This is a genomic window from Thalassospira sp. (assembly GCF_030690045.1).
Classification (GTDB): Bacteria; Pseudomonadota; Alphaproteobacteria; order Rhodospirillales; family Thalassospiraceae; genus Thalassospira.
Genome location: NZ_JAUYHK010000011.1, coordinates 459558 through 516850, shown reverse-complemented (window position 1 = coordinate 516850; position 57293 = coordinate 459558). Strand labels below are relative to the sequence as shown.

The 57293-nt window shown below is 56.3% G+C and carries 55 protein-coding genes (2 of these 55 cut by a window edge); 27 read left to right on the top strand and 28 right to left on the bottom strand.

Annotated elements, in window-relative coordinates; translation table 11 throughout:
- The 12 genes from Q8O73_RS08365 to Q8O73_RS08310 form a co-directional block, all read left to right on the top strand.
- Positions 1–826 carry the 3' portion of an MBL fold metallo-hydrolase gene (locus tag Q8O73_RS08365; RefSeq protein WP_305557448.1) on the top strand. Its footprint begins 749 nt before the window's first position, so the window shows 826 of its 1575 coding nt (coding positions 750–1575); the start codon falls outside the window, past its left edge; its stop codon occupies positions 824–826.
- Between the two features lie 146 nt (positions 827–972).
- Positions 973–2175, top strand: coding sequence for a glycosyltransferase family protein (locus Q8O73_RS08360; protein WP_305557445.1), 1203 nt, complete (start codon positions 973–975; stop codon positions 2173–2175).
- Between the two features lie 12 nt (positions 2176–2187).
- On the top strand, positions 2188–3456 hold the full coding sequence (locus Q8O73_RS08355; protein ID WP_305557444.1) for a glycosyltransferase family 4 protein: 1269 nt from the start codon (positions 2188–2190) through the stop codon (positions 3454–3456).
- Between the two features lie 5 nt (positions 3457–3461).
- Entirely contained in the window at positions 3462–4571 is a 1110-nt protein-coding gene (locus tag Q8O73_RS08350) for a glycosyltransferase family 4 protein (protein ID WP_305557442.1), read from the top strand.
- Complete coding sequence (locus Q8O73_RS08345; protein WP_305557441.1) at positions 4568–5161, top strand: histidine phosphatase family protein; 594 nt, start codon at positions 4568–4570, stop codon at positions 5159–5161. The genes Q8O73_RS08350 and Q8O73_RS08345 overlap by 4 nt, the downstream gene beginning before the upstream one ends.
- A complete protein-coding gene (locus tag Q8O73_RS08340; RefSeq protein ID WP_305557439.1) occupies positions 5158–6294 on the top strand; it encodes a glycosyltransferase family protein in 1137 nt (378 codons plus the stop codon). The genes Q8O73_RS08345 and Q8O73_RS08340 overlap by 4 nt, the downstream gene beginning before the upstream one ends.
- Entirely contained in the window at positions 6294–7052 is a 759-nt protein-coding gene (locus tag Q8O73_RS08335) for a polysaccharide deacetylase family protein (protein ID WP_305557436.1), read from the top strand. Before Q8O73_RS08340 ends, Q8O73_RS08335 begins: the two co-directional genes overlap by 1 nt.
- Positions 7043–7633, top strand: a complete 591-nt coding sequence (locus Q8O73_RS08330; protein WP_305557433.1) for a hypothetical protein — start codon at positions 7043–7045, stop codon at positions 7631–7633. The genes Q8O73_RS08335 and Q8O73_RS08330 overlap by 10 nt, the downstream gene beginning before the upstream one ends.
- Before the next feature lie 16 nt (positions 7634–7649).
- A complete protein-coding gene (locus tag Q8O73_RS08325) occupies positions 7650–9581 on the top strand; it encodes an ABC transporter ATP-binding protein (protein WP_305557430.1) in 1932 nt (643 codons plus the stop codon).
- Positions 9581–11497, top strand: coding sequence for an ABC transporter substrate-binding protein (locus Q8O73_RS08320; protein ID WP_305557427.1), 1917 nt, complete (start codon positions 9581–9583; stop codon positions 11495–11497). Before Q8O73_RS08325 ends, Q8O73_RS08320 begins: the two co-directional genes overlap by 1 nt.
- Positions 11498–11570: 73 nt before the next feature.
- Positions 11571–12569: an ABC transporter permease gene (locus Q8O73_RS08315; RefSeq protein WP_305557423.1), complete on the top strand. Its 999-nt coding sequence runs from the start codon at positions 11571–11573 to the stop codon at positions 12567–12569.
- Positions 12566–13738: an ABC transporter permease gene (locus Q8O73_RS08310; RefSeq protein WP_305557420.1), complete on the top strand. Its 1173-nt coding sequence runs from the start codon at positions 12566–12568 to the stop codon at positions 13736–13738. The genes Q8O73_RS08315 and Q8O73_RS08310 overlap by 4 nt, the downstream gene beginning before the upstream one ends.
- Position 13739: 1 nt before the next feature.
- Here Q8O73_RS08310 and Q8O73_RS08305 read toward each other — a convergent pair whose 3' ends face one another.
- From Q8O73_RS08305 to dusA, 5 genes are read right to left on the bottom strand one after another with little or no spacing between them, the layout of a single operon-like run.
- On the bottom strand, positions 13740–14918 hold the full coding sequence (locus Q8O73_RS08305) for an MFS transporter (RefSeq protein ID WP_305557417.1): 1179 nt from the start codon (positions 14916–14918) through the stop codon (positions 13740–13742).
- Positions 14919–14953: 35 nt separating this feature from the next.
- The gene (locus Q8O73_RS08300; protein ID WP_305557414.1) at positions 14954–15811 is read right to left on the bottom strand and encodes a class I SAM-dependent methyltransferase; all 858 of its coding nucleotides are present in this window, start codon (positions 15809–15811) and stop codon (positions 14954–14956) included.
- 15 nt (positions 15812–15826) lie between these two features.
- Entirely contained in the window at positions 15827–17014 is a 1188-nt protein-coding gene (locus tag Q8O73_RS08295) for an MFS transporter (protein ID WP_305557411.1), read from the bottom strand.
- A complete protein-coding gene (gene mnmC / locus Q8O73_RS08290) occupies positions 17011–18330 on the bottom strand; it encodes an FAD-dependent 5-carboxymethylaminomethyl-2-thiouridine(34) oxidoreductase MnmC (protein ID WP_305557408.1) in 1320 nt (439 codons plus the stop codon). The genes Q8O73_RS08295 and mnmC overlap by 4 nt, the downstream gene beginning before the upstream one ends.
- Positions 18327–19340 carry a tRNA dihydrouridine(20/20a) synthase DusA gene (dusA, locus tag Q8O73_RS08285; RefSeq protein ID WP_305557405.1) on the bottom strand — a complete coding sequence of 338 codons (1014 nt, stop codon included), beginning with the start codon at positions 19338–19340 and terminating at the stop codon, positions 18327–18329. The genes mnmC and dusA overlap by 4 nt, the downstream gene beginning before the upstream one ends.
- A gap of 157 nt (positions 19341–19497) precedes the next feature.
- On the opposite strand from dusA, the gene Q8O73_RS08280 reads away from it, so the two are divergent.
- The 3 genes from Q8O73_RS08280 to Q8O73_RS08270 all read left to right on the top strand — a co-directional run bounded on the left by Q8O73_RS08280 (position 19498) and on the right by Q8O73_RS08270 (position 21287).
- Positions 19498–19854, top strand: coding sequence for an ArsC/Spx/MgsR family protein (locus tag Q8O73_RS08280; RefSeq protein WP_305557402.1), 357 nt, complete (start codon positions 19498–19500; stop codon positions 19852–19854).
- A gap of 11 nt (positions 19855–19865) precedes the next feature.
- Positions 19866–20549, top strand: coding sequence for an HAD family phosphatase (locus Q8O73_RS08275; protein ID WP_305557399.1), 684 nt, complete (start codon positions 19866–19868; stop codon positions 20547–20549).
- A gap of 363 nt (positions 20550–20912) precedes the next feature.
- Entirely contained in the window at positions 20913–21287 is a 375-nt protein-coding gene (locus Q8O73_RS08270; protein ID WP_305557397.1) for a hypothetical protein, read from the top strand.
- A gap of 502 nt (positions 21288–21789) precedes the next feature.
- Here Q8O73_RS08270 and ggt read toward each other — a convergent pair.
- Both ggt and Q8O73_RS08260 read right to left on the bottom strand, forming a co-directional pair.
- Positions 21790–23535 (bottom strand): gamma-glutamyltransferase, encoded by a 1746-nt coding sequence (gene ggt / locus Q8O73_RS08265; protein ID WP_305557396.1) that lies wholly within the window; start codon positions 23533–23535, stop codon positions 21790–21792.
- A gap of 137 nt (positions 23536–23672) precedes the next feature.
- Positions 23673–24509: an alpha/beta hydrolase gene (locus Q8O73_RS08260; protein WP_305557394.1), complete on the bottom strand. Its 837-nt coding sequence runs from the start codon at positions 24507–24509 to the stop codon at positions 23673–23675.
- Between the two features lie 188 nt (positions 24510–24697).
- Here Q8O73_RS08260 and Q8O73_RS08255 point away from each other — a divergent pair, with 188 nt between their 5' ends.
- Positions 24698–25363 carry a Crp/Fnr family transcriptional regulator gene (locus Q8O73_RS08255; protein WP_305557392.1) on the top strand — a complete coding sequence of 222 codons (666 nt, stop codon included), beginning with the start codon at positions 24698–24700 and terminating at the stop codon, positions 25361–25363.
- A gap of 240 nt (positions 25364–25603) precedes the next feature.
- The gene (locus Q8O73_RS08250; protein WP_305557389.1) at positions 25604–25984 is read left to right on the top strand and encodes a DUF423 domain-containing protein; all 381 of its coding nucleotides are present in this window, start codon (positions 25604–25606) and stop codon (positions 25982–25984) included.
- A gap of 99 nt (positions 25985–26083) precedes the next feature.
- Here Q8O73_RS08250 and rpmG read toward each other — a convergent pair whose 3' ends face one another.
- The 3 genes from rpmG to Q8O73_RS08235 form a co-directional block, all read right to left on the bottom strand.
- Positions 26084–26251: a 50S ribosomal protein L33 gene (gene rpmG, locus Q8O73_RS08245; RefSeq protein WP_305557386.1), complete on the bottom strand. Its 168-nt coding sequence runs from the start codon at positions 26249–26251 to the stop codon at positions 26084–26086.
- A 97-nt stretch (positions 26252–26348) separates the two neighbouring features.
- Complete coding sequence (locus tag Q8O73_RS08240; RefSeq protein WP_305557383.1) at positions 26349–27968, bottom strand: S41 family peptidase; 1620 nt, start codon at positions 27966–27968, stop codon at positions 26349–26351.
- 41 nt (positions 27969–28009) lie between these two features.
- Positions 28010–28387 carry a DUF983 domain-containing protein gene (locus Q8O73_RS08235; protein ID WP_305557380.1) on the bottom strand — a complete coding sequence of 126 codons (378 nt, stop codon included), beginning with the start codon at positions 28385–28387 and terminating at the stop codon, positions 28010–28012.
- A 162-nt stretch (positions 28388–28549) separates the two neighbouring features.
- Between Q8O73_RS08235 and Q8O73_RS08230 the strand changes: the two genes are divergently transcribed.
- Positions 28550–29332, top strand: coding sequence for an Hpt domain-containing protein (locus Q8O73_RS08230; protein ID WP_305557378.1), 783 nt, complete (start codon positions 28550–28552; stop codon positions 29330–29332).
- 54 nt (positions 29333–29386) lie between these two features.
- On the opposite strand, the gene rnr is transcribed toward Q8O73_RS08230, so the two are convergent.
- The 13 genes from rnr to Q8O73_RS08165 form a co-directional block, all read right to left on the bottom strand.
- Positions 29387–31837, bottom strand: a complete 2451-nt coding sequence (gene rnr, locus Q8O73_RS08225) for a ribonuclease R (RefSeq protein ID WP_305557376.1) — start codon at positions 31835–31837, stop codon at positions 29387–29389.
- Positions 31838–31905: 68 nt separating this feature from the next.
- Entirely contained in the window at positions 31906–34569 is a 2664-nt protein-coding gene (gene topA / locus Q8O73_RS08220; RefSeq protein WP_305557373.1) for a type I DNA topoisomerase, read from the bottom strand.
- 104 nt (positions 34570–34673) lie between these two features.
- The gene (gene dprA, locus Q8O73_RS08215; protein ID WP_305557370.1) at positions 34674–35903 is read right to left on the bottom strand and encodes a DNA-processing protein DprA; all 1230 of its coding nucleotides are present in this window, start codon (positions 35901–35903) and stop codon (positions 34674–34676) included.
- Between the two features lie 102 nt (positions 35904–36005).
- A complete protein-coding gene (locus Q8O73_RS08210; RefSeq protein ID WP_305557367.1) occupies positions 36006–36449 on the bottom strand; it encodes a hypothetical protein in 444 nt (147 codons plus the stop codon).
- A gap of 47 nt (positions 36450–36496) precedes the next feature.
- Positions 36497–37567: a hypothetical protein gene (locus tag Q8O73_RS08205; RefSeq protein WP_305557364.1), complete on the bottom strand. Its 1071-nt coding sequence runs from the start codon at positions 37565–37567 to the stop codon at positions 36497–36499.
- 21 nt (positions 37568–37588) lie between these two features.
- A complete protein-coding gene (locus tag Q8O73_RS08200; RefSeq protein WP_305557361.1) occupies positions 37589–38080 on the bottom strand; it encodes a hypothetical protein in 492 nt (163 codons plus the stop codon).
- A 63-nt stretch (positions 38081–38143) separates the two neighbouring features.
- Positions 38144–38797 (bottom strand): glycerol-3-phosphate 1-O-acyltransferase PlsY, encoded by a 654-nt coding sequence (gene plsY, locus Q8O73_RS08195; protein ID WP_305557358.1) that lies wholly within the window; start codon positions 38795–38797, stop codon positions 38144–38146.
- A 5-nt stretch (positions 38798–38802) separates the two neighbouring features.
- Positions 38803–40137, bottom strand: coding sequence for a dihydroorotase family protein (locus Q8O73_RS08190; RefSeq protein WP_305557355.1), 1335 nt, complete (start codon positions 40135–40137; stop codon positions 38803–38805).
- A complete protein-coding gene (locus tag Q8O73_RS08185; protein ID WP_305557925.1) occupies positions 40134–41096 on the bottom strand; it encodes an aspartate carbamoyltransferase catalytic subunit in 963 nt (320 codons plus the stop codon). The genes Q8O73_RS08190 and Q8O73_RS08185 overlap by 4 nt, the downstream gene beginning before the upstream one ends.
- A gap of 121 nt (positions 41097–41217) precedes the next feature.
- Complete coding sequence (locus tag Q8O73_RS08180) at positions 41218–42141, bottom strand: AEC family transporter (RefSeq protein ID WP_305557352.1); 924 nt, start codon at positions 42139–42141, stop codon at positions 41218–41220.
- A gap of 329 nt (positions 42142–42470) precedes the next feature.
- Complete coding sequence (locus Q8O73_RS08175; protein WP_305557350.1) at positions 42471–42785, bottom strand: antibiotic biosynthesis monooxygenase; 315 nt, start codon at positions 42783–42785, stop codon at positions 42471–42473.
- Between the two features lie 28 nt (positions 42786–42813).
- Positions 42814–43803, bottom strand: coding sequence for a zinc-dependent alcohol dehydrogenase family protein (locus Q8O73_RS08170; RefSeq protein WP_305557347.1), 990 nt, complete (start codon positions 43801–43803; stop codon positions 42814–42816).
- A gap of 63 nt (positions 43804–43866) precedes the next feature.
- Positions 43867–44169: a helix-turn-helix transcriptional regulator gene (locus Q8O73_RS08165; RefSeq protein WP_305557345.1), complete on the bottom strand. Its 303-nt coding sequence runs from the start codon at positions 44167–44169 to the stop codon at positions 43867–43869.
- A 381-nt stretch (positions 44170–44550) separates the two neighbouring features.
- On the opposite strand from Q8O73_RS08165, the gene Q8O73_RS08160 reads away from it, so the two are divergent.
- A complete protein-coding gene (locus Q8O73_RS08160; RefSeq protein ID WP_305557342.1) occupies positions 44551–45384 on the top strand; it encodes a VOC family protein in 834 nt (277 codons plus the stop codon).
- 48 nt (positions 45385–45432) lie between these two features.
- Here Q8O73_RS08160 and ruvX read toward each other — a convergent pair whose 3' ends face one another.
- Positions 45433–45975 carry a Holliday junction resolvase RuvX gene (gene ruvX, locus Q8O73_RS08155; protein ID WP_305557340.1) on the bottom strand — a complete coding sequence of 181 codons (543 nt, stop codon included), beginning with the start codon at positions 45973–45975 and terminating at the stop codon, positions 45433–45435.
- A 257-nt stretch (positions 45976–46232) separates the two neighbouring features.
- Here ruvX and gatC point away from each other — a divergent pair, with 257 nt between their 5' ends.
- From gatC to gatB, 3 genes are read left to right on the top strand one after another with little or no spacing between them, the layout of a single operon-like run.
- On the top strand, positions 46233–46523 hold the full coding sequence (gene gatC / locus Q8O73_RS08150; protein WP_305557336.1) for an Asp-tRNA(Asn)/Glu-tRNA(Gln) amidotransferase subunit GatC: 291 nt from the start codon (positions 46233–46235) through the stop codon (positions 46521–46523).
- Positions 46523–48001: an Asp-tRNA(Asn)/Glu-tRNA(Gln) amidotransferase subunit GatA gene (gatA, locus tag Q8O73_RS08145; protein WP_305557333.1), complete on the top strand. Its 1479-nt coding sequence runs from the start codon at positions 46523–46525 to the stop codon at positions 47999–48001. Before gatC ends, gatA begins: the two co-directional genes overlap by 1 nt.
- Positions 48002–48003: 2 nt before the next feature.
- Complete coding sequence (gene gatB / locus Q8O73_RS08140) at positions 48004–49458, top strand: Asp-tRNA(Asn)/Glu-tRNA(Gln) amidotransferase subunit GatB (protein ID WP_305557331.1); 1455 nt, start codon at positions 48004–48006, stop codon at positions 49456–49458.
- 72 nt (positions 49459–49530) lie between these two features.
- Here the strand turns inward: gatB and Q8O73_RS08135 are convergent, their stop codons facing one another.
- Positions 49531–50289, bottom strand: coding sequence for a helix-turn-helix domain-containing protein (locus Q8O73_RS08135; protein ID WP_305557329.1), 759 nt, complete (start codon positions 50287–50289; stop codon positions 49531–49533).
- Positions 50290–50424: 135 nt separating this feature from the next.
- Here Q8O73_RS08135 and Q8O73_RS08130 point away from each other — a divergent pair, with 135 nt between their 5' ends.
- A complete protein-coding gene (locus Q8O73_RS08130) occupies positions 50425–51630 on the top strand; it encodes an MFS transporter (protein ID WP_305557327.1) in 1206 nt (401 codons plus the stop codon).
- A 67-nt stretch (positions 51631–51697) separates the two neighbouring features.
- Here Q8O73_RS08130 and Q8O73_RS08125 read toward each other — a convergent pair whose 3' ends face one another.
- Both Q8O73_RS08125 and Q8O73_RS08120 read right to left on the bottom strand, forming a co-directional pair.
- A complete protein-coding gene (locus tag Q8O73_RS08125; protein WP_305557324.1) occupies positions 51698–51898 on the bottom strand; it encodes a heavy-metal-associated domain-containing protein in 201 nt (66 codons plus the stop codon).
- A 67-nt stretch (positions 51899–51965) separates the two neighbouring features.
- The gene (locus tag Q8O73_RS08120; protein ID WP_305557321.1) at positions 51966–52658 is read right to left on the bottom strand and encodes a type 1 glutamine amidotransferase domain-containing protein; all 693 of its coding nucleotides are present in this window, start codon (positions 52656–52658) and stop codon (positions 51966–51968) included.
- 117 nt (positions 52659–52775) lie between these two features.
- Here Q8O73_RS08120 and Q8O73_RS08115 point away from each other — a divergent pair, with 117 nt between their 5' ends.
- Positions 52776–53402: a thymidine kinase gene (locus tag Q8O73_RS08115; RefSeq protein ID WP_305557318.1), complete on the top strand. Its 627-nt coding sequence runs from the start codon at positions 52776–52778 to the stop codon at positions 53400–53402.
- A gap of 17 nt (positions 53403–53419) precedes the next feature.
- Here the strand turns inward: Q8O73_RS08115 and Q8O73_RS08110 are convergent, their stop codons facing one another.
- A complete protein-coding gene (locus Q8O73_RS08110) occupies positions 53420–54043 on the bottom strand; it encodes a LysE/ArgO family amino acid transporter (RefSeq protein ID WP_305557316.1) in 624 nt (207 codons plus the stop codon).
- A gap of 106 nt (positions 54044–54149) precedes the next feature.
- On the opposite strand from Q8O73_RS08110, the gene Q8O73_RS08105 reads away from it, so the two are divergent.
- The 3 genes from Q8O73_RS08105 to Q8O73_RS08095 form a co-directional block, all read left to right on the top strand.
- Positions 54150–55070, top strand: a complete 921-nt coding sequence (locus Q8O73_RS08105) for a LysR family transcriptional regulator ArgP (RefSeq protein WP_305557313.1) — start codon at positions 54150–54152, stop codon at positions 55068–55070.
- Between the two features lie 72 nt (positions 55071–55142).
- Positions 55143–56396: a paraquat-inducible protein A gene (locus Q8O73_RS08100; RefSeq protein ID WP_305557311.1), complete on the top strand. Its 1254-nt coding sequence runs from the start codon at positions 55143–55145 to the stop codon at positions 56394–56396.
- Positions 56393–57293, top strand: the 5' portion of a protein-coding gene (locus Q8O73_RS08095) for an intermembrane transport protein PqiB (RefSeq protein WP_305557308.1). The gene runs 788 nt beyond the window's last position; the window shows 901 of its 1689 coding nt (coding positions 1–901); it begins with the start codon at positions 56393–56395; its stop codon lies off the right edge, out of view. Before Q8O73_RS08100 ends, Q8O73_RS08095 begins: the two co-directional genes overlap by 4 nt.

The following is a 57293-nucleotide window of genomic DNA, read 5'->3' as shown; positions in this document are numbered from 1 at the left end:
GGTGATTCCCAGTTTTGCGGTCGCCAGAACCCAGGAATTGATGGTCGATTTGGCCGCCCTGTTTAATCGTGGCAAGTTGCCGAAATATGATGTGTTTGTTGACAGCCCGTTGGCGCAGCGTGCCACCAGTGTTTTTTCCCGTCATCTGGATGCGGATGATGCCCGTGCGCTGGAACATCCCAATTTTCATATGGTGCCCGATGTTACCGCCAGCATGCAATTGGCCCGGGTTAAAAGCGGCGCAATCATTATTTCCGCCAGCGGTATGTGTGATGCCGGGCGCATTCGTTATCATTTGAAAAACAATCTGTGGCGACCGGAATGCACGGTGATGCTGGTCGGGTTTCAGGCAGTGGGGTCGCTGGGCAGGATTTTATTGTCGGGGGCGAAAACCGTTCGCATTCACGGTGATGAAATCAAGGTGCGGGCGCGTTTGCGCAATCTAGATGTCTATTCCGGTCATGCCGATCAGCAGTCGCTGATTGGCTGGGTGCAGAAACGTTTGCCGGTGCATAAGGCCATTTTTTTGACTCACGGTGAAAACGAGGTGCGGGCGACGTTCCGCACCGCCTTGATTGCCGCCGGGATTGACGAAAAACTGATTTCATTGCCGACACTCGATGAAACATTTGAAATCCAGCATGGCAAGGATCATCTGGTGACGATCAAGCCTCGTCTGAAAGGCGAAGAAATGTCGCGTGAAGACTGGCACAATCTGTACGCCCGTACACTTACGCAACTGTCTGAAAAGCTCGACAGTTTTGACAATAGTGAAAAACGTGAGCAGTTGCTCGAAAAACTCTTGCAAACCATCACGCGCACATGAGAGCAATGGGGCCGACAGGCCCGGTATCGTTCACCGGAAATCTGCACGATCAAGACAGATTTGCTTGTCATAAGTGAATTTCCTGTCAACCTGTTGTTGCAGGGACAGGTGAGTTCGAGGGGACACTGCGAAGTGCGGACGGTATCATGGCGTTAACCAGCAAGCGGGGCTATCGTGTCCTGATTTACAGTCACGACACATTTGGCCTTGGGCATTTACGGCGCTGCCGGACGATTGCCCATGCGCTTGTGGCGCGGCGAGACGATGTTTCGGTGCTGATCCTGTCCGGATCGCCGATCATCGGCAGTTTTGAATTCCGATCGCATGTGGATTTTGTCCGCATTCCCGGCGTGATCAAATTGTCGAATGGCGAATACACATCGCTTAATCTTGATATTGATGTCGATCAGATGCTGGCGATGCGGGAATCGATCATTCAGCACACCGCCGATGTCTATAACCCGGACCTGTTTATCGTCGACAAGGAACCGCTGGGCCTGCGCGGTGAGGTCGAAGTAACCCTGCAAATGCTGAAACATCGGCGCACCCGTCTGGTTTTGGGGCTGCGCGATGTCATGGACGATCCGGAACATTTGCGCGAGGAATGGGACCGCAAAAATTGCGTGCCGGCACTGGCGCGATATTATGACGATATCTGGGTGTACGGGTTGCGTGAAATCTGCAACCCGCTTGCCGGGATTGATCTTTTGCCCGGTATCGAAGAAAAAATGACGTATACCGGTTATTTGCCCCGCACTGCAACGCGCAGCCCGACGCCCGAACATGGGGCGCTGGGTCTTGATGAACCGTATTTTCTTGTGACCACCGGTGGTGGTGGTGATGGTCGCAATCTGGTGGATTGGGTGATCAGCGCTTATGAAGCAGATCCCGATATTCCGGTGCCATCTCTGGTGGTGATGGGGCCGTTTATGGCCCCGGCCGATCAGAAAATATTCATGGAACGGGCCGAAAAACTCGACAAGGTGTCGATCATTACCTTTGACGCCAATGTCGAAACCCTGATGGCACGTTCTGCCGGTGTGGTGGGGATGGGCGGTTATAATACCTTTTGTGAAATTCTGTCCTTTGACAAACCGTCGATTATTGTCCCGCGCACCGTGCCGCGGCTTGAACAATATGTGCGGGCTGCACAGGCCGAAAAACTGGGCCTTGTCCGCATGTTGACCGAAGATGGCGGTTGCCCGCCACTTGAAATGGCCGCCGCATTGCGGGGGCTTATCAATCAGCCATCGCCATCGACTGTGACCGTTCCCGGCCTGATGATGGGGCTTGATACCCTTGGGGATATGGTGGATCGCTGGCTGCCTCCGAAAATTGCGGCGGAATAGGGCGTTGTGCCGATGACCAGAACCCCGACAGGTGCCGACCGGCTTGCCATTGTCGTCAAAGGTTATCCCCGGTTGTCGGAAACCTTTATTGCGCAGGAGATTCTTGGTATTCAACAGGCCGGAATTCCCTATCGCATCGTTTCATTGCGCCATCCGACCGATACCAAACGCCATCCGATCCATCATCGCATTACCGGTCTTGTCGATTATCTGCCGGAATATCTGTATCAGGAACCGCTGCGAGTGTTGCTGGCGTGGTGGAAGGTCCGCCGGTTGCCGGGATATCGTCGTGCGCGGCTGGCATGGTGGCAGGATTGGCGGCGCGATAAAACCGCCAATCGCGGGCGGCGTTTCGGGCAGGCAATGGTAATGGCGGCGGAGTTGCCGTCTGATATCACCCGGATTTATGCCCATTTTTTGCATACGCCAGCTTCGGTGGCGCGTTATGCCGCTATGATGCGCGGTTTGCCGTGGTGTTGTTCGGCCCATGCCAAGGACATCTATACCAGCCCCGATTGGGATATGCGCGAAAAACTGGCCGATATGGACTGGCTGGTGACCTGTACACGGGCCAATGTCGATCATTTGAAAACCCTTGCCGATAACCCGCAAAAAATCAATTTGCTGTATCATGGGCTTGATTTTTCCCGCTTTCCCGAAACCTTGCCGATGCGGGCCGATCATGATGGAACGGATTTGGCAAACCCGGTTGGCATTGTGTCGGTCGGGCGGCTGGTGGGGAAAAAGGGCTATGATGATTTGTTGCGGGCGCTGGCGCAAATCCCCAAGGATATCCATTGGCGCTTTGTCCATATTGGCGGTGGCGACGATGACAAATATTGCAAACTTGCAACCGGATTGGGTATTTCCGAACGGTGTGACTGGCGAGGGCCACGTGACCAGAAAGAAGTGATTACGGCCTGTCAAAAGGCAGATTTGTTTGTTCTGGCCAGCCGCATCGAGCAGGATGGTGACCGCGACGGGTTGCCCAATGTGTTGATGGAGGCACAATTATGCGGTTTGCCGGTGGTTTCGACCGCGATTTCTGCGATCCCGGAACTGATCCGCGATCAGGTTAATGGATTACTGGTACCACAACGTGATCCGGCGGCCCTTGCGACCGCCCTTGCCACCATGATTGCCGACCCGGTTTTACGCAAACGCATGGGGTTGGCTGGCAATGATATTGTTCGCCGCGATTTTTCCTTTCATTCCGGGATGAAAGAATTGGCACACCGGTTTGGTATTACAGATAAAATTCCAAATCCGGTGGCGGAGTAGGGGCCGTGCGGATTGCGTTTTACGCCCCGCTGAAACCGGTTGATCATCCTGTTCCATCCGGGGATCGTTTGATGGCGCGCCTGCTGGTCGATGCCTTGAAAATGTCGGGCTATGAGGTGGATATCTCCGCCCGTCTGCGCAGCCGGGTGGCCGATGGTAACGGAGTGCGACAGGTCCGTCTGGCCGAACTGGGTGGCAAACTGGCGGCACGGCTTTTGCGCCGTTATCAGTCCGGATTTTTACTCCGTCCGGATATCTGGTTTACCTATCATCTGTATTACAAGGCCCCGGATTGGATCGGGCCGTTGGTAGCACGGAAACTGGGCATTCCCTATGTAATTGCCGAGGCATCCCATGCACCCAAACGTGCCACCGGCCCTTGGGCTGCAAGCCACCATGCGATTGAACAGACCCTGAAGCAGGCCGATGCGATTATATCTCTTAACAGGGCGGATATGGCCTGTCTGGAACAGGTTTGTAGTCTGGCGAAACTGCATTTTGTCCCGCCTTTTATTCCGGTGGCCGATTGGGCAGGGCCGCGTTTTGTCGGGGATGAATCCGGGCCGGTTCGGCTGGTGACGGTGGCGATGATGCGCGGTGGTGACAAACTGGCATCCTATCGGGTGCTGGCCAATGCCTTGCAGAGGTTGCCGCAAGATAGGCGCTGGTCCCTGACAATTATTGGCGATGGCCCGGCCAGATCGGATGTGGAACGTCTGTTTGCAGGTTTTACCGCCGGGCAAATTCATTTTGCCGGGCAATGTGATCGGACAACGACCCGGCGCTGGTTATGGCAATCAGATGCTTTTGTCTGGCCTGCTGTGAATGAGGCCTATGGCATGGCGATTCTTGAGGCACAGGCGGCGGGCCTGCCGGTGATTGCGGGGGATAGTGGCGGGGTTTCTGGCATTGTGGTGAATGGCGTGACGGGCTGGTTGGTGCCGGTTGGCGATGTACCGGCGTTGTCATCTCGTCTTGCCAGCATCCTTGCTGATCGGGCGCTGTTGCGTGCAACTGGCCAGAAGGCCGAAAGGAAGGCCGCGCACGATCATGATATCGCGGGGGCAAGCCAGAAGATATCGTCGATTTTGCAAAAGCTGGGGGAAATCGCATGACCGCTTTTTCCTTTGCCCTGTTGCGGCATGGCCCGACCGCATGGAATTTTGCGAAAAGGCTGCAAGGTCGCAGCGATATCGACCTGACCGACAATGCACGGCAAGATTTCCGGGGATTGTCCCTGCCTGCATCGTGGCAGGCGATACCGTGGCGATGCAGCCCACTGCGCCGGACCCTGCAAACCGCTGCGGCCCTTGGCATTGCGGCCACCCCTGATCCGGTATGGATTGAAATGGATTGGGGGCAGTGGGAAGGGTTAACGGTTGCGCAATTGCGGCAGGATATCGGGCCTGCCATGCAGGAAAACGAAGATCGCGGCCTTGATTTTCGACCGGATGGCGGCGAAAGCCCACGCGATGTTTTAAACCGGGTTACCGGATTTTTACGCGGCTGGTCAGGGGGCGATTTTGGCGTTGTCACCCACAAGGGCGTTATCCGGGTGGTTTATGCGGCAGCAATTGGTTGGGACATGACCGGCAGGATGCCTGATAAACTGGATTGGCGGGCTTTGCAGATTTTTGACTGGGATGATCGCAATGGCCTGTCGCTTCGCGCCCTGAATGTCGCCTTGCAGGAGCATAAATCATGACCGATGTGATGATTTATGTGCAACATTTGCTGGGCATTGGCCATGTCCGGCGCACGGCCTTGCTGGTGGCGGCCCTGCGGGCGCAAGGGGTATCGGTTGCGGTGGTGTCGGGGGGCATTCCCGATCCCTTGATTGATTTTGGCACTGGCCATGTCATTCAACTACCGCCCTGTCGCACGGCTGATCATGGGTTTTCCGGTCTTGTGGATCAGCATGGTGTTCCGGTGGATGCGCACTGGCAGGATCGGCGACGGGTCGCGTTGCTGGATGCCTATGCTTCACTGTTCCCGAAAGTGTTGATGATTGAAATGTTTCCATTTGGTCGGCGGGCCTTTCGGTTTGAATTGCTGCCCTTGCTGGAACGGGCCGGGCAGGACGGGGTGGATCGGGTGTGTTCGGTGCGCGATCTTTTGGTGCGTAAGGATGACATCGCCAAGGAACGCTGGATGCGCGATATTGCCCGGCAATATTTCGATACCATTTTGGTGCATGGCGACCCGGCCCTGTTTGATTTCGGGCACAGTTTTCCGTTCGCCGGTGATCTGGCCGATCTAATCACCTATACCGGCTATGTTGCGCCTGATAAGGCCGATGTGGCGGGATTTGGTGGGGAACGCGACGGGGTGGTGGTGTCGGCCGGGGGCGGTGCTGTCGGACGGGATCTGATCATGGCGGCGATGTCGGCGCGCACAGTGTCGCGGCGGTTTGCGGGGTACCATTGGGATATCATTACCGGGCCGCATTTTCCGGCCCATGAATTTGACATCCTGTCGCAACAGGTGGGGGAGGCGAACCTGTCCCTGCACCGGTTTGTTCCCGATTTTCGCGACCGTTTGGCGCGTGCCGCTTTGTCGGTGTCGCAGGCCGGGTATAATACCCTGATGGATGTGCTGGTGACCGGGGTTCCGGCTGTGATGGTGCCTTTTGATTCGGGTGGTGAAAGTGAACAGGGCGAACGCGCCGGTATTTTTGCCCGCAAAAAGATTATATCCGTTCTGGCTGCAAGAGAATTGAGTGGCGAAAAGCTTGCCAATGCCATGGATCAGGTCAATTTACCGGGCCAGATTGATTTATTACTGGACGGAGCGCGTGTAAGTGCGGCTAAAATCGCGACACGGTTACGGGGAAGGTGATGAGCAACTGGGATAATCTGCGCAATGAGCTGGATCACTGGCAGGAAGCAGGGCTTCTGGCCGGAATGTGGTGGCGCGACGATGACGCGGTTGAGGTAACGCCCGCTCTGGATCATATTCTGGCACTGGAACAGTGTTATCATGTGCCGCTTGCCCTCGCTGTTGTTCCGGCCGGTGTGAATGCCGCGCTGGTCGCGCGTCTTGCGGAAACCCTTGATACTCGTGTTTTGCAGCATGGCTGGAACCACGAAAACCACGCACCCGCCGGACAGAAAAAGCAGGAACTGGATGATGTGCGCCATCTGGGTGATGTTGTGGCCGATATCCGGCGCGGCTTTGACGTGCTGTCGGGGCATTTTGGCAACCGTTTCCTGCCAGTGATGGTGCCGCCCTGGAACCGCATTGCAGATGATGTGGTGGCAACCTTGCCGTCATTGGGTATACAGGGGCTTAGCACCTTTAACACGCGCAAGGTGGCATTCCCGGTGCCGGGATTGTTGCAGGTCAATTGCCATGTCGATGTAATCGACTGGAAAGGCAGCCGGGGCTTTGTTGGCGAAGATTCCTGTCTGGCCGCACTTGTCGCCCATCTGTCGGCCCGGCGTGCCGGGCAAGCGGACCGTGATGAGGCCACTGGCCTTCTGACTCATCATCTGGTGCATGATGCCCCAACCAATATGTTTCTGGACGATCTGTTTTCTTTTGAGCATCCGGCCTTGAAATGGCTGACGATCCCCGGGGTCTTTCCATGGCAATAAAATCGCAAAAATCAGATACGGCCCCGATGATGGAGGCACGCCCGTCGGATATTGTGCAAGACACTGATGTGGTGGTGATGCGGTATTCGAAGCAGGCGATCATGCCCGATCTGATCCGGGCCGTTGCCGGAATTGTCCTGTGCGGCGGGATATCGCTGGTGCCGGGGGTTATTGAATTGCTGCGCTGGATAGGTCTGGGACTGAGCATTTTGTTCATCGTCTATCTGGTCCGGACCATTTTGCGCATGAAAATTCGCATTCATGTATCGGAATATGGGATGCGCCTGACCGGGATGACTGACGGCACCGCTTTTGCGTGGCCGGAACTGGCCGGGTTTCGTCTGCGTTATTTCAGTACGCGCCGCGATGGCAAAAAGGGTTGGTTTGAACTGACCCTGACGGCACCGGGATCAAAAATTGTCACGGAATCGACGCTGGACGGCTTTGATAAACTGTTGTCACTGGCCCGGGATGCAGCACAGGATAACGGGCTGATGGTAGATGACATTACGCGCACCAATCTGATGCGCATGGACGAGGCTGAAACCCTTGTCCGTGCTGCCAGTCGTGCGGCGCGATAACGAAAGATGGGATGATATGGCCGACATTCTGCGCATCCGGGATCTGGAAGTCGAATTTGTCTTGCCACATATGCGGGTCAAGGCGGTGGACAAAGTCGGTTTCCGGATCGGGGCTCAGGAAACGGTCGCGCTGGTGGGGGAATCAGGATCGGGCAAAACCACCATTTCCCAAGCGATTATGGGTATCCTGCCCGATGCTGCGACGATTTCGGGCGGATCGATGATTTTTGCCGATCCCAAAACACCGGGCACCCGTGTCGATCTGGCGATGCTTGATCGCAAGGGGGCGGAAATGCGCGCCATTAGGGGCGGCCGCATTTCCATGATTTTTCAGGAGCCGATGAGTTCCCTGTCGCCGCTTCATACCATCGGTGATCAGATTTGCGAGGCCGTACGTCTGCACCGCAAGGTTGGTAACACCGAGGCCAAAGAACTGTCGGCAGACATGCTCGGTCTTGTCGGGTTTCCCGATCCAAAACGCGCCTTGCGCACTTATCCGTTTGAATTGTCAGGCGGGTTGCGGCAGCGCGCCATGATCGCGATGGCCTTGGTTTGCCGTCCAGCCTTGCTGGTGGCGGATGAACCGACCACGGCCCTTGATGTGACAATTCAGGCGCAAACATTACGACTTATCAAGGATTTGCAATCAGAGCTTCATATGTCGGTTCTGCTGATTACCCATGATCTTGGCGTCGTTGCCAATATGGCGGATCGCATGGTGGTGATCTATAACGGCCGGGTGGTCGAAAGTGGTCGGACCGAAGATGTGTTTCGCAATCCCGGTCATCTTTATACGCAATCCTTGTTGGCGGCGGTGCCGCATTTTGACATGCAGGCAGGCGAACGCCTGAAACCGCTGCGTGAAATCAAACCGCGTCTGGATGGCTTGTTGACTCTGTGTAGTGCGGACGGGACGGCGTCGGTCCCCGGTGCGCCGGAAACGATGTCACTTGCCTCTTACGGGCCAGGATCGGGCGAGGCGGTGCTGTCGGTTTTGCATGTGAATAAAAGTTTCGCCATTCGCAAAAGTGGCTGGTTCGGGATGGATCAGCAACGCTTTGAGGCGCTTAGCGACGTGTCGCTAACGGTTAATCGGGGGGAATGTCTGGGGCTGGTCGGTGAAAGCGGATGTGGCAAGACCACCTTGTCAAAGCTGATCATGCGGGCGATGGCTCCCGATAGCGGTAGCATCCTGTTTCGCGGCGAAAGCGGCCAGATGACAGAACTGACCTATCTGGATGAAGACCAGCTTGCCCCTTATCGCCGTCGTATTCAATTTGTGTTTCAGGACCCGTTCGGGTCGCTGAACCCGCGCATGACGGTGCAGGACATTATCAGTGAACCGATGCTGATCCACAATATTGGCGACGCGGATTACCGGCAACGTATGGTTCTGGAACTGATGGAGGTGGTCGGGCTTGATCCCCGGTTCCTCAACCGGTATCCGCACAGTTTTTCCGGCGGCCAGCGGCAACGGATCGGCATTGCCCGTGCCTTGTGCTTACGACCTGATTTGTTGATTTTTGACGAACCGACATCGGCCCTTGACGTATCGGTTCAGGCGCAGATTTTAAATCTTCTTAAAGATTTGAAAGATCAACTTAAACTGACTTATCTGTTTATTTCTCATAATCTGGCCGTGGTGGATTATATTGCAGATCGCATTGCGGTGATGTGCGCAGGGCGAATTGTTGAAACCGCCCCTCGCGAAGCTCTGTTTCGCGATCCGATCCATCCCTATACGCAGGCCTTGCTCAATGCGGTGCCATTTGCCGATCTGGATCACCCGCTTGATTTCTCAAAAATCGTCGAAGGCAAGGCCTCAAATCCCCGGTCATGGCCTGCACCTTTTACGATTGATAATTTGTCCGATCCTCGCATGGTTCAGCTGTCAGATGGGCATTTTGTTCGCATGACGCGCCCTGATTATCAGGAGATTGCCGTATAATGATGATGTTACCCCGCGTCAAAGACCGAATACGTCTTTTGGCCTGTTGCCTTGCCACGGTTATTTGCGGGCCTGTGATGGCGCAGGCAGCAATGGAAATTCCCTGGTTTGCCGACGATGTGGCGTCGGGAAAGCTGCCACCAGTGGCCGAACGCCTACCGGAAAATCCACGGGTGATTGATTTTGCGACTGAGGGGAAAACAACTGGCAAATACGGCGGCGATCTGTCCACCATCATGGGGCGGTCGCGCGATATTCGCATTTCGGTGGTTTATGGTTATGCCCGGTTGGTGGGTTATGATCAAAATCTTGATATCAAGCCTGATATCCTCGAATCCCTTGATGTGAACGAAGAAGGCAGCGTTTTCACCCTGCATATCCGCAAGGGCCATAGATGGTCGGACGGCCATCCCTTTACTGCCGAGGATTTCCGCTATTACTGGGAAGATGTGGTCAATAATGACGAATTGTTTCCGGTCGGCCCGCCTCGCTTTTTGATGGTGAATGGCCGCCCGCCGGAATTTGAGATTATCGACGATTTCACGGTGCGTTATAGCTGGGCCGAACCCAATCCGTTTTTCATCGCGGAACTGGCGGCGACCCGACCGCCTTTTATCTATCGACCATCGCACTATTTACGACAGTTCCACGAAAATTACCGTGATACCGCCGAGCTGAATGCGATGGTTTCGAAGCGGGGGTTGCGTAGTTGGGCGGTTTTGCATACCGACAAGGACGAACCCTATGACCTTAAAAACATCGAGCGTCCGTCGCTTGAACCGTGGCTGATCAGAACGTCGGAGCCATCGGACCGGTTTGTTTTTGAACGCAATCCCTATTATCACCGGGTCGATCCGGACGGCAATCAGTTGCCCTATATCGACCGGCTGATTTTCAATATTTCCAACACCAAACTGGTCCCGGCCAAGGTTGGCGCGGGAGAGGCGGATATCCAAAGCCGTATCCTGACGCTCAAGGATTATACCTTCCTGAAACAGGCGCAAAAAAATCAGTCCTATAAGGTCAATTTATGGGATGCCGGTTATGGGTCCTATGCCGCCCTTTATCCCAATCTGACGGTATCGGACCCGGTATGGCGCAAGGTGGTGCGCGATGTGCGATTCCGCCGCGCCCTGTCCCATGCGATCAACCGCACCGAGATCAACCGTGTGCTGTTTTTCGGGTTGGCGACGCCGACCAATAATACCATCCTGCCCAAAAGCCCGTTATTCAAACCGGAATATCGCAACGCCCATATCGAATTTGATCTGAAAAAGGCCAATGCGTTGCTGGATGAAATGGGGCTGGACCGACGCAATTCGGCGGGCATTCGCCTGTTGCCCGATGGTCGCCCGCTGGAAATCATCGTGGAAACAGCAGGGGAAAACCCCGAACAGGATGATATTCTGGAACTGATTTCAGATAGCTGGAAACAGGCGGGCATTAAATTGTTCGTCAAGGCGATGCAGCGCGAAGTGATGCGCGCCCGTGCCTATAGCGGCGAAACGGTGATGTCGATTTTCAGCGGTATCGATAACGGTTTGGCGACCCCGGCATCGGCACCGTCGGAATTTGTGCCGGTCAATCAGGACAGTTTGCAATGGCCCAAATGGGGCCAGTATTATGATACCAACCGGGCGGCGGGCGAGGCCCCGGATATGGACGAGGCCCGCGAACTTATGGCGCTATACGACGCCTGGCGGACCGGTAATGAACAGCAACGCAAGGATTCCTGGCAGCGCATCCTTGATATCCATGCCGAAAACATGTTTTCAATTGGTATTGTCGGCAATGTGCCGCAACCGGTTGTGGTGGATGAAAAGCTGCGCAATGTGCCGGAAAAGGGTATTCATAGCTGGGAGCCGGGGGCGTTTTTTGGCATTTATCGGCCTGATACCTTCTGGTGGGATCGCTAGGGATTTAAAATAAAGACGGGGGGCACGGCGCAAGGGGGCGTTGTGGATTTTGACTTAGGGGGAAAAACCGCCGATGCTGACCTTTCTGGCAAGACGGCTTTTGGTGATGATACCCACGCTGTTTTTCATCAGCGTGCTGGTTTTTGTTGTCATTCAATTACCGCCCGGCGATTTTCTGACCACCTATCTGAACGAATTGCAATCGCAAGGCGAGGCGGTGGACCCTGCCAAAATCGCCTATCTGAAACAGCAATACGGCCTTGATCAGCCGATGTATGTGCAATATTTCGACTGGGCGTGGGGATTGCTGCATGGCGATCTGGGCTTCAGTTTTGAATATAACCTGCCGGTAAGCGAGGTGGTCGGCGACCGGTTATATCTGTCTATGGTGCTGAATTTCAGTACGGTTTTATTCATCTATATCGTCAGTTTTCCCATCGGAATTTATTCCGCCACCCGGCAATATAGCTGGGGTGATTATGGTTTTACCCTGCTTGGGTTTCTGGGCCTTGCCATGCCCAATTTCCTCTTTGCACTGGTGCTGCTGTATTATGCCAATGTGGTGTTTGGCACTTCGATTGGCGGGTTGATGGACCCGGAATATATCAATGCCGCCTGGTCGTTTGGCAAGGTGAAGTCGGTGGTCGAACATTTGTGGGCGCCGGTGCTGGTGATTGGTACGTCGGGCACTGCCTCGATGATCCGGCGGTTGCGTGCCAATCTTTTGGATGAATTGTCCAAACAATATGTTGTCACCGCCCATGCCAAGGGCTTGTCGCCGGGGCGGGTTTTATTCAAATACCCACTGCGCATGGCATTAAACCCGTTCATTGCCGATATTGGCAATATTCTGCCACAGGTGGTATCGGGGTCGGTTCTGGTATCGGTGGTGATGTCCTTGCCGACAACCGGGCCGATGTTGCTGTCATCGCTGCAAAGTCAGGATATGTATCTGGCCGGGTCGTTCCTGATGTTTTTGGCGCTTTTGACGGTGGTTGGCATGTTTGTTTCTGACATTCTGCTGGCATGGCTTGATCCGCGTATCCGCTTTCAGGGAGGGGTATCGGAATGAGCCGTGAGACCCAAAACGCCAATAACGACCATTTCGTCGATACACAGCCCTTTGACCCGTGGGACAAGGAAGAACTGACGCCGGAACAGGAAAAATACTTTCTGGCCTCGCAATGGAAACTGATCTGGTGGCGGTTGAAACGCCACCGGCTTGCGGTGGTGTCGGGACTGATTCTGCTGGTGATGTATGTGTCGATCCTGTTTGTTGAATTTCTGTCGCCCTATGCGCAGGAAACCCGTAACAGTGATTTTATCCATCATCCGCCACAATCGATCCATTTGTTCCATGACGGATCGTTTATCGGGCCGTTTACCTATGGCACCGATTTTTCGGTGGATATGGAAACTCTCAAACCGACCTATATCGACGATCCCCAGAAAATCGACCGGCTGCGCTTTTTCTGTTCGGGTGATCCATACCGTTTCTGGGGTCTGTTTGAGGCCAGTTTGCATCTGGTCTGTCCGGCGGAAGGTGGCACGATGTTTGTGTTCGGCACCGACCGGCTGGGCCGGGATGTTTTGTCACGGATGATTTATGGCGCACGAATTTCCCTGACCATCGGGTTGATGGGCATTGCTGTCAGTTTTGTTCTGGGCGTGTTGATTGGTGGGGCGGCGGGGTATTTTGGCGGTTGGGTCGATTCCGTGGCGCAACGTTTGATCGAGGTGATCCGCTCCTTACCTGAAATTCCGCTCTGGATGGCTCTATCGGCGGCTTTGCCGGTAACATGGAGCCCGATTTTGATCTATTTCGGGATTACCATCATTCTGGGCCTGATTGACTGGACCGGGCTGGCGCGGGCGGTGCGGTCCAAATTGCTGGCGCTGCGCGAAGAAGATTATGCGCTGGCGGCACGCCTGATGGGGGCCAAGCCCAAACGCATCATCGCCCGCCATTTATTGCCAAATTTCGCCAGCCACCTGATCGCATCGGTTACGTTGTCGATCCCCAATATGATTTTGGGCGAAACGGCGCTGAGTTTCCTGGGGCTGGGACTGCGCGCCCCGATTACCAGTTGGGGTGTTTTGTTGAACGAGGCACAAAACATCAATGCAGTTGCCGTGTATCCGTGGCTGATGATCCCGGTTGTTCCGGTGATCATTGTTGTGCTGGCGTTCAACTTTTTGGGTGATGGCTTGCGCGATGCGGCCGACCCGTACAAGAATTGATTTAAGCCGTCTTGTAACGCGCCATCTGGCGCAGGGACGGGATCAGGGCCAGTGCGCAAAGGGTAAGGCCAAACCCGCAAACCATAGGCCATCCGCCGTGATTCCAGGAAAAATTGGCCCCGGCTGATCCGAAGGAGCCGCCCAGAAACATGCCGGTCATATAGACGGTGTTGATGCGGTTGCGGGCCTCGGGCACAAGCCCGAAAATCAGGTGTTGATTGGAAATCATCGCAAAGTTCAGACCGAAATCAAACACCAGAACGCCCAGCGCAAGGCCCGGTAACGCGCCCCATCCCACAAACACCAGCCATGCCGCAATGCTGACGACAACGCCGACAACCACCACGCGGGTCGGGCCATAACGATCGGCCAGCCTGCCCGAAAGGGGGGCTGCCAGAACGCCAACCGCCCCCAGAACGCCAAACATCCCGGCAATATCGGCACCAAGCCCATAGGCTGGACTTTGCAGATGCAGGGCCAGAATCGTCCAGAATGCCGAAAAGGATCCGAACAAGGCGGCTTGCGTCAGGGTGGCGCGGCGCAAGGCTGCCTGATCACGGCAAAGCTGTAATACCGATAACAATGCCTCGCCATAGCCGATGGCGGTTTTCGGTTTGTCGCGAGGCAGCATCACCGCCATCAGAATGGCGGCCATGATCGCAACCGGGGCGGAAATCCAGAACATTTCGCGCCAGCCCAGATGGGTAGAAATAAACCCGGCCAGGGTGCGGCTCAGCAAAATGCCACAAAGCAAACCCGCCATCACCGTGCCGATGGTTTTACCTCTGCTTTCGGGGCGGGAAAGAGTGGCGGCAAAGGGCAGGATCTGTTGCGCGACTGTTGCCCCGGCCCCGACCAGAAGCGATACGGCAAACAGAATGACGGCATTTGGGGCGGCTCCTTCGATCAGAAGGACAACAGCCAATAGCAAAAATTGTCCGACAATCAGTTTGCGCCGGTCAAACAGATCGCCCAGCGGTACCAGTAAAAACAGGCCAATGGCATAGCCAAGCTGCGTTGCCGTCGGGATCAGGCCGGCCACATTGCTTTGGCTGAAATCGGCCATGATGATGCCCAGCATCGGCTGATTGTAATAGATATTGGCAACCGCAAGCCCGGCAGCAATCGCCATGACAAAGGTGAGGCCGCGGCCAATCCCCGCAGGGGTAGTTTGTGACATCCGGAAAATCCCAAATAAACGACGGTGATACGGTGTTATTTCCGGCGCAGCCACAGGCTGGTTTCAAGGGCACCGTCCGGTAAATGAATGGCGGGGGCGATGCTTCCGGCCAAAAGGTTCACCAGACGGGTTTTGGCATAATGACTGGACCACAGCACCTCGAACCCGCCCCCGGCGAGCAGGGCAGCGACACCCTGTTGTTCGTTATAACCGCGCCAATGCCAGATTTCCGGGTAATCATCGGGCAGGGTGATGTCGTGAATGTGCAGGATCGTGCCGCCGGGCAGGGTTGGGATCACTGATGAAAACAGCATATCGACATCGGTTCCGGGCATCAGGATGTGGCTGCTGTCAATCGACAGAATATCCGCCCCGGCAAGGGTTTTGAAAATTGCCGGATCGGCTTTTTGCACGATATTGCGCTCAATCGTGATCGGCAGGGCGGCAATATCGGCGCGGGGGGCTGGATCAATGGCATGAAAAACGGTTTCAAGTTCCCCGTCGCAGATCGCCTTGTAATAAAACCGGGTTGAATGGCCAGACCCGATTTCAACAATCCGCCGGGGGCGAAATTCGCGCGTCATGACATAGGCCATCATGCCATCAAGGCGCGGAAACCATGATTGTTGCCAGCGCGGATCGGGCGGGGATGCGTTATCGAAACCGGCAAAAACATCCTGATAGCTCCCGGCTTTGGAAAGCCATGCCTTCATGGTAGGGGCCGCCTGATCCATAAGGGCTTCAATCGCCGGATAAGACGGACGGCCAACGGCCTGCGCGGTTTCGGCGGCATAACGATAGGGAATGAAATACCCGGCAGGTTTACGGCCAAACAGGGTTTGCAGACCCAGTTTCCAGCGGCGCAGTTTTTTGGCAAAGGCAATCCGGGTCATTACTTATCCAAACATCTATCCGGCACTTAAAATCGGTTTTTCGTCGCGCCAGCTTTTACCAAGCCAGATGGCAAAGCCAAGGGCGATGGCGGAAAAAACAGTCATGGCATAATAGGCATGTGATCCGAACGCACCATAAAGCGGCCCGGATGCCCAGACACTGCCGCCCAGAAACAACCCCATCGACAGCGTTGCCATCAGGCTTTGCGCCGATGTTGCCATTTGCGATGGCACAGCACGGGCGATAAAACTGATGGCGGCAAGGTGGGTAATGCCAAAGGTCGCAGCATGAAGCGGCTGCACCAGCAAGATCAGCCAGAATTGATCGGTACTGCCCAGAACGGTCCAGCGCAGTAATCCGCCCATTGCCCCCAGCGCAAACAACAATCCGGGATGACAGGTGCGGACATATTTCCCCGCGACCGCAAACAGCAGGATTTCCGCCATCACACCCACCGACCAGAACAGGCCGATAATATCATGCGAAAATCCGACATTTTCCCAATGGACCGAGGCAAAACTGTAATAAGTGCCGTGGCTGGCCTGGGCAAAGCCGATACAGCCCAGATAAATCAGAAAAACCGGATTGCGCAGCAGATAAATCAGCGACGATCCCCGGCGCAGGGGGCGGTCGGTTTGCGGGTTGGGCATGCGGGTGATGATGGCAAAATTGATCAGTCCGGCAAGGCAGATCAGCCAGACGATGATATCGCTGCCGACACTTTCCAGAATCCAGCCTGCGCCATAGGACGCGGCAATAAAGGCCAAAGATCCCCAAAGCCGCACCCGGCCATAATCAAGGCTGTGGCGTTTGCATTCATGCACCGTGATCGTGGTGCCCAAGGGCAATAAGGGCGCAAAGGTAAAACCGACAATCGCCGACAATCCGGCCAGAAACCAGAAATTGTCTGACAGCGGAAAGGCCAGAAAAGTCAGAACATAAATCCCCGCCAGCCACAGCATCGGCGTTTTACGATTGCCCGACTGATCGGCATGTTGCCCGATCAGGGGATCGGCAAAAATCCTGATCCAGCTTGGCAGGGACAGCAAAATGCCGATTTCACCGGCAGTTAACCCCTGATCCTTTAACCACACCGGCCAATAGGGCAAAAACACCCCCTGCACCAGAAACAGCCCGACAAAAAACAGGGCAAGAATCAGGGCGGCATGGGTGCGGTTATCGGGATCGGCGGGATGGCTCATGATGCAATCATTCCGCGTTTCAGGCCACGAATGATAAAGCGGGCCGGATGGATGGCGTCAAGAACCGGTGTTGGCAAGGTTGCTGGCATGGCACATATCTGGCTGGCGATGATATCGGCGGCAAGCGGGGCGGCGATCATGCCACGCGCCCCGAACCCGGTACAGATATACACGCCTTTGTGGTACGGCGCATCCTGATATCGCGCATAATGCCGCCCTTTGTCCAGATCGGGATAGGCGGCAAGATAACCATCATAATCCGGGGCCGGACCAATCAGCGGTAAATGATCCGGCGTGGTGGTGCGCAAGGCGGCCCGGCCGGTCAAATCTTGTGGGGTCATTTTGGCGGCGAGATCGGGCAGGATGGCGGCCAGTTGCGCCAGATTGGCGGTATGATCTTCGTCGCGCAGTGCCGTATCGCGATCATCGCGGTCAAAGGTCGCGCCAAAAACATGCCAGCCATCGCGCGCCGGAGTCAGATAACCGTCATGGCTGAGCACACAGTCAATCCGCGCACCGGGCAGGGCGGATGCAAGGGCCTGTTCGGAAAAACAGGAAATCTGGCCACGCACAGCCACCAGATAGTCCGCCAGCCACCGGCTTTGCGCAAAATCTGCCGTTTCCATCGCCCCGGCAAGGATCACCGCGCCGAACGGGCCCCGCGCTGTTCCCGCTGTATCCTTCAGGGTGATGGCACCGCCGCCGTCGCGGGCAATGCCGGTAATATGGGTATCCGGGTGATAATCCACGCCCCGACACAATGCCTTGCACAGGGACGGCGGATTGACCCATCCCGCATCGGGAAAAAACAGCCCGCCGGTCGGCAGGGGCAGGCCAAACAGCGCGCTGGCCGCGTCGGCATTAACAGGACGCACGAGATTATCAAGGGCGGGCAAGCGCGAGATCAGGGCATTTTGCCGTTCGGCATCGCGGTTGTTTCCGGCCAGCGTCAGAACCCCGCAAAAACCGGCTTCGACCCTGCCTGCCTGATGCATTTCTGCAATCTTGCGGGTGGAAAAACGGTATCCGGCCTCGTAAAACTGTCCGGCAAGGCTGTTGTTGACGGTCAGATACGGTTCCAGCATGCCAATCGGATTGCCCGATGCTGCCTGTGCCAGATCGTGATTTTTTTCAAACAACGACACCCCGATGCCACGCCTTTGCAGCGCATCGGCACAAGCCGCCCCGGCAATGCCGCCGCCAATCACCGCCACATCGCCGTATTGTGTGCCAAGGGCAGGTGCGGCAGCAAACCACGGCCTGTCTTTCGGCTTTTTGCTCGGATGGGCGGGCGGGGCAGGCCGGTCTGGCGTCATGCGCTTAAAACCTGCCGGTCCTCTGTATCGGTTGCCGGGGCGGGGTCGATCATGTTCAGGGCTTCGCGTACCACATCGGCCCCGGCCCCCTTGCGATGGGCGTTTTCGCTCAGATACCGCCGCCATTGTTTGGCACCGCGCATCCCCTGAAACAGGCCCAGAATATGCCGCGTCACATGGGCCAGATTGCCGTGGCCTTCGGCAAGATGCGTTTCGATGTAGGGCAGCATGTCTTCTATCACCTGATGGCGGCTGCGCGGGGGGGCGGTATCGCCATAAAACCGCCGGTCCACATCGGCAAGGACATAGGGGTTGTGATAGGCCTCGCGCCCGATCATCACACCATCGACATGGCGCAGATGGTTTTCGGCCTGATCCAGCGTTGTGATGCCACCATTGATGATGATTTCAAGTTCCGGCAATTCCTGTTTCAACTGATAGACCAGCTCATAACGCAACGGCGGAACTTCGCGGTTTTCCTTGGGCGACAGGCCTTTGAGCCACGCCTTGCGGGCATGGATGATAAAGGTTTTGCATCCGGCATCGGCCACGGTTTCGACAAAGCGTTTTAACGACGGGTAATCTTCCTGATCATCAATGCCGATGCGGTTTTTTACCGTTACCGGGGCGGTGCTTGCGGCGATCATTGCCCGGATGCAATCGGCCACGGTATGCGGTTCTGCCATCAGGCAGGCGCCGAAGGCGCCATTTTGCACCCGGTCGGACGGGCAGCCGCAATTCAGGTTGATTTCATCATAGGCAAAATGATTGGCACTATCGCAGGCGCGGGCCAGATCATCGGGGTTGCTGCCACCCAGTTGCAGGGCAACGGGATGTTCGGCGGCATCAAACCGCAAATGCCGTTCCGCCCCGCCAAACAGGATGGCCCCGGTCGTCACCATTTCGGTATAAAGCACCGCCTGCCGACTGATCAGCCGCAAAAAATAGCGATCATGCCGGTCCGTCCAGTCCATCATCGGGGCGATGGAAATGCGGCGGTTGACAGTCATATAGTGCGGTTCCTGAAACTGTTTCGTTATCACGGGGTTGCCGTTTTCAAAGCGGGGTCTTTATATATCTTCCTCGTCTGGTGTGCAAACATCGTCCGGTAGCGGATCGGCATGGCTGCCCCGCAGAAGCAAGCACGAAGCAAATACAGGAAAGTTCATGATCACGATTTACGGCATCAAAAACTGCGACACGGTGCGCAAGGCGTTGAAATGGTTTGAGGCCGAAGGGGTGGAGCATCGTTTTCATGATTTTCGTGTCGATGGCATAACGCCCGCGGTGATTGCCGGGTGGCTGGACGAGGTTGGCGGGGCGGTTCTGATCAATCGGCGCGGGCCGAGTTACCGGAACCTGTCGGATGCCGACAAGGCGGTGCTGGAGCAGGGGGATGCGCAGGCTGCGGCGGCGGTTCTGGCGGCGAATCCGACCGTGATCAAACGCCCGGTGGTGGATTTTGGATCGGTGCGGGTTGTGGGTTGGGATGATGGAAAATGGTCGAAACTGGCCGGATTGTAAGGAAAATCGGAATGGATGTTGCAGTGGTAAAACCGGTAGTGCGTGGTGTGATTTTTGATTGCGACGGTGTGCTGGTTGATACGGAAAATCTCGCCAATCAGGTTATGGTTGATCTTTTGCGCCAGAACGGATGCAACGTAACGGCCCGGGAAACCCACGATCTTTTCATCGGGGGGACGCTTGCCCTTGTTGCCCCCACGATCGCCGAGAAATTTGGTGTGATCCTGCCCGATGGCTGGGTGGATGAATGTTACACCCGGACTTTTGCCGCGTTCGAGCGTGACCTGCAACCGATTGCCGACCTGCCGGTACTGCTTGATATGCTTGATGCGAACGGAATTCCGATGGCGGTCGGCAGCAACGGCCCGCATGACAAGATGAAAGTGTCCCTTGGCAAGGTTGGGTTATATGATCGCTTTGCCGGGCGGATTTGTTCGGCGCGGGATGTTCCCAATCCCAAACCCGCCCCGGATGTTTTTTTGTTGGCAGCGGAAAGGATCGGGGTCGCGATTGAAGATTGCGTTGTGATTGACGACAGTGTGGCGGGGGTGACGGCCGGGGTGGCGTCGGGGGCAACCGTGATTGGCCTTGTTGACCTGACCCCGGCGGAAATTTTGCAGGGGGCCGGGGCGCATTATGTGGCGCGGGATCATGATCATTTGCATGATCTGCTGGCGGGCTGGTTGAACCGATAGGCAAAACGGGCCGGGATATGCTTGGCCCGTCAACTTATTGGTTTTAAAGTATTTTAGATCGAGCGGCGGCACACATACAAAGTTTTTTCAGATTTTTTGAAAAAATTCTTGCTTTGTTCTTTTCACTGTGGCATAACAGAAAAGTCAAGGGGATAAATCCGCCCGGACCGAAACCCGCAAAGCCTTATGCTTTGCGGGTTTTTGCGTTTGGGCCAGAGGAAAGAAATGATGATGCAGCGATACATTGACAGACAGATCGAAAGGCGACCCCGCAGGATCACGACCGGCAGGTGGAAAAGTCATTACGGTGGCCCTGCGCGGGTCCGCTAACCCGGCCATTTGTCAAGACGCCCGAGTTGCGTCTTGTCGGTGGCAGTCCTGCCCGGATCGGGGCGGGAGCCATCCGGCATTGCCGGGGTGGCTGGAGCGGGTGGTGGGTCCGAAGGTGGCCTGTTGGCGAAGCTGGCAGATACCCGGCGGCTGTCTGGATTCCGCGTTCGCGGGAAGGGCGGTTTTGGGGTGACGGCTGCCCGAGGTGCGTCTTGTGCTTGGCCGTGTCTGCCCGGATCGGGCGGGAGCCATCCGGCATTGCCGGGCGAGTTGCCCGGCGGGCGGAGGCACGAGGTTTGTCCGGTCTTGCCCGGTTCCCGTGATGACGGGAAAGGCGGGCCCTGGCTGGATTGCGGCTTTGTCGCCACAGCCCCGAAAGCGGGGGCATTTTGCGGCGGGTTCGGTTAACGCGGGGCGAAGGTCCGGCGGTGGAAAGAGTTCCAAGCCTGCATTTTCGGATGCGGCTTGTGAGGCAGACGGGGGTATGGGCGCCATATCAAGTACCCCTGATGGAGCCTCGCCAAAGTCCCACGGGGGTAGTCCGTCTTGTCTGCATCGGTCCTGCCGGGTTGGCGATTCGGGGGCTGTCACAGCCGTTATTTGGCGGTTTTCCGGGGCGGAAGGGTGTGATGCAGCAACTTTAGCGGTTGTTTTCAGGGATCATGATTGATTACTGAAAGCGAGTCGGCGAGGCCAGATTTTTTGATTTCATTAATCGGGTGTGCTCATTGAAATGACAAGGCGCAAATATACCAGATCATTGAGATCAAGGCAGGAAGACGGAACCCGTCAAAAGATCATGGAGGCGGCATTGGAGCTTTACGGTCTTTGCGGCTGTCCGGTTTTCGTGGTTACGGGAAGGCGGGTTTTGGGTGGGGAGTGCCCCAAATGACCCAAAACCCAAAAGATGTCATTCCCCGATCACCAGACCTTCGCGCCGTGGATCGGCCCCGCCGATCAGGCCGTTTTCGGTGATTTCGATGATATGCAGGCCCGAATTAAGGTCCGTGACATTGGTTTTAAAACCCATCGCGGCCAGTTTCGGGGCAAGGTCAACATCCGGGGTGCCTGCCTCCAGATCGTAGGGGCCAAAACGGTTGACCCGGCGTGGCTGGTTGATGGCCTGTTGCGGGTCCATCTGCCAGTCGATCATCGCGATCAGCGATTGCGCGACATAGCCGATAATGCGCGATCCACCCGGCGACCCGGCGGCAATGACCGGTTTGCCATCCTTCATCACGATGGTCGGGGCCATCGAAGATCGCGGGCGTTTGCCCGGTTCGACCCGGTTGGCGACGGGCACGCCATCGGCATGGCTTTCAAACGAAAAATCGGTCAGTTCGTTATTGAGCAAAAATCCCCGCACCATCAACCGCGAGCCAAACCCGTTTTCAATGGTGGTGGTCATGGAAACAACATTGCCCCAGTCATCGACAATCGAAAAATGGCTGGTGCTGGGAAATTCGATGGAGGTGTCATCGGCAAATCGCGCAGCATGGGTTCGGGGCGGGTTGCCCGGTTGGGCATCGGGCAGAGTAGTGGTGCGATCGAGCAACCTGGCCCGGTCGGCAAGATAATCCGGGTCCAGAAGCCCGCGCACCGGCACATCGACAAAATCGCTGTCGGCGATGTAACGGCCCCGGTCGGCAAAGGCAAGGCGCGAGGCATCGCCGATCAGCCGCCAGCTATCGACGGAATCCGGCCCCATTCCGGCAATGTCATAAGGTTCGATCAGGCCCAGAATTTGACCGACGGTCAGACCGCCTGATGACGGCGGACCCATGCCGCAAACCTCATGGGCGCGATAGGATGCACAGACCGGTTGACGTTCGATCACCTGATAACCGGCCAGATCATCTGTTGCCAAAAGGCCGGGATTGCCGGTTGCGCCCTGAACCTTGGCGGCAATCGCATGGGCGATGTCACCGTGATAAAAGGCATCGACACCATTTTGCGCCAGATCGCGCAGGGTCGCGGCATAGTCCGGATTGTGCAGCAATGTTCCGGCGGGCAAGGGATTGCCATCCGCACCGAGAAAATAGGATGCCGCCGCCGGGTCGGTTTTAAGGCGATCCACATCATTGGCAATCAGCCCGGCCAGACGCGGTGAAACGGAAAAGCCCAGTTCGGCCCGTTCAATCGCCGGGGCCAGGAGGTTTTGCCATTGCATCTGCCCCCATTTCTGATGGGCGGTCGCCATCAGCATCGGGGTGCCCGGTGTTCCGACCGACCGGCCACCAACCACGGCATCATAAAATTTCATCGCCTCGCCGCTGGCGGTTTGAAACAGGGTGTCGGTTGCCGCCATCGGGGCGGTTTCGCGGCCATCCAGCGTGGTCAGGGTGCCGGTGCGGGCATCGTAATAAACCAGAAAGGCGCCGCCGCCGAGGCCCGATGATTGTGGTTCCACCAGCCCGAGCATGGCCTGTACGGCGACCATCGCATCAATCGCATTGCCGCCCCGCGACAAAACATTCGCCCCGGCCTGTGACGCCAGCGGATTGGCGGTGCTGATCATCCAGTTTTGGGCGCGCACGGCATCGGTGCGTTGTGCCAGGCCGGTTGTGCTTTCGGGGGATATGGCATCTGTCGTTTGTTGGGCCGATACCGCCGGGCCAAATGCCATGATCGCACTTATGGTTACGGCAAGCCGCATCGCAAGGGGATATCCTGAGTTTGTCATCGAAGCCCACCTTATGTCAGTATTGTTCTTTGTTCCCGTGATACGGGAACATTGCCTGCCATCCTGTTTTACGCAGGTTTGGGGTGCAAATGAGGCAGCATCATCGCGGTTCAGGCGGCGGATTGTTTGCCTGCTGTTTTGCTTTTGTCCGCGACATTGACATGCAGCCAGTCAATTACGGCATCGGCGGCCTGTTGCCAGTTGGTATCAAGCATCATGGCGTGCGCGATATCATCCAGAATCAGACAATCGGCATGATAGCGCAGGGCCGTGGTGTGGACCAGTTCACTGGGGATGATTTCGTCATTGCGCGCCCCCAAAACCAACATCGGCGGGACATCGGTGGGGGACAGGAAAACCGGGTTGGTTCCCATCATATCCATCAGGGCGCGGTGGCTTTCGGTTTCAAGGCGGCCAAAATAGATCATGCCGTCATCCGATGCGACATCGGCCGATAACATCGCCCGGCCCAGTTTTTCGCGCAAAAGGGTATGGGGGCCAATTGCCTGAAGCCAGAACATCTGCAAATACAGATCGGGATTCGACATCGCCATCATCGCATTGCTGGCGATCAAGCCTTCGGGCGGCACGGATGCCATCAGGACCGCAGCCCGTGCATGGTGGGTTTCCAGATATTTCTGAACGATATAACCGCCCATCGAATGACCGATCAGGATGGGTTCCTGTCCCAGTGTTTCGACAACGGTTTCCAGATCGGCGACATAATCGTCAATAGAGGCATGATTGCGCGATTCGCGCCCGCCGCTGCCGCCATGACCGCGCAGGGAAAAGGAAACGGTTTCAAATCCCTGATCGGCAAAATAACTGAGAAAATGTTCGTTCCAGCACCATGCGCCGGTAAAGGCCCCGTGGACCAGCACGACCGGGGCCTTGCAATTGCTTTTCCCGGTTGGGTTGCGACGAAATATTTCCAGTTGAGGTGTCATGGCAGGCCTCCTGTGCGGTGGCGTCAGATATCTGTCTCATAGGACCATAACATGCTTTTACCTTGTTGGCATCTGTGGTTGCGATTGTCAGCTTGCGTGGTTTTGCGTATGTTGGTGCGATCATGGGGAACGAAAAACAAAAACAAGACCAAACAACTGAAAAGCCGGGGAAGATGTTGGGGTTATCTGTGGTCGGAATTTTATCCGATCTGAATGAATGTGAGCTGGCCGATGTGAACCGGCATGTGCGACGTCGCAAATTCCAATCCGGGATGGAAATCATCGAACCGGAATCGGACAGTTCGGACGTTTTTCTGATTTTGTCGGGCAAGGTGCGGGTGGTCAATTATTCGATTTCGGGCCGCGAAGTCACGCTGGAAGAAATTGATACTGGTGGCTGCGTCGGGCATCTGGCCGCGATTGACGGCCAGCCGCGATCAGCCTGTGTTCTGGCTGTCGGCCTGACCGAGGTCGGTGTGCTGAGCCCGGCCAGTTTTGAGACCGTGATCAAGGAACATCCAACGGTGGCGTGGCGGGTTATTCAGGAACTGGCGCGCATTGTGCGCAGTTCGACCCGGCGCATTGTCGATGTCAGCACGCTGGGGGCCAATGAACGGGTGGTTGCCGAAATTCTGCGCTGTGCGCAACAGGCAGAACGACCCGATGGCAGTGCCATGATTTCACCCGTGCCGGTGCATTCCGATATTGCCGGGCGCGTCAGCACCTCACGCGAAACAGTTGCCCGTGTGCTGGGCAGTCTGAGCCGTCAGAAACTGGTCATAAAAACCGAAAAGGGCCTGCATGTTCCCGATTTGCAGCGGCTGGAAGCGATTTTGTCGCACGGGTTTGACTGATTTTTGGCAAATTCGGTGTTTTTTCAGCCTGTTGTGACGGTTGTCACAGGCGTTTGCGCCCCGGGTTTCTATAAGGGGGATGTTGTTTGGCCCTTTATGAGGCTGGGCACATCTCCCCCAAGAGAGTTTACTGGCCGCGCTGCAATGCGCGGCCATTTTTTTTGCGCCAGATCATGGTGTTTTCATGGATTTGTCCATAGGATCGCCGGAAAACCGGTGATGATGACAAAGGATCAAAACATGCGCGTATCATTAATTCTGGCCGGGCTGAACGGGGCCATGGCAGTCGGGCTGGGGGCGTTTGCGGCCCACGGCATGGCCGGTGTCGAAATGGATTACGCCCGTGGGCTGGTGGAAAAGGGCGCACATTATCAATTGATCCATGCGGTGGCCCTGACGGCGGTTGCGGCCCTTTACAGTGCCATGCCCGGCGGGCATCTGCTGCGCTGGACCGCAATGGCATGGGTCGTGGGCATCGTCTTTTTTTGTGGATCGCTTTATGCCATCGCCTTTAGCGGCATTGCGGCATTTGGCATGGTGGCCCCGGTGGGTGGGACGGCGTTTATCATTGGCTGGCTGTTACTGGCGCTGACCGGGTGGCGGCATGCGCGCCTGAGGTGATCGGCATCGCAAAATGCGGACATAAAAAAGACGTGACCCGAAAGGCCACGTCTTTTTTAATCTCGTCGAAACCCAGCCAGCCCCGAAGGGCCGGGTGAATTACTTCATTTTCGCTTCTTTGAACACGACGTGCTTGCGCACAACCGGATCATATTTGCGAAACTGGAATTTCTCAGTGGTGTTCCGCGGGTTCTTCTTAACAACATAGAAGTAACCGGTTTCTGCGGTGCTCACCAACTTGATGAGGATCGAAGCGGGCTTCGCCATATCTCTGCATCCTGTATTTCAGGTGTGTCTCAGGCCGCAGAACATAACGGTTATCGCCTGACTGTCAAGCCATCTTTGCCGCTTTTTTCCGTCTTTTTCAGTGAAACAGGTTGGTATCGGCAATTTCAGTATCGGATTTGACCGATAACATATTGTAGTTGCTGATATTTTCGATCAGCTTCACAGCGACATCAACATCAAGCTCTCCGGCGGTTTTGCCGGGCGGGCAGGTGTCGCGCAAGGTGCGGCGGGTTTGTTCGTCACTGTAATTGGTATGCCGCCAGGCCACCATCAGGGCATCGAGTTTCTTTTTTCCGGCGACGGCATTTTGCATCAGGATATCGATATCATCGGCGGGAATATCGACCGTGCAAATTGCCGGATGCAATCCGATTCGGTCAAATGTGTATCCGGACGGGGCGCTTAGCCGCGACCAGGTGAAGGTCAGGGTGCCGGAATTGATCAGGTCATTGATCGCCTGCACCGACCCTTTGCCAAAACTGGTGGAACCAACCAGAACGGCCCGCCCGCGATCCTGCAAGGCGGCGGCGACCAATTCTGCCGACGAGGCGGTATTGCCATCAATCAGCACCACCAGCGGCGCACCGTTTATCAGGTCGGCCTCGTTGGCCTCGAATACATGGCGGGCGGCAGAAATACGGGCATGGGTATTGCCAATCGGCCCCCCTGCCAGAAACAGGTCGGCAACATCAACCCCCTGTTGCAGCAATCCGCCCCGATTGCCGCGCAAATCCATCACAACACCGGCAAGATGGCCGTTATTGTTCTTGCGGGTGGTGTCGATGGCGGCGGCAAGTGAGCGGGCGGTATCGTTGTTAAATCCGGTGATGCGGGCCACCACGACATTGCGGCGCAGGGCGGTGAAAACGGTGGGAGCGATCACCCGTTCGCGCACGACCTGAATTGTTTTGATGCGGTTGCTGCCTGCCGGGTTGATTTCAAGTTCGGCAATACTGTCGGCCTTGCCCTGCAACAGATCAGAGGCAAACAGGCTGCTTTGATTGTAAAGATCGATGCCATCAATCGAAATGATCTGATCGCCGATCTGCAATCCCGCCTTGATTGCCGGACCATTGTCATGCACCAGCTTGACCAGTGGATAGCCATTGCCCCCGACCAGACGCACCCCGATGCCGATATAGCCTTCGCGCCTGTTCCGGGCATTGCGCGCCTGTTCGGGGCCTTCATACCGGCTGTAACGGTCAAGGCCGGTCATCGCGCCATCGATCAGCCGCGCCTGAATGGTGGCGTCAGGCGACAGGCGCAGCATCGGTGAATGCAGGCGGAATTGCGCCAGTCCGCGCAAAACGACATCGGCCCACATGCCTGAGGACGAGTCTTCTTTTTGCATGTCGGGCAGGGGCAGAATATCCAGATCGCGCCCGTCATAACGCAGGGCGACATGTTCCGGCGTCATTTCAACGCCGATTTTAGGGTCAATGCCGGTCAATCCGTCCAGCGCATTAACCACAATCTGTTCGGGGGTCAGCGGGTCAATATAGCGGGTATCGAGCAATTCGATGGTCTGGGTCAGGACGTCGCGTGTTTCAAGATCAATATCGCCAACCGGCGGGGCGATATCGCCCGTCGCACATCCTGCCAGCAACAACCCGGTCACACAAAGCCCGGCCATCCGGTTCGGCAGGGAACCGGCAAAGGTCGAGACAAAAGAGGGGGCCGCGTGGTGTTCTGCCACCATATATGTCCGGAGTTGTTCCTGCGAAACAGTCAGTCAGATTATCCCTTGATGCGCATGGCCCATTGGGTGCCCAGAACGCCGCCCTTGATAAAGGGCAACAGGCCCAGACACAGGCCAATGGTGACCGGAATCCAGATGCCAAGTTGCAACATCATCGACGGGCTGCCGCTTTGTTCCATTGCCAGTACGCCGGGAATCACAATGTGACCGACCAGAAAAATCGTGAAATAGGGGGGCGCATCATCGCACCGGTATTCTCCGATCGGATGGTCGCAACATTCGCAAGCCGTGCGCAGTTTCAAATAGCCACTAAAGGCAAATCCGTGGCCGCAATTGGGGCATTTCCGGCGTAATCCGCGGCCCAGTCCCGTCAGAATTCGGGAAGATCCGCTGGTTTCGCCCTGTTCGATATGCATTATCTGTTATGTTCCTGTATCTCGGTCCTGAAGGATCGCTGTATAAGCATAATTGCGCCCATCATCGGAGCCTTCCGGTCTTGCGGCAAGGATTTTCGATCAAGGCCCGTTATTCGGGATGAAGACAGATAGGGTCCGCACCCTAAAAACAGGAGATGCCCGGTGAGTAACGTGGACGATATCGTAGCGCGTCTCAAACAGGATTTCATGGAAGATACGATTGATCGTATCGACCGGATTGAAACCACCATCGACCGGGTGGCCGGGGGTATGGACAGCGCATCTGCCGGTGTCGCTGAATTGCGCCGGGAAGCCCATACAATCAAGGGTTTGGCCGGGTCTTTCGGGTTTCCTCTGGTCGGGGCGATTGCCCATCGATTTGAAGATTACATTGCCGATCTGACGGCGATTGACGATCAGGAAGCTGCATCGCTGGTTGATTTCACCAGCTGGGTGCGCGAGGTCATCGAAAGCGGCACCAACCCGCCCGCCGAAGAAGAAACCCGTATCCTGCGATCCCTGCCATCACGCAGTGCAAAAACCGCAAATGATTCGCACAAGGATGCGGCGACTCCCAAGAACCTTGAAATTCTGATCGTCACCGCAACGACGGTTCAGGCCCATTTTTTGCAGCGCGAAATGCGCGAGAAGGGCTATCGCACGATTACGGCACGCACCGCCGTCGAAGCCTTTCAGACTGTTGTGCAGTCCCGCCCGGATGCCATTATTTCGGCGGCCGTGCTGGACGGGCTGAGCGGGATTGAACTGATCCGTGCCTTGGCCGCGATGAAAACCACCGGCGAAAAGCCGTTGGCATTGCTGACCAGTTTCGAGCCGGGCCATCCCGATCTGGTGGGTCTGCCGGGGAATGTCACGATTATCAGTAACCGGGGCAAGAAAACCGGTGAACATCTGGCAGGGTTTCTGGCCTCTATTGCCGGATGAACCGTCAATCCTTTGCAAGACAACCCCGCCAGATTTTTGTGGCGGGGTTGTGTTTTATTCTTCGGTATTGTTGCGATTGACACTGCGCCGGTTGGCCATCCGGATGCGACGCTGTTTTTTCGGAAGCGTCTTTTTTTTGCTATCCGGCCCGGTTTCCTGCTTTTTGCCGTCAGAATCGGCCACAACCAGCCCCGATTTTTTGGCCGCAGCCCGGAAACCCGGTTTGGCCCCATGGGCGCGATCCCGGTTGCCGGGATTGCGTTTTCCAGGGCCACCGCGCGGATTGCGCCCCGGATTACCCCGGCCACGATTGCTGCGCGGTTGTTCAATCAAATCGCGGGCCGTCATTTCGGCATGCCCGGCCAGCCGCAGGGCCAGTGAGCCGGTGGCGGCGTCAGCATCGGCAATGCGCACGATCACATCATCGCCCAGACGGAATGTTTTGCCGCGATTTTGCCCGACCAGACAATGATTGGCCGGATCATGGACGTAATAATCATCGGGCAGGGTGCTGATCGGGACCAGACCATCGGCCCCGGTTTCACTGAGCGCGACAAACAGACCGAAATGGGTGACACCGGAAATCCGTCCGGGGAATTCCGCCCCCACCTTGTCGGCCATATAGGCCGCAACATAACGGTCCACCGCATCGCGTTCGGCCATGGCGGCCCGGCGTTCGGTACCGGAAATATCCTCGCCGATCTGTTCAAACCGTTCGCCTTCTTCATGCGTCAGGCCGCCTGCCCCCAATCGCAATCCGGCGATCAGGGCGCGATGCACCAGCAAATCGGCATAACGGCGGATGGGCGAGGTGAAATGCGCGTATTTCATCAAAGCCAGACCGAAATGGCCGATATTGTCGGGGCTGTACATCGCCTGTGACTGGCTGCGCAATACTACGGTATTGATCAGTTCGGATTCCGGCGTGTCTTTGGCAAGTTGCAGAATGCGGTTGAAATCGCGCGGTTTCAAATCCTTGCCGGGGGCAAGGCTGTATCCGGCCCCGTCGAGAAATTCCCGCAGGGCTTCGAGTTTTTCCTCGCTGGGCGCATCGTGAATACGATACATGCAGGGCTGTTTGAGGCGTTCGAGTTCTTCGGCCGCGCAGACATTGGCGGCAATCATGAATTCCTCGATCAGCTTGTGGCTGTCAAATCGGGCGCGGGGGGCGATGGCAATAATCTGGCCCTGATCATTCAGCTCGATCTTGCGTTCGGGCATATCAAGTTCCAGAACGCCCCGGCGTTCGCGGGCCTGCAAAAAGGCATGAAATGCGCCATAAAGCGGTTTGATCACGGTTTCAAGCAATGGGCCGGTGGTATCGTCGGGTTCGCCGTCCATGGCGCGTTGCACCTGATCATAGGTCAGGCGGGCCGCCGAATTCATCATGCCGCGACAAAATTTGTGACGCAATTTCTTGCCATGCGCGGTCAGCCACATTTCCACGGCCATGCAGCCGCGATCTTCGCGCGGGACCAGCGAACACCAGCCGTTTGACAATTCAAACGGCAACATCGGCACAACGCGATCCGGGAAATAACAACTGTTGCCGCGTTTGACCGCCTCGCGGTCCAGCGCATCATTGGGCCGCACATACCACGACACATCGGCAATCGCGACCATAACGTGCCAGCCTCCGGCATTGGCCGGGTCGGGGTCCGGTTCGGCCCAGACGGCATCGTCAAAATCGCGGGCATCGGCGCCGTCAATCGTCACCAGCGGGATGTCGCGCAGATCGGTGCGCTGTTCCATCGGGGTGGCTTTGGATTCACGGGCCTGAAGTTCGACTTCGGGCGGGAATTCAAAGGGAATGCCCCGCGCATGGATCGAGACCAGACTGATTGATTTCGGTTCGTTGATATTGCCCAGAACATCCACAACCCGGCCCTTGCGCAGGCCGAAATGCTTGCCCGGCAGCAATTCCGCCGTCACCAGCGACCCGGCAATCATATCGGGATGGTCATCCAGCTGAACGACGATTTCGCCGGAATCCTTGCGGTCGGTCGGAATAACCCGGCCTTCGCGGTCACCGGGTTGAAAAATGCCAAGGACGCGCTGTGGCCCGGACCCCAGAACCCGCATGATGCTGGCTTCGTAGGTGTCCTTGCCGGTATAGCGCAGCTTGGCAAGAATTTTGTCGCCAATGCCGGGCGCACTGGGGCCGCCACGGTGAATGGTTTTGACAAAAATGACGGGTGGTGGAACGTCTTCTTTCCAGACATTGGGGCGGGCCAGTACCTCGCCATCCACATCAATGCCGGTAATTTCCAGAACCTCGACCGGGGGCAGGCGACCGGTTTTGTTAAACCGTTTGCGCCCCTTGACGACATCGCCGCCGACTTTCAGGTCTTTCAGAAGTTTCTTGAGTTCAATCTTGGCCGCACCCCGGATGTTGAAAGCGCGTGCAATTTCGCGCTTGCCCACCGGAACCGGGCTTTTATCGATGAATTCCAGAATTTCCTCTTTGGTCGGGAAATGTGATGTGTCTTCTGTATCGTTCGCCAACTGTGCGGCGTCCTTTCGTATGAATTATCGGCAAGACCAAAACGGCCCTGCGCGCCACAAGGCGGCAATTATTGTGCCGCCGCCTTTTTGGCGGGTGTTTTTTTCTTTGCAGCCGGTTTTTTCGCCGCTGCTTTCTTGGCCGGTGCCTTTTTTGCGGTCGTCTTTTTGACCGCCGGTTTTTCGGCACCGTCTTTTTTGGCAGCGGTTTTTGCCGTTTTGCCGGATTTTGCGGCTTTTTCCTTGAGGACCGCAATCGCCATTTCCAGCGTCACATCTTCCTTGGCGGTGCCGGTCGGCAGATTGGCATTCAGTTTTTTGTGGCGGACATACGGACCCCAACGGCCTTCGGCCAGAAAGATCGGTTCCTTGTCATCGGGATGTTTGCCAATTTCCTTGCCGGATTTTTCGCGTTTGTCGGCAATCAGCGTGATCGCCCGGTTTTCACCGACGGTCAGCACATCGTCTTCGGATTTTAACGAGGCAAAGGTGCTGCCGGCCTGAACATAGGGGCCAAACCGCCCAATATTGGCGACGATTTTCTCGCCGCTGTCGGGATAAACACCGACATCGCGTGGCAGGGTCAGCAATTCCTCGGCCTTGGTCAGATCCACCACGGATGGGTCCATGCCCTGGGGCAGGGATGTGCGTTTGGGTTTGACCTTTTTCGGTTTGCCGTTTTTGCCTTCGACGCTTTCTTCTTCGCCCAGTTGCACATAAACGCCATACGGCCCCTTGCGCAGGGTGATTTCCTTGCCGGTTGCCTTATCGACACCCAAAACCTTGGGCCCGCCATCCAGTTCGGCCCCGCCGCCATTGTCATTGGCGACCAGCGGGCGGGTATAATTGCAATCCGGATAGTTGGAACATCCCAGAAACGCACCAAATTTTCCCAGTTTCAGGCTGAGAGTCCCGTCGCTGCATTTCGGGCATTTATGCGGGTCGGTGCCGTCTTCGCGGGCCGGGAACAGGTAATTTTCCAGCATGCCCTGCAAGGCATCGAGAACATGGGTGATCTGAAGGTTTTTGGCCTCGTCCACATTGCCTTTGAAGGCCGCCCAGAAATCGACCAGAACATCGCGCCATGCCCGATCACCGTTCGAGACATCATCAAGCTGGTTTTCAAGATCGGCGGTGAAATTGTACTGAACATAACGTTCAAAGAATTTCGACAAAAATGCCGTGACCAGACGCCCGCGATCCTGTGCGACAAAACGCCGTTTATCGAGCGTCACATAATCGCGGTCCTGCAATACCGAAATGATCGAGGCATAGGTGGACGGGCGGCCAATGCCCAGTTCTTCCATCTTTTTCACCAGGCTGGCCTCGGTATAGCGGGGCGGCGGCTGGGTGAAATGCTGATCAATGCCGACTTTTTGCAGGTCGGGTTTCTGGCCTTCGCTCAGAGGGGGCAGGCGACGGTCATTTTCGTCGTCATCGGCGTCGTCGCGGCCTTCCTGATACAGTTTCAGGAAACCGTCAAACCGCACGACCGAGCCATTGGCACGCAATACCACATGATTGTCATTCGATGCCAGATCGACGGCAACCTGATCAAACAGGGCATCTTCCATCTGGCAGGCGATGGTGCGTTTCCAGATCAGGGTATAAAGCGCCATCTGGTCTTTATCGAGGTGACGTTCAACCTGATCGGGGCGACGGAACACATCGGTCGGGCGGATCGCCTCGTGGGCTTCCTGTGCGTTTTTCGATTTATTGGCAAAGCTGCGCGCCGCAGGCGGCAGATATTGCTTGCCGAAATCCTTTTCGATCAGGCGACGTGCGGCGGCCAGTGCTTCGCCCGACAGGATCACCGCATCGGTACGCATATAGGTGATCAGGCCCTGCGTTTCGCCGCCAATATCAACACCTTCATACAGGCGCTGGGCGATTTGCATGGTGCGTTTGGCACCAAAACCCAGTTTGCGCGAGGCTTCCTGTTGCAGGGTGGATGTCGTAAAGGGCGGCTGCGGACGGCGTTTAACGTCCTTGCGTTCGACCTTTGACACCGCATAGCTGCGCTTTTCAACTTTTTCACGGGCGATTTCGGCATCGCCCTTGTTGCCAATCGCCAGCTTGTCGAGCTTTTGCCCGGCCAGATGGGTCAGCCGGGCGGAAAATTTGCCTTCGGGAACCTGAAAATCGGCCTCAAGCGACCAGTATTCCTGTGGCCGGAAGGCTTCGATTTCAATTTCGCGTTCGCAAATCAGGCGCAATGCCACCGATTGCACACGCCCCGCCGACCGCGAACCGGGCAATTTGCGCCACAAAACCGGCGACAGGTTAAAACCGACCAGATAATCCAGCGCCCGGCGCGCCAGATAGGCATCGACCAGTTCCTGATTAAGGGCGCGGGGGCTGGCAATGGCATCCAGAACGGCCTTTTTGGTGATTTCGTGAAACACCACCCGGTGAATTTCACGGCCTTTCAGAAGTTTTTTCTGATTGAGGACTTCGAGAATATGCCACGAAATCGCTTCACCTTCGCGATCCGGGTCAGTCGCGAGATAAATCGTGTCAGAGTCGCGGGCCGCCGATGCAATTTCGCGGATTTGCTTTTCCGAACGGGCATCGGTTTCCCAGATCATGGCAAAACCATTATCGGGATCAACAGAACCGTCTTTGGAAGGAAGATCGCGGATATGGCCAAACGAGGCCAGCACCTTGAAATCATCACCGAGATATTTGTTGATCGTCTTGGCTTTGGCCGGGGATTCGACGATGACAAGATTCATTACGTTTTTCGTGTCCGGTTTTGCGCCTGAGGCGTAAAGGGTATGGTGTGTTACCTGCATTCTGCAAGCAACAATATTTGTCATGCCATCATTTGGCACAACGCTTAATCGGCGATACGCGATACCCTATTTCCGGGGTGACGTTCAACCCTTCCTGCAAGTTCGAGTTCAATCAGCAATGTCGAAACCATCGCCGCAGGCTGTTTTGACACCCGGATCAGGGTATCGACCGGCAGCGGTGCCAGCGATAAAAATTCCATCAATTGCGATGCGACATCAAGGGGCGGCGCATCATCGTCATTTTCGGGTAACCCCCTGTTTTGGCGGGTTTGCGTGTCCGCAATGCTGTTCTCGGCATCAAGGGATTGCAGGATATCCTCTATGTCGCCGACATGCTTGTGCGCCCCATCGGGAACGCCATTGCGATCAAAAAACAGTTTTTGATCCTGAAAATGCGATGCAGTGTGCAGGCCGCGCAACTGGTTGATGACCACATCGGCGGAGTCGCACAGGGTTGCACCATCGCGGATCAGGCTGTTGGGGCCGCTGGCACGCGGGTCGGCGGGGGATCCGGGTACGGCAAAAACCTCGCGCCCCTGATCGGCGGCCATGCGGGCGGTGATCAATGATCCTGAATTGCGCCCGGCCTCAATCACGATGACGCCCAGCGCCAGCCCCGAAATGATGCGATTGCGGCGCGGAAAATGCCGCGCCTGTGGCGACAGGCCGGGGGGCATTTCTGAAATCACACAGCCGGTTTCGCATAATTGCGCATGCAATTTGGCATTTTCGCGCGGATAAACCACATCAACACCCCCGGCCAGAACGGCAATGGTGCCGCCATCTGTGCCCCCACAGGCAAGGGCCCCGTCATGGGCGGCACCATCAATGCCACGCGCCATGCCCGATGTGACGACATATCCGGCCTGGCACAGATCAGTCGCCAGTTTTCGGGCAAACTGGCAGCCATGGGTCGAGGCATTGCGCGCCCCGACAATGCCAACCGCAGGCTTTGATAACAATTCCATCCGGCCCATCACATAAAAGAAGGGCGGCGCATCGGCAATCGCGGCCAGCGCGTCTGGATATTCCGCATCGCCCCAGATCACCGGCTTGGCCCCGATGGCAAGGGCGGTTTCGATTTCGGCAACGGCGGCATCGCGACTGGCAAGGGTGATGGCGCGTTTTCCACCGGTTTTGGCAATCAGGGCGGGCAGGGCCTCGATCGCCTGATGGGCCGTGCCAAACCGTTCCAGTACCTTGCGAAAGGTGACGGGCCCGACATTGCTGCTGCGCGCCAGACGCACCCGTGCAAGGCGTTCTGATTGCGACAATTTTTCTGGTTGTGATCTTGTAAAAAACATAGCGCGCGGATTGTGATCATCCGGGAACGGATTCGTCAAGATGTTCGAGAGCGCAATGATGCGGTTTCTGAATTACGCCGCTTTAGTAACAGGGTATTCGCCCAAGATACTACCTTTGAAGATAATTGGAGTGAGATTTTCCTCAATGACCATTGCAGGAACCCAGCACAAGGCGTTTTGAGGTCTCAGCATTGCTGTTGTGACGATAGTGGAGTGCTCGCTGACCTTCAATGGTTCCCAATTGCCCCAGATATTCAATCCGGACGGTGTGTCCGGCACAGAACATGTTGGTATCCACCATGAGCCATCGGCAGATTCAGCAACGGAAACCTCATAAAAAATCATGGGAATCTGACCGTATTGGGCAGGAGGATTGGGTTGCAACTTGCCGGTTTTGTCGGTGAAGTAAAGGGCGATATCAGGTGAAAGGCTAAACATCACTTCGCTTGAAGCAAGGATGCCCCTTGTGGTTTTCATAATCACGTTGAGAACGTCATCGTTACTGTTAACTGACATCGATTTTTCTGATCCCTTTTATGACCTTGGTGCAAGGTGATCCGTACCTAATGCGTGCTTTTTTGTTCGTCGACGAGCTTTTGTGAAACACCTGTGTAAATTCCGTTGCCGTTCAGATATTCGAGCTCGTTTTTGGGGGAATTATCCTTTACGTATCCTTGGCCAATGGCCTGACGAATAAGATCAGTCAGTTTGCCCGGTGGCCAACTATCGGGCGAATAGTTGGCAAATGCGTCCAGAATTGCGACATCGATTCCGATGACAATATCTGGTGACAATTGCGCAATGTCGATGGTCCGGGAGCCAAATGTGATGCGTTGGGGATCTGGTTGCAGGTAATCGATCATTTCGATCAGAGGTTCGTAATATGTTACAAAGGTTGCATCCTGATATGCCGGGTCTGGGGTCCAGCTTTTCGGTGATGGCGGGTCACTGATCACCATTCGCCATCTGTTTGTGTTGCGGCCTTGTGCCATACAGCCAACGCAAGCGTCGGGAAATCCGCCAAAAACGGTGAGCACTGATGTGCATTGCTGGATAGCTGTTCTCAATACAGGTCCCGAAGCGGCCCCGGTCTGGGGGCCTAAGGCTGTCCAGTTGCCACCACTGCCTTTTGCCTCCCATATCTGATAGGGGCCGACACCACCAATTTGGGAAATGTAATCGGGGCGTGCAGCAGCGCCAAAAACGACAGCACCGGGATTCATAATTTCAAAGCGCGAGAGATGGATCATGTTTGCCGGGAATCCTCCGGCCACATGGTCGGCAATGAAACAGGTCATTGTCGTTCCCATTGCTTCGGCAAGTGCCGCTTTGTCAGAGGGATCGGCATGATATTGAACCGGTGTTTTGACTAAATAACCACCGATCATTCTGGAGGCTGTTCGCATTGCGTTCTGGCGCCAGTTGGCCTCCCGAACATTAAGCCAGACGGGACCGGGCAAAATGGCACTGATCAATGTTGCGTTGACCAGTTGGGGCCATGTTGCCCCAATCGGGGAGACGATTGGGGCCAGTATGCCTTGCAGACCCGCACCACCACCGCAGAGATTTGCTCCAGCTCCGACGGGAAACCCTATATTGGCCAGTGTTCTGTATAGATATTCAATATTCGGCATATCAAATCCTTCGGGGCATTCCTAATCCCAGGAAATGGATGTTCCGGGATTGTATTGATCCGGTTCATTCGTTTCGCCACTGGCCTTGAAGAGCATGATCTGGTTCTGAAGATCAGTCAGGGTCTTGTTATAGGATATGGCTTTTCCAGGTTCGATGGTGCGTTTGGTGTTCAACTGCCCCATCTTTGAAATTACCAGATTGGAGTTGATGATGGCCGAGATCAGGGCCAGCAATTCATCGCTTTTTGCCTCAGCTATCGCTGTGCCGCGCGACTGTAAGGTCAACACCTCCTGTTTGTAGGTGGTGAATGCCGCGACAGCTTGTGTTGCCGTGATGGGTTTCTGATTTACCGCGAAGGTGATTGAGGTGAAATCCCGACGCTGTTGAAGCTCAGTGATCACGGTGTCAAGTAACTGGAGTATTTCGTTCATCATGAAATTTTGACGCAATGAACGACTATTTGTGAATTTCGGCTCGTTGATCCGGAAGATTTTTTGGATGCAGGGGGCCATAAAAGAGTAACGCCCGGATTGTATCCGGGCGCTGATTCGTCAAGTGTTTCAAAGGCAAGGCTGCTAGATGCCGGGTGTTTCGGCGTCGGCATCCTCTTTTTTCTTCTGGCCGATTTTCGGTTCTTCGCCGCGCAGAAGGCGGCGGATATTGGCGTGGTGGGCCAGCCAGACAATGATCGCCAGAAACACCGCCAGCCATCCCGGTCCGGGGGCATCGAGGATAAACAGGGCGACCAGCGGGGCGACAAGAAGGGCGACCAGTGCCGCCAGGGACGAAATCCGGAAAATCAGCGCCATCACCAGCCATGCCAGCGCGGCCGACAGCCCCATGATCCAGTTGACCGCAATCAGGGTGCCCAGCGTTGTCGCCACACCCTTGCCGCCCTTAAACCGCAGCCACAGCGGAAACATATGGCCGACCACCGCCGCCGCCCCGGCAAAAATACCGGCTTCAACCCCGACATAATGGGTAAAGAGCAGGGCCGCCGCCGCCCCCTTGCCGGAATCGCAAATCAGGGTCAGCAATGCCAGATCCTTGCGCCCGGAGCGCAGAACATTGGTCGCCCCGATATTGCCGGAACCGATTTTGCGAATATCGCCCAGACCGGCGAGACGGGTCAGAACCAGCCCAAAGGGAATGGACCCCAAAAGATAGCCACAGACAGTGGCGATTTGTAACGACATCAACATGGCTTTGTAGGCCGGATCGAGTTCCATCTGGATTATTGTCCTTCAAACCACGGGGCATGCACGAAAACATCGCGCCCATCAATGATGGTACGCACAACCTTTCCCTGGGTCAGGCGACCGTCAAAGGGCGAATTTTTGGATTTTGACACAAAGGCATAAGGATCAATCTTGCCCGCCCGGTCCGGATCAAACATCATCAGATCGGCGGCCTTGCCGATGGCAAGCGTCCCGGCGCCGAGTTTCATCAAACGGGCAGGGTGCATCGTCAGCCGCCCGATGACATCGAGCAACGGCATAAAGCCGTTATGATACAGTTCGAGCGAGATCGGCAGCAGGGTTTCAAGCCCGACAGCCCCCGCCGCCGCCTGTGCAAAGGGCAGACGTTTGGAATCGGCATCCTGCGGATTATGGTCCGATGCGATGGCGTCAATCGTGCCATCGGCCAGCCCCATGACAATCGCCTGCCGGTCTTCTTCGGCCCGCAAGGGCGGCGACAGTTTGGCAAAGGTCCGGTAATCCGACACTGCATTTTCATTCAGGGCAAAATAGAACGGCGCGGTATCGCAGGTGATTTTCAGGCCGCGTTTTTTGGCGCGGCGGATGACTTCGACCGACTCGCCCGTTGAAATATGGGCGAAATGCAGCCGCCCGCCGGTCATTTCGGCCAGACGGATATCGCGTTCGATCTGAATGACTTCGGCCAGCGGCGAAACACCCGAAAGACCCAGCCGGGTCGATAATTCGCCGCTATTCATCGAGGCACCGCGCGAGAGTTCCGGTTCTTCGGGATGTTGCACGATCATGCCGTCAAAAAACGTGGCATAGGACAGGGCCTGTCGCAGAAGGCGGCTGTTGGCGATGGTCTGGTCGCCATCGCAGAAGGCGACGGCCCCGGCCTGATGGAGCAAGCCCATTTCGGTGATTTCGTGGCCTTCCATGCCCTTGGACACCGCACCATAGACAAATACCTTGGCCAGGCCGACCTTGCGTGCCCGGCGGGCGACAAATTCGACCCCGGCCACGTCATCGACCACCGGATCGGTATTGGGCAGGGCAACCATGGTGGTCACACCGCCGGTGGCGGCAGAATGCCCGGCGGTTTCGATGGTTTCCTGATGTTCAAACCCCGGTTCGCGCAATTGCACGCGCATATCGACCAGCCCGGGGGCCAGACAGGCCCCCTTGCCATCAATCACCGTGCAACCCGATGGCAGGTTTGCGGCGGTAATTTGCGGGCCGATACCGGCAATTTTGCCATCTTCAACCAACAGGCCGCCTTGGCAGTCGGTCTGGCTGGCTGGGTCAAGCAAGCGGACATTGACAAAAGCCGTTTTGCCGCTGGCCTTGGCGCGGATGGCGGGCATCATGAGTCTCCTCGTGGCGCGGCCCGTTGGTTCTGCACCAGAATTTCAAGGGCCGCCATGCGGACGGCAACCCCCATTTCGACCTGTTCGCGAATGACGGATCGTTCGACATCGTCGGCGACCTCGCTGTCGATTTCGACTCCGCGATTCATCGGGCCGGGATGCATGATCAGGGCATCGGGTTTTGCATTGGCCAGTTTGGCGCGGTCCAGACCGTGGAAATGGAAATATTCGCGCACGGAGGGAATAAAACTACCTTCCATGCGTTCAAGCTGAAGGCGCAACATCATGACAATGTCGCAATCTTTCAGGCCTTCTTCCATGTCGTGGAAAATTTCAACGCCCATGCGTTCGATTTTCGATGGCAACAGGGTGGGCGGGGCAATCAGGCGGACCCGCGACCCCATGGTGTTGAGCAACAAAATGTTGGACCGCGCCACCCGCGAATGGGCGATGTCGCCGCAAATTGCCACGGTCAGGCGGTGCAGGCGGCCCTTGTGACGGCGGATCGTCAGGGCATCGAGCAGGGCCTGTGTCGGATGTTCATGGCGGCCATCCCCGGCATTCAGAACCGCGCAATTGACCTTTTCGCTGAGCAGTTTGACAGCACCGCTATCGCCATGACGCACGACAAGGGCGTCGGGATTCATGGCGTTTAACGTCATTGCGGTATCAATCAGGGTTTCGCCCTTTTTGACCGAACTGGTGCCCACCGTCATATTGATGACATCCGCACCCAGCCGTTTTGCGGCCAGTTCAAAGGATGTCAGGGTGCGGGTGGAATTTTCATAAAACAGATTGACCACCGTACTGCCGGCCAGAATATTGCTGGTTTTGTCGGCGGTGCGGTTTTTTTCTGCGTAATGCTGGGCACGATCCAGAATAAGGGTGATTTCCCCGGGGGTCAGACCCTCGATGCCCAGCAGGTGAGGATGCGGATAATGATCCGCCGTTGGTCCCATGACACTCATGGCGTTACGCTTGTTCCTTGACAGGATGGGAATTTCGGGCGGAGCATAAACGATATGCCCCGCCGACGGAAAGGTAAAATATCGCCTGTTTTCCTGTCCGCCCGGTCAGTTTTCAGGCGACTTGCAGCAAGATTGCCAAAAGCGGCAGGGTGACCATGGCGGCAAGGGTATGGATGGTGATGATGCTGGCCATCATTTGCGCATCCCCGCCCATCAGCCGCGCCAGAACATAGGCACTGGCCGAGGCCGGAAGGGCGGCATAAAACGCCAGTGCCGCCATATCGACAGGTGGAATATCGAGAACAACGGCAATACCAATGGCAATGGCCGGGCTGATCACCAGTTTGCCAATCGTCGAGACCGTGACCGTGCCCCCGGCGCGACGGGCCGCCATCAGGTCAAGCCCGGCCCCGACCGCCAGCAACCCGATGGGCAGGGCCGAACGGCCCAGAATTTCCAGAAACGGCCCGATCACCGGCGGCAGGCCGACCCCGACCAGATTGGCAATAATGCCCAACACACAGGCCATCAGCAACGGATTGCGCAACACATCACGGATTGCCGAAAACAGCCCCGGTTTACGGTCGCTTTCGCCCCAGCGGGCACAGGCCAGAATCGACAGGACATTGACCGTCGGCACCACAAGGGCGACGCATAATGCCGTGACGGTCAGGCCGCGTTCCCCCAAAAGGGCGGCGGCCACGGCCAGCCCGATATAGGTGTTGGGCCGGATGGCCCCCTGAAAAAAGGAACTGAAGGCCGGATCGCTGATCCGCAAGGCGGGTTTGATCAGCAGGGCCAGCAGTGCCGAAACCGCAACCGCGCCTAACATGCCGATTGTGATGCCGCCGACCGGTAGGCTGCCCAAATCGGCACTGGCGGTATTGGCAAATAACAGGGCGGGGAAGGTGACATAATAGGTGAGTTTTTCCGCCCCCGGCCAAAAGGAATCGGGTAAAAATTGACGTTGTCGCAGGATAAATCCCAGCACAATCAACGCAAAGGTCGGGATCAGGGCGGACAGGATGGCGACCATCGGAATCCTCGCGAAATGATCTGTCCTGCATATGGCAAGCCGTGACGGGATGCAAGCACAGGAGAGAAAAATCAACGGGACAAACCCGCCCGGACCGAAACCCGCAAAGCGTGATGCTTTGCGGGTTTTTGCGTTTGGCACCAAATGAAAGAGGCGATGATGCAGCGATACACAGACAGACAGGATGGTGGGCGCACCCGCAGGATACTGACCGGCGGATGGAGAAGCCATTACGGGGGCATTGCGCAGTCGGTGTAACCCGGCCACAGGTCAAGACGGGAGAGGTGCGTCTTGTTGCCCGGCTTCCGTTACGTGCTCTTTGTAAGCTTTTAAAGAGGATATTCGCCTGTAGCAAAAGCTGCGCCTTCGATATGATAGACGCGCGGTTCTTCCGAGAAATATTGCTCCAAGCCCCTCATGAATGTCTGATGGTCTTCACTCGTTTCAAAGCCCGGTGTGTGGTCTTCGAGTGAGCGCCATCGCACGATCAGGTGGAATAGTTCGGGTGTTTCGATCCCTTGCGCCAGAAGGTGACCTTGGTAACCCTCTGCGCGGCTAAGCAACGGAACGACTTTGGCGAATGCTTGTCTGAACGTTTCAGTATGCTCCTTGTGAACGGGCAGCTGAGCGATCTCATAAATCATGGTTGCACCTTTAAAGTGAGTTCAGCGGTTAAAAGTCCGCACTTGCGAGATGAGCCGATGGGTCAACTGCAATCGCGATTTTTCCACGTACCCCGTTGTTCCGGGTTTCAAGCCGCGCATGGGCGAGCGAAATGTCTTCAAGCGAATAGACAGCACCAACGTGTGGTCGTAGCTGACCACGCTCAACCAATGTGCTCAGTTCATCAAGCTTGCCGCGGTTTTGACGTGTGAAAACGAAGTGAAAACTTGCGTTCTTTCCCCATGCTTCGATGAGGTTCTGGGGCTGTGCAATGTCCACGATCGAGACAACGCGGCCAAGTTGTGCGAGCACGTCCGGGCTGCGCGACAATGTGTCGCCCCCAAGGGTGTCAAACACGACGTCGACGCCTTTGCCACCGGTTTCGCGCAGAATGGCGCTGATATAGTCTTCTTTCGTGTAGTCGATGACCACATCCGCGCCAACACTGCGTGCGAATTCGAAATTATCTTCGCGTACGGTCGTAAATACCTTGGCACCTATGGCTTTCGCGATCTGGATCGCTACATGACCGACGCCGCCAGCACCGCCATGGATCAGGATGCTTTCTCCCACTCGTAAAGCCACACGCCCGATCAGGGCTTCCCACGCCGTCCCGCCAACCAGGCTCAGGCTTGCGGCCTCAAGATGGCTTAGCGCGCCGGGTTTCCTGCCGATAATGTTTTCGGAAGCGACGTGGTATTCGGCATAGCTTCCGTCCCCGTCAAATATTTGCGGGGTATACCAGACTTCGTCACCCGGAACGAAGCTGGTCACACCGGGGCCGACGCTTTCGATGACGCCGGAAACGTCATGCCCGGTAATGGCCGGCAAGGGTACCAAGTCGCGATAGTCACCGCGCCGGACCTGATAATCCAGCGGATTGATGGAGGTTGCATGGACCCGGACAAGGACTTGTCCGGCCTGTGGTGCGGGCGTGGGAAGGTCACGAAGTTCGAACGATTCCGGGCCGCCAAAGGAGTTCAGTATCTGGGCTTTCATTTTGGTTCCTCATTTCGGTAAAAAGGGATATCGAGATTTCTCGATATATTGTGGTAAAAAAAACTACAGTTCTTTGCCTATTCTCTCGGCAAGAGCACTGATGGTTGCTTCATTTCGCTTGTAGTAGGTCCACTGCCCGATGCGCCTGACTTCAACCAGACCCACCCGTTGCAGTGTTGCAAGATAATCGGACACTGTCGATTGCGACAGACCGACGCCTTCCTGAATGCTGCTGACGCAAACTCCAACCGTATCCACGTCGCCTTCATCCTGCGGAGGGAAATTTTTCGCAGGCTCTTTCAAGCCTTTGAGGATTTCAAGGCGTGTACGGTTTGAGAGGGCTTTGAATATTTCGAGCATTTCCATAACGCGAATATATCGAGATTTACCGATATGTCAATTTAAAATTTTCTGCAATTGACCCGAGCGCTCAAAACCCGTTCAGAAATACACAGAGTCTTTCAACAGCAAACCCGGTGAAAGCCTACCGCCCCTTTGCCGTTACACCCGCACCCTTCTATCTGAACGGATAGGATTTTTTCCAAAGGTCTGTAAGACTATTTTACAGGATGAAATAATTCATCGGTTCAATCATGTGTGGTAATTACCCCGCGTCACGATTGAATATCTTCCGGGAAAAGGGACAGGATGATATATCCTGAGGTCTGTCCGGTCCGGGGTATGCGTGATCACATAAATAACGAGGGCAGGTTTTGAAATCTGTCGGAAATCCGGGGGCGCGGGATTATGACAAGGGCGATTGACCATCTGGTATTGTGTGTGCGTGATCTTGATCAGGCGTGTGCCGCCTATCAAAAGTTGGGATTCACAATCACGCCGCGTGCGGTGCATCCGTTTGGCACCGGCAATGCCCTGATCCAGCTTGACGGGCTTTATATTGAACTGCTGGCCGTGCTGGACCCCGATAAAATCGGCATGGGGTCGATGGATGCGCCATTTTCCTTTGCGGTTTATAACCGGGATTACTTGCGCCATCGCGAAGGCATGTCGATGTTGGCCCTGCAATCGGCGAATGCCGCCGATGACCGGGAACAATTCATGGCGGGCGGGGCGGCGACACCCGATGTTTTTGAATTTGATCGCAAGGCATCCCTGCCGGATGGCCGCGAGGTTGACCTTGGCTTTGCCCTGGCGTTTGCCAATCATCCGTTATTGCGCCACGCCATCACTTTTTCCTGCCAGCACAAACACCCGGCGGAATATTTTTATCATCCGAAATATCAGACCCATGCCAACGGGGTATCGTCCCTTGGCAAAATCTATCTGACCCATTGGGCGGCCGAGGCGGTCGAGGATTTTTTTGTCGATATCAAAACCGGCCATCTGGTCGATGTGTTGCATGCCGATGAACTGATCGAGCGGTTTGGGCTGGATGATCCGGAATTGCCCGATGACGGTTTTGCCGGGTTTCAGGTGCTGGTGCCCGATCTGGCCGGGATTGCCGATGCGGCGCGGTCGCTTGGCGCGGTGCCGTGCGGGGATGATCTGATTATTCCGCCGTCCAGCCTGTTTGGGGTGATGATGGTGATTTCCCCAAATAAGGTTGGGGAACAGGCATAAAAAACGCCGGGTGTGACACCGGCGTTGTTTTGAGACATCAGGCAGGAATTATTCTTCTTCGCGGTCGTCTTCGTCGTCGTCGCGATCCAGATCCTCGTCATCATCGTCTTCAAGACCGGGATCGGTATGACGGTTCATATTGTCCAGCGCCCCTTGCAGGATATAGGCGGCGGCGGTTTTATCGACGACTTCGGCGCGGCGTTTGCGGGTCATGTCAACCTCGCCAATCAGGATGCGTTCAACCGCACTGGTTGACAGGCGTTCGTCCCACATCAGAACCGGCAGACTGACATGTTTCGACATTTCATCGACAAAGGCATAAACCCGGTGGCAGGACGTGCCAATCGAGCCATCCATTTCACGCGGAAAACCGATGATGATGCCCGCGACATTCTGTTTGTCGATGATCTTGCCAATTTCATGGATATCGCGGCTGAATTTGGTGCGCTTGATCAGCGAATAGGGGCTTGCGATCTGAAGCCCGACATCGGACAAGGCAATACCGATGGTTTTGGTGCCAAGGTCCAGCCCCAAAATCCGTGATGCTGGCGGCAAGAGCCGCAGCAATTCCTGAGTGTCATTACAAATCATGCCGACCTTATAGTTTCAGCCCCGCCAAAACACCAGCGGAAAGCGCAGGGATTATGATGGCGTTTGTGCAGGGCTGACATTCGCCTGTTATTCGCGATCACGGCACAAAGTTCGCCTGTGCAGGATCGCCTGTTGTTCTGCTTGCCGTTACCCTTGCCGTCCGGGGCGCGGGGTGCTAGGTTCCGCGCTGTAATTCCAGTGCTGGCGGATGCCTGTTCGCCGGTTGTTTTGTCATTCCTTAAGAGAGACTTTCATCCATGTCGTCTTTGGATAAGGAAACGGTTCGTAAAATCGCCTTTTTGTCGCGCATCGAAGTGGCAGAAGACGCATTGGGCGAACTGGCGGGTGATTTGACCCGTATCCTTGATTTTATCGAGGAACTGCAAGAAGTTGACGTCGAGGGTGCCGCCCCTCTGACCTCGGTCGCCGATCTGACCTTGCCGTTGCGCAAGGACGAAGTAACCGATGGCAATATTCAGCAAAAAGTGCTGGCCAATGCGCCGCTGACCGATGCTGGCTGTTTTGTTGTGCCCAAGGTGGTTGAATAATGACTGATCTGACAAATCTGACGCTTGCGGCGGCCCGTGACGGGCTGGCGAAGGGCGATTATACGTCGGTCGAACTGACCGAGGCCCATATTGCGGCGATGGCATCGCAGCGCGACCTGAATGCCTTTATCACCGAAACCCCGGAAAAAGCCATCGAGATGGCCCGTGCATCGGACGCCAAACGCGCCAAGGGCGATGTGGGCAAGATGGAAGGCCTGCCGATTGCGGTCAAGGACCTGTTTTGTACCGAAGGGGTGCAAACCACGGCGGCCTCGCACATTCTGGAAGGATTTATCCCGCAATATGAATCAACCGTGACGGCCAATCTGTTTGGCAATGGCGCGGTGATGCTGGGCAAATCCAATCTTGATGAATTTGCCATGGGATCGGCCAATGTGACGTCCTATTTCGGCAATGTGATCAATCCGTGGAAAGCCGCCGACGGCAAAAATCTGGTGCCGGGCGGGTCGTCTGGCGGGTCGGCGGCGGCAGTGGCCGGGCGCATGGCGCTGGCGGCAACCGGGACCGATACCGGCGGATCAATCCGTCAGCCTGCGGCATTTTGTGGCATTGTCGGGTTGAAGCCGACCTATGGGCGCTGTTCGCGATGGGGCGTTGTCGCCTTTGCCAGTTCGCTGGATCAGGCCGGGCCGATGACCCGTTCGGTGCGCGATGCGGCGATCATGCTGGGCGCGATGGCCGGGCACGACCCGAAAGACAGCACATCCGCCCCGATGGCGGTGCCCGATTTCGAGGCCGCCCTGACCGGTGACATTCGCGGCATGAAGATCGGCATTCCCAAGGAATACCGCGTTGACGGCATGCCCGACGAAATCGCCAGATTGTGGGATGACGGCGTTGCGATGTTGCGCGATGCCGGGGCCAGTGTGGTCGATATTTCGTTGCCGCACACCAAATATGCGCTGCCGACCTATTATATTGTTGCCCCGGCCGAGGCATCGTCAAACCTTGCGCGGTATGACGGGGTGCGGTTTGGCCTGCGCGAAGTGGCCGAGGGCGACAGCCTGGACGATCTGTATATGAAAACCCGTGCGGCGGGTTTTGGCAAGGAAGTCCAGCGCCGCATCATGATCGGCACCTATGTTCTGTCGGCCGGATATTATGATGCCTATTACAACAAGGCCCTGAAAGTCCGTCGTCGCATTTACGAGGATTTCGCCAATGCCTTTGGCACGGTGGATGCCGTTCTGACGCCAACCGCGCCGTCGGCGGCCTTTGCGATTGGTGAAAATCAGGATGACCCGGTCAAGATGTATCTGAATGACGTCTTTACCGTTCCGGCCAGCCTTGCCGGTCTGCCGGGTATGTCGCTTCCGACCGGGTTGTCGGCATCGGGATTGCCGCTGGGCCTGCAACTGATTGGCAAGCCGTTTGACGAAGAAACCGTTTTGCGGGTGGGGGGCGTTCTGGAAAGTGCGGCCGGCTTTACCGCGAAACCGGCCGGGCTGGAGGGCTGATCATGACCTATATTATCGAAGGCGCTACCGGTCCGTGGGAAATCGTTGTCGGTCTGGAAGTTCACTGTCAGGTGATTTCCAAATCCAAGCTGTTTTCCGGGGCTTCGACCACGTTCGGCAACGACGCCAACAGCAATGTCAGCCTTGTGGACGCCGCCATGCCCGGCATGTTGCCGGTGATCAATGCGGAATGCGTGCGTCAGGCGGTCAAGACCGGTCTGGGCCTTAAGGCCAAGATCAATCTTGAAAGCGTGTTTTCGCGCAAAAATTATTTCTATGCCGATCTGCCGCAGGGCTATCAGATTTCGCAGTTTGACAAACCGATTGTCGGCGAGGGCACCATCATCCTTGATATGCCCGATGGTTCGACCAAGGCGGTAGGCATTGAACGCCTGCATCTGGAACAGGATGCCGGGAAATCGATGCATGATCAGGACCCGAAATATTCGCATATCGACCTGAACCGTTCGGGCGTTGCCCTGATGGAAATCGTGTCCAAGCCCGATATCAGAACGCCCGAAGAAGCCGGGGCCTATCTGACCAAGTTGCGGGCCATTGTGCGGTATCTTGGCACCTGTGACGGCAATATGAATGAAGGGTCAATGCGGTGTGATGCCAATGTGTCGGTCCGTCGTCCGGGGGCGGAATTTGGCACGCGCTGCGAGATCAAAAACGTCAATTCGATCCGGTTCGTCATGCAGGCGATTGAAATCGAAGCCAAACGTCAGGTTGAACTGATCGAAGGCGGCGGCGAGGTGGTGCAGCAGACCCGTCTTTATGATCCGCGTGCCGGGGAAACCCGCGCCATGCGGTCCAAGGAAATGGCGCATGATTATCGCTATTTCCCCGATCCCGATTTGCTGCCGCTGGTGTTTGACCAGGCGTTTGTATCGGAAATCGAAAAGACCCTGCCGGAATTGCCGGACGAGAAAAAGGCCCGGTTCATGCGCGAAAATGGCCTGTCGGCCTATGATGCGGGTGTGCTGGTCGCCGATCAGGAAAAATCGGAATATTACGAAGTTGTCGCCAAGGGCCGGGATGGCAAGCTGGCGGCGAACTGGGTGATTACCAACCTGTTTGGCGCGTTGAACAAGGCCGGGGTTGATGTGGCCGAAAGCCCGGTTTCCGCCGAAAACCTTGGCAAATTGCTGGATTTGATCCTCAATGACACCATTTCCGGGCGGATTGCCAAGGATGTCTTTGAAATCATGATCGAAACCGGGGATGACCCGGACAAGATCGTGGCGGAAAAGGGCCTGACGCAGATTACCGATACCGGGGCCATTGAAACCGCGATTGACGAAGTCATTGCGGCCAACCCGGACAAGGTGCAGGAAATCCGCGATGGCAAGGATCGCATGTTGGGCTGGTTTGTTGGTCAGGTGATGAAATCCACGGGCGGCAAGGCCAACCCGGGCATGGTCAACCAGATGCTCCGCGACAAAATCCTCGGCTGATTTCAATCATCAGACGATGCGTAAAAGCCGCCCGTTTCGATCTGAAACGGGCGGCTTTTTCATTGTCGGGTCTTAAACATCATTGGTCCGGTAATCGCGCGGCGACGCGCCAAGGATGCGTTTGAACATATTGCTAAACGCCGCAGGATTGTCATAGCCAAGGTCCATTGCAATCGTGGTCACGGCTTCACCGGCGGCCAGTCTTGGCAGGGCGGTAAGGATGCAGGCCTGTTGACGCCATTCGACAAAGCTTGATCCTGTTTCCTTGCGAAACTGCCGGGTAAAGCTGCGGCGGCTCATGCCCAGATGATGGCACCAGTCATCGATGCTTTCATGCGGAGTCGGGGAGGCCAGAAACGCCCGACATTTTTCCCGTAATCCCGCCTGTTCCGGCAACGGAAGCGACAGCGGCAGAACCGGCAACCGTTTGATTTCATGTTCAATCAGCGCCATCAATGCACCATCACGACCCGCCATGTCATATTCCGGCGGGACGGCAACCGCTTCGATCAGCAAATGACGCATCAGCGATGAAATGCCGACCACCTTGCATTGGTTTTCTGTATCCCCAAGCCGGTCCGGTCGCAGATAAAGCGACCGCATTTTGACATCGCCAAACAGACGGACCTCGTGAATCACCCCGGCCGGGATCAGCATGCCGCGCTGGGGCGGCATCATCCATGCGCCTTGCGGGGTTGATGCCATCAAAACCCCGGTCATGCCATACAGCAACTGATCGCGATCATGGCGGTGGGCGGCAATCACGTGACCATCGGGATAATCGGTCCCCAATGCGATGACCGGTCTTGGAACTTCGCAAAATGATGACATCGATGTCTGCCTTACGTGATTGGCCCAGTCTCGTAACAAATTGACCCTAACGCGGTGGTGGGCCGTTTTGCAATTTTTATAATGACGATCAACGCGCCAAGGTCTGCGTTCAATGTCATTTCAACGAGGTCCCCGATGAACGAAGCCGTTCTTAACCGTCCGCAAGTGGCCCGAACTGTTTTGCCGGTTCTGGGCGCGGCCAGTTTCTGTCATTTGCTGAACGATATGATCCAGTCGCTATTTGTCGCGGCTTATCCGGTATTCAGGGGCGGCTTTGACCTATCCTTTGCGCAGCTTGGCCTGTTGACGCTGACCTATCAGGTGACGGCGTCGTTGCTACAACCCTTTATCGGTCATTTCACGGACCGTCGGCCGCAACCTTATTCGTTGCCGTTCGGTATGGGGATGTCGATGGCAGGGCTTCTGGTGCTGTCCTCGGCAACCAGTTTTGCGATGCTGCTTATGGGCAGTGCGATGCTGGGCGTAGGATCGTCGATCTTTCACCCGGAATCCTCGCGTCTGGCGCGGCTGGCATCGGGCGGGGCGCATGGCTTTGCGCAGTCGCTGTTTCAGGTGGGCGGCAATGTCGGTTCGGCCATCGGGCCGTTGCTGGTGGTGGCGGTGGTTTTGCCGCACGGGCAGGGCAGTCTGGCATGGTTTGCCTTTGCCGCATTGGCCGGGGTTGTGATCCTGACCCTGCTAGGGCGCTGGTATAAACGCAACGGCCATGCCGTGCGACGCCCGCGTGTGGTTCATCTGGCGGCAAATCTTCCGGCCCGGCGGCAGGTGCTTGGCGGCCTGATGGTTCTGTTCTGCCTGATGCTGTCGAAATGGTTCTATCTTGCCAGTTTCACCAGCTATTACGTGTTTTACCTCATGGAAAAATTCCCGCTGTCCGAGGGGGACGCCCAGATTTATCTGTTCGTTTTTCTGGCCTCGGTCGCGGCTGGCACCCTGATTGGTGGATCGGTGGGCGACCGGATTGGCCGCAAAAAGGTGATCTGGGGATCGATCCTTGGGGCGTTGCCCTTTGCGCTGATCCTGCCTTATGTCGGGTTGGGGGCGACCGTGATGCTGTCGATTGCCATCGGTCTAATCCTGTCATCGGCATTTTCGGCGATTGTTGTCTATGCGCAGGAACTTGTGCCAGGGCGTATTGGCATGATTTCCGGGCTGTTCTTCGGTCTTGCCTTCGGGCTTGGCGGGATTGGTGCGGCCATTCTTGGCGTCATGGCCGATCATTTCGGGCTGGGGCTGGTCTATCAGCTTTGTGCATGGTTACCGGCCATCGGCTTCCTTGCGATTTTCCTGCCCGATATCGAACACGGCGATAAAGCCTGATTGTGCTGGATACTGAAACGAAGAAGGCCGCCCACCGGGCGGCCTTTGGTATGGATATGGTGATGGATCAGGCCAGTTCGCGGGCCGGAAAACCGGCATCGTCAATCGCGGCAATCAGGGCGGCGATATCGGCATTGCCGGTTATGGTGACTTCGCCTTTGGCAAGATCGACATCGGCCTTTTCAACGCCGGTGACGTTTTCAACGGCTTTGGTCACGGCCTGTACGCAGTGGCCGCAGCTCATTTTTTCGACTTTCAGATGCAACATATATCGGGTCCTTGATCGTTGGTGTGTCGGTGATAAAGGCATGTTGCACCTTACAGCCACGGGAAGGTCAAGCGGCTTTTTGCGCCCGCAGAATTTTCAGGACTTCATCGGCGGTGGCCTCGCTGGATGCCGGGTTCTGGCCGGTGATCAGATGGCCGTCAACCACGGCAAATGCCGCCCAGTTGTCGCCTTTGTGATACAGCCCGCCCTGCTTTTTAAAGGTATCTTCAATCGACAGCGGCACCACGGCGTCAAGACCAACCACCTTTTCCTCGTCATTGCTAAAGCCCGTCACTTTTTTACCCGCGACCAGTGGTTTGCCATCAACGTCCCGGGCATTGACCAGTGCCGCCGGGCCGTGGCAGACGGCAGCGACCGGTTTGTTCTGGGCCGTGAAATGTTCGATCAGGGCGATGGACCGGGAATCGGTCACCAGATCCCATAACGGGCCGTGACCGCCGGGGAAAAACAGCGCATCGAAATCATCGGCCAAAAGTCCGTTCAGGGTGACGGTATTGGCGAATGATTCTTGCGCCGCATCATCTGCCTCGAAGCGTTCGGTGGCGTCGGTCAGAGCGTCTTTGGCCTGACTGTTGGGATCCAGCGGCGGTTTGCCACCCTTGGGCGAGGCCAGCGTGATTTGTGCCCCGGCATCAAGAAACCGGTAATAGGGCGCGGCGAATTCTTCCAGCCAGAGGCCGGTTTTATGGCCGGTATCGCCCATCTGATCGTGGGATGTCATAATCATCAGAATGCGCATGGAAATTCTCCTGTTGGATGGGGATATGATCCCACAGGTAATCCATGCGCCGTATATGGCAAGGGTGATGATGGCCTGATCCTGGCTTGATCTTGATCCCGGCATGGGGTAATCGCCATGATCGCAACGGGTGCCGGGCGGCTGGGGGATGGAATGGCCAAACTGTTTTTCTATTATTCGTCGATGAATGCGGGCAAATCGACGACATTGCTGCAATCGAGCTTTAATTATCAGGAACGCGGCATGCGGACCCTGCTAATGACGGCGGCATTTGACGACCGGTTCGGCACGGGCAAAATTGCCTCGCGCATCGGGCTGGAGGCCCCGGCCCTGCTGTTTGAGGGCACAAGCAATCTGTTTGAGGTGATCCGGGCCGAAACCGGAAAGGAGGGCGGCAGGATTGATTGTGTTCTGGTCGATGAAAGCCAGTTTCTGACCAAGGAACAGGTCTGGCAATTGTCCGATGTGGCCGACCGGCTGGGCGTGCCGGTTTTGTGTTATGGCATCCGCACCGATTTTCAGGGGCAGCTTTTTGAAGGGTCAAAATGGCTGTTGGCGTGGGCGGACAAGCTGAACGAACTGAAAACCATCTGCCATTGCGGCAGCAAGGCCGGGATGGTGATCCGGGTCGATGAAAATGGCGACCCGGTGCGCGAGGGCGCGCAGGTCGAAATCGGCGGCAATGACCGTTATGTGCCGGTCTGCCGCAAACATTTCAAGGAAGCGATGGGGGAGGGCGATTAACAACGCCCGCCCGTTTCCTATGCGTTCCATCGGGCGATTTCCGGCGCAATCAGCCCCCATGCGACCAGCCACATCACCGCACAGGTGAGGCCATCGACGATCTTCCAGGTGATCGGGCGGGCGACATGGGGGGCCAGCCATGAGGCGCCCAGTGCGATGGCGAAAAACCAGATGAAACTGGCGGTCATCGCGCCCAGCGCAAATAACAGGCGTTGTTCGGCGGGGTATTGCCCGCCAATGCCGCCCAGCATCACCACCGTATCAAGATAAACATGCGGGTTCAGCAAGGTGACGGCCAGTGTTGCCGACAGGACCGTGCGCCATCCGGCGATGGCCGGGGTTTGCGCCGACAGGCTTTCATCGGCAAAGACCCGGCGCAGCGCGCCAAAACCATACCAGATCAAAAATGCCGCCCCGCCCCATGCCGCAATTTGCGTCAGGACCGGCCATGAGGCAATCAATGTGCCCAGCCCGGCCACCCCGGCGGCAATCAGCAAGGCATCGCACAGGGCGCAGACAAAGGCGACCATCACCGGATATTGCCGCCGCAGACCTTGGCCCAGCACAAAGGCGTTCTGCGCGCCAATGGCGATGATCAGGCCGCCACCAATGCCCATGCCGGTAAGATATGTTGCGATCATTCTGATTGTCCTGTGATGCGGTGTGTTGAGTGCTTTGTCATAACCCTTGCTGAAAATAAGAAAATCGAATTATCCTGATGCTTCATTAGCAAAAATGATGAAGGTCATGCTGGATTACAAATTGCTGGAAGCCTGTGCCGGGGTGATCCGGCATGGCAGTTTTGAAAAGGCGGCGCGCGATCTGGGCCTGACGCAATCGGCGATGTCGCAGCGTGTCAAATTGCTGGAAGATCGGCTGGGACAGCCGGTGATCATCCGGTCCAAACCGATTGCGGCCACCGCCGCCGGGCAGCGTTTGTTGCAGCATTATCAGCGTGTGCGCCTGCTGGAGCAGGAATTGCAGGATAATCTGCCGGAACTGAAAGGCGGCGGGGCGGCGTTTGGCAATATCGCGCTGGCGGTCAATGCCGACAGTCTGGCGACATGGTTTGTCGATGTTCCCAAACGGTTGTTTGAGGAATTGAATTTGCTGGTTGATCTGACGGTGCAGGATGAAACCCTGACCGTTGACGAGGTACAGTCCGGCACGGTTCTGGCGGCAATCAGCACGCGGGCGGAGCCGATACAGGGATGCAAGGTGATGGCGCTGGGGATGATGCGCTATATCATGGTGGTGTCGCCCGGTTTTGCGCAGCGTTTCTTTGCCGATGGGGTGACGCCCGATGCCCTGCGGGCCTGCCCGGCAGTGCATTTTTCCCGTCATGACGAATTGCAAAACCAGTTTTTCAAACAGTTCTTTGGCCTTGAACCCGGCGAATTTCCCGCCCATACGGTGCCCAGTTCACAGGGGTTTGTGACCGTGGCCGAACAGGGCATTGCCTATGCCGTGGTCGAGGAACATCAGGCGCAGGACGCGCTGGCACAGGGAAGGTTGATCCGGCCTTGTCCGCATGTCATCGAACGGCCATTATTCTGGCATCACTGGAATATGGATAGCGTGTTGTTACGGCGGGTCAATGACATTGTCCGGGACGAGGCGCGGCGGTTTTTGCCCCAAATTTCCGGGGGGATTTCAGGGCGGATTTGACAGGCCGGGGTTTCTGCTTCTTACTTTGATCCGGATATGTGCGATCCGGGATGCGGCCATCAGGGAATTTTCATGCCACGGCGTCTTGTTGCCTGTCATCATTGCGATTATTTGCATACCGAGGACGATATTCCGGCGGGTAATGTCGCGGTTTGCGTGCGCTGTGGCGCGCCATTGTATCAGGCGCAAAATAACAGCATCGAACGGTCTTTGGCCTTTGCCGTTACTGCCCTTGTGCTGTTTGTCATCGCCAACAGTTTTCCGATTCTCGGTTTTTCGATGGAAGGGCGCAGCGAAAGCAATACCCTGATGTCGGGTGTTGTCACGTTCTGGCAGGAAGGCTATCCGTTTCTGGCCTTTATGGTCGGGCTGACCTCGATGGCGGCCCCTTTATTGCTGATCGGGGCGTATCTTTATGTGCTGACGCCGTTGCGGTTCGGGTTTGAATGGCCCGGCGTGCATCATGTGTGGCGGGTTCTGGCAATTATCCGGCCCTGGTCGATGCTTGATGTGTTTTTGATCGGGCTTCTGGTCGCATTGACCAAGCTGAGTGATTTTGCCGATGTGGTGGCCGGTCCGGCCTTTTATGCGGTGTGTTTGCTGATTCCGGCGTCGCTTTTGATGAGTACGCAGCTTGACCCCAGGGTGATCTGGCGCAAACTGGCCCCTGTCGGGTTGCATCATCCCACCATTGATGATCTTGCCGCCGATTCAACATGGGTGACCTGCCATAATTGTGCGTTTGTCGTGATCGGCAATGGCGAAACCGAAGGCGTTTCATGCCCGCGGTGCGGCAGCAGATTGCATCACCGCAAACCGCGCAGCCTGTCGCGCGCCTGGGCATTGTTGCTGGCGGCGATGGTGTTTTACATTCCGGCAAATGTTTTTCCGATCATGACAGTCACCTTGCTGGGACGGGCCGAAGCCGATACGATTTTAACGGGTGTCGGATCGTTGATCGCGGCGGGCGAATGGCCGATTGCCATTGTGGTTTTTGTCGCCAGCATCGTGGTGCCGGTGTTCAAGATTGCGGTTCTGGCTTGGGTTTATCTGGCGACCGGGTTCGGGCAGACACGCGCCTTGCGCGACCGCACGACGATTTACCGGGTGACTGAACTGATCGGGCGCTGGTCGATGATTGATGTGTTTATGGTGTCTATTCTGGCGGCATTGGTCAAACTGGGTAATATTGCCACTGTGGAGCCGGGTTTTGGGGCTGTTGCCTTTTGCGCCGTGGTGATTTTGACCATGCTGTCGGCGATGGCCTTTGACCCCCGCCTGATCTGGGATCGTGCCGGAATGTTGCAACAACAAGGGACTGCATGATGACCCGAACGCCGATAACCCCGCCATCAAGGCAACCCGAAAGCCCCGAGGTCAAAAAGGGGCTGCACAATATCTCGCTGGTGTGGATTGTGCCGGTGGTGGCGGTATTGATTGGTGGCTGGCTGATCTGGCGCGAAGTGGCGGCGAAAGGCCCCGATATCACGGTAACATTCCTGTCGGCCGAGGGGCTGACGGCGGGCAAGACCCCGGTGAAATACCGCGATGTGACGATCGGGACGGTCAAGGATATCAAGCTGAACGAATATTTTACCGAGGTTGAACTGACCTTGCAGATGTCGCCGGAGATTGAGCCTTATCTGACCGATGCCGCCAAATTCTGGGTCGTGCGGCCCCGTGTGTCGGCGCAGGGGGTGACGGGGCTTGAAACCATTGTATCGGGTTTTTACATTGAAATGATCCCCGATAAAAACGGGAATGAAGCGCGCCATTTCAAGGGGTTTGACGAACCGCAATTCATTGAGGGCAGCGGCGAGGGCACGCGCTTTATCCTGACCAGCCGTGAGGCCGGATCCATTGCGCAAGGCACACCGGTTCTGTTGCGCGGGGTTGCGGTGGGCGAGGTACTGGGCACCGAACTGGATGATACGGCCCAAAATGTGTCGGTGCCGGTGTTCGTGCGCGCCCCTTATGACGCCCTGATCAAAAGCAGCACGCGGTTCTGGGATTCAAGTGGCATCAGCCTTGATCTGAATGCCGAAGGATTTTCGGTCCGGGCGCAATCGATCCGATCCGTCATTGCCGGGGGGGTGAATTTCTATACGCCGGACGGGGATATGGAATCCGAAGCCGCACCGGTCAATACGGTTTTTCCGCTGTATGGCAGCCGCAAGGAAGCCGAAACATTGGCCTATGGCATCAGCCAGCAATATATCCTGT

Bases quoted from the DNA above. Each gene is read 5' to 3' on its own strand.
- Q8O73_RS08360 (WP_305557445.1), top strand. From the start codon at position 973: ATGGCGTTAACCAGCAAGCGGGGCTATCGTGTCCTGATTTACAGTCAC.
- Q8O73_RS08355 (WP_305557444.1), top strand. From the start codon at position 2,188: ATGACCAGAACCCCGACAGGTGCCGACCGGCTTGCCATTGTCGTCAAA.
- Q8O73_RS08345 (WP_305557441.1), top strand. From the start codon at position 4,568: ATGACCGCTTTTTCCTTTGCCCTGTTGCGGCATGGCCCGACCGCATGG.
- Q8O73_RS08340 (WP_305557439.1), top strand. From the start codon at position 5,158: ATGACCGATGTGATGATTTATGTGCAACATTTGCTGGGCATTGGCCAT.
- Q8O73_RS08335 (WP_305557436.1), top strand. From the start codon at position 6,294: ATGAGCAACTGGGATAATCTGCGCAATGAGCTGGATCACTGGCAGGAA.
- Q8O73_RS08330 (WP_305557433.1), top strand. From the start codon at position 7,043: ATGGCAATAAAATCGCAAAAATCAGATACGGCCCCGATGATGGAGGCA.
- Q8O73_RS08325 (WP_305557430.1), top strand. From the start codon at position 7,650: ATGGCCGACATTCTGCGCATCCGGGATCTGGAAGTCGAATTTGTCTTG.
- Q8O73_RS08320 (WP_305557427.1), top strand. From the start codon at position 9,581: ATGATGATGTTACCCCGCGTCAAAGACCGAATACGTCTTTTGGCCTGT.
- Q8O73_RS08315 (WP_305557423.1), top strand. From the start codon at position 11,571: ATGCTGACCTTTCTGGCAAGACGGCTTTTGGTGATGATACCCACGCTG.
- Q8O73_RS08310 (WP_305557420.1), top strand. From the start codon at position 12,566: ATGAGCCGTGAGACCCAAAACGCCAATAACGACCATTTCGTCGATACA.
- Q8O73_RS08305 (WP_305557417.1), bottom strand. From the start codon at position 14,918: ATGTCACAAACTACCCCTGCGGGGATTGGCCGCGGCCTCACCTTTGTC.
- Q8O73_RS08300 (WP_305557414.1), bottom strand. From the start codon at position 15,811: ATGACCCGGATTGCCTTTGCCAAAAAACTGCGCCGCTGGAAACTGGGT.
- Q8O73_RS08295 (WP_305557411.1), bottom strand. From the start codon at position 17,014: ATGAGCCATCCCGCCGATCCCGATAACCGCACCCATGCCGCCCTGATT.
- mnmC (WP_305557408.1), bottom strand. From the start codon at position 18,330: ATGACGCCAGACCGGCCTGCCCCGCCCGCCCATCCGAGCAAAAAGCCG.
- dusA (WP_305557405.1), bottom strand. From the start codon at position 19,340: ATGACTGTCAACCGCCGCATTTCCATCGCCCCGATGATGGACTGGACG.
- Q8O73_RS08280 (WP_305557402.1), top strand. From the start codon at position 19,498: ATGATCACGATTTACGGCATCAAAAACTGCGACACGGTGCGCAAGGCG.
- Q8O73_RS08275 (WP_305557399.1), top strand. From the start codon at position 19,866: ATGGATGTTGCAGTGGTAAAACCGGTAGTGCGTGGTGTGATTTTTGAT.
- ggt (WP_305557396.1), bottom strand. From the start codon at position 23,535: ATGCGGCTTGCCGTAACCATAAGTGCGATCATGGCATTTGGCCCGGCG.
- Q8O73_RS08260 (WP_305557394.1), bottom strand. From the start codon at position 24,509: ATGACACCTCAACTGGAAATATTTCGTCGCAACCCAACCGGGAAAAGC.
- Q8O73_RS08250 (WP_305557389.1), top strand. From the start codon at position 25,604: ATGCGCGTATCATTAATTCTGGCCGGGCTGAACGGGGCCATGGCAGTC.
- rpmG (WP_305557386.1), bottom strand. From the start codon at position 26,251: ATGGCGAAGCCCGCTTCGATCCTCATCAAGTTGGTGAGCACCGCAGAA.
- Q8O73_RS08235 (WP_305557380.1), bottom strand. From the start codon at position 28,387: ATGCATATCGAACAGGGCGAAACCAGCGGATCTTCCCGAATTCTGACG.
- topA (WP_305557373.1), bottom strand. From the start codon at position 34,569: ATGAATCTTGTCATCGTCGAATCCCCGGCCAAAGCCAAGACGATCAAC.
- Q8O73_RS08210 (WP_305557367.1), bottom strand. From the start codon at position 36,449: ATGTCAGTTAACAGTAACGATGACGTTCTCAACGTGATTATGAAAACC.
- Q8O73_RS08205 (WP_305557364.1), bottom strand. From the start codon at position 37,567: ATGCCGAATATTGAATATCTATACAGAACACTGGCCAATATAGGGTTT.
- Q8O73_RS08200 (WP_305557361.1), bottom strand. From the start codon at position 38,080: ATGGCCCCCTGCATCCAAAAAATCTTCCGGATCAACGAGCCGAAATTC.
- plsY (WP_305557358.1), bottom strand. From the start codon at position 38,797: ATGGAACTCGATCCGGCCTACAAAGCCATGTTGATGTCGTTACAAATC.
- Q8O73_RS08190 (WP_305557355.1), bottom strand. From the start codon at position 40,137: ATGATGCCCGCCATCCGCGCCAAGGCCAGCGGCAAAACGGCTTTTGTC.
- Q8O73_RS08185 (WP_305557925.1), bottom strand. From the start codon at position 41,096: ATGGGACCAACGGCGGATCATTATCCGCATCCTCACCTGCTGGGCATC.
- Q8O73_RS08180 (WP_305557352.1), bottom strand. From the start codon at position 42,141: ATGGTCGCCATCCTGTCCGCCCTGATCCCGACCTTTGCGTTGATTGTG.
- Q8O73_RS08175 (WP_305557350.1), bottom strand. From the start codon at position 42,785: ATGATTTATGAGATCGCTCAGCTGCCCGTTCACAAGGAGCATACTGAA.
- Q8O73_RS08170 (WP_305557347.1), bottom strand. From the start codon at position 43,803: ATGAAAGCCCAGATACTGAACTCCTTTGGCGGCCCGGAATCGTTCGAA.
- Q8O73_RS08165 (WP_305557345.1), bottom strand. From the start codon at position 44,169: ATGGAAATGCTCGAAATATTCAAAGCCCTCTCAAACCGTACACGCCTT.
- Q8O73_RS08160 (WP_305557342.1), top strand. From the start codon at position 44,551: ATGACAAGGGCGATTGACCATCTGGTATTGTGTGTGCGTGATCTTGAT.
- ruvX (WP_305557340.1), bottom strand. From the start codon at position 45,975: ATGATTTGTAATGACACTCAGGAATTGCTGCGGCTCTTGCCGCCAGCA.
- gatC (WP_305557336.1), top strand. From the start codon at position 46,233: ATGTCGTCTTTGGATAAGGAAACGGTTCGTAAAATCGCCTTTTTGTCG.
- gatA (WP_305557333.1), top strand. From the start codon at position 46,523: ATGACTGATCTGACAAATCTGACGCTTGCGGCGGCCCGTGACGGGCTG.
- gatB (WP_305557331.1), top strand. From the start codon at position 48,004: ATGACCTATATTATCGAAGGCGCTACCGGTCCGTGGGAAATCGTTGTC.
- Q8O73_RS08135 (WP_305557329.1), bottom strand. From the start codon at position 50,289: ATGTCATCATTTTGCGAAGTTCCAAGACCGGTCATCGCATTGGGGACC.
- Q8O73_RS08130 (WP_305557327.1), top strand. From the start codon at position 50,425: ATGAACGAAGCCGTTCTTAACCGTCCGCAAGTGGCCCGAACTGTTTTG.
- Q8O73_RS08125 (WP_305557324.1), bottom strand. From the start codon at position 51,898: ATGTTGCATCTGAAAGTCGAAAAAATGAGCTGCGGCCACTGCGTACAG.
- Q8O73_RS08120 (WP_305557321.1), bottom strand. From the start codon at position 52,658: ATGCGCATTCTGATGATTATGACATCCCACGATCAGATGGGCGATACC.
- Q8O73_RS08115 (WP_305557318.1), top strand. From the start codon at position 52,776: ATGATCGCAACGGGTGCCGGGCGGCTGGGGGATGGAATGGCCAAACTG.
- Q8O73_RS08110 (WP_305557316.1), bottom strand. From the start codon at position 54,043: ATGATCGCAACATATCTTACCGGCATGGGCATTGGTGGCGGCCTGATC.
- Q8O73_RS08105 (WP_305557313.1), top strand. From the start codon at position 54,150: ATGCTGGATTACAAATTGCTGGAAGCCTGTGCCGGGGTGATCCGGCAT.
- Q8O73_RS08100 (WP_305557311.1), top strand. From the start codon at position 55,143: ATGCCACGGCGTCTTGTTGCCTGTCATCATTGCGATTATTTGCATACC.